This is a genomic window from Methylobacterium sp. P5_C11, assembly GCF_054049775.1.
In genome coordinates this window covers 1-54879 of record NZ_JBFULS010000004.1, presented here as the reverse complement: position 1 = coordinate 54879, position 54879 = coordinate 1, and the positions used below count along the sequence as shown (strand labels likewise).

Here is a 54879-nt window from a genome sequence, read left to right as displayed (position 1 = left end):
GACGGCGCCGCCTCCGAGGCCGACGGCTGGTCCGCGGCCGAGGAGGGCGGACTCGGGATCCTTAGCGTGCGCGGCCTGCGCAAGAGCTACGGCGCCCGCACGGTGGTCCACGAGGCCGGCTTGACGGTCCGCACCGGCGAGGCCGTGGGGCTGCTGGGGCCGAACGGCGCCGGGAAGACGACGATCTTCTACATGATCACCGGGCTCGTGGCGGCCGACCGCGGCCACATCACCCTGGACGGTCTGCCGATCACCCACCTGCCCATGTACCAGCGGGCGCGGCTCGGCATCGGCTACCTGCCCCAGGAGGCCTCGATCTTCCGGGGCCTCTCCGTCGAGGACAACATCCGCGCGGTGCTAGAGGTGGTCGAGCCCGACCGGAAGGCGCGGGCGCGCAAGCTCGATTCGCTGCTGGAGGAGTTCGACATCGCGCGCCTGCGCAAGGCGCCCTCGATCGCCCTCTCGGGCGGCGAGCGGCGGCGCTGTGAGATCGCCCGCGCGCTCGCCTCCTCGCCGACCTTCATGCTGCTGGACGAGCCCTTCGCGGGCATCGACCCGATCGCGGTGGGCGACATCCAGGATTTAGTGAAGCACCTGAAGCAGCGCGGCATCGGCGTACTGATCACCGACCACAACGTCCGCGAGACGCTGGGCCTGATCGACCGCGCCTACATCGCCCATTCCGGCCGAATCCTCACCGAGGGCACGCCCGAGGAGATCGTGGCGAACCCGGATGCGCGGCGGCTCTACCTCGGCGAGGACTTCCGCCTCTAGCCACGCCGCCGTCGCCGCGCCCGCGGCGACGGGGCCGTAGACCGCTCACCCCTTCCAGTTCTTGAGCGCCGCGAACGGGCTGTCCGCGCCCGCCGGCTTCTCCGGGTTCAGCACCGGCTCCACCTGGGCGATCGCGTCCGACATCGAGAAGGCCGAGCCGCTCTGGAGCCGGCCGCCGGCCGCGTCGCGGTGGCCGCCGCCGCGGAACAGGCGGGCGCCGTCGAGCGCCGTGCCGTCGTTGGACCGGAACGACAGCGTGCCCATCCGCTGGACGTTGACCACGCGCTTCGCCCGGCCCGCATCCATGATCAGGTCGGAGACCCGCTGGAACGTGCCCGAATCGAGGGCGAAGGACAGGAGCGTGCCGTCCTTCAGCGGACGGAACAGGGAATCCGACCGGGCGAGCGCCCGGGCGAGGCGCATGCGCGTCGTCAGCGCCGGGTCGTCGTCCGGCGCGTCGCGCAGCAGGGCGTCGACCACGCCGGTGCGGATCTCCGGGGCGCGGCGCTCCAGCTCGGCCGGGCTCGCCCCGTCCCGCAGGGCGGCGGCCGCCGCGAGGAGGATGTCGGAGACGAACCGGTCGTGCCAGGGATGGCCGACCGGCACGTAGCTCGACACGACCTCCCAGAACATCTCGTCCAGGGCGAGGCCGCCGCGGAAGGCGGGGTTCTCCTTGCGCCACAGGTCGACGGCATCGACCGCGGACAGCAGGCACGAAAGGTCGATCTCGGGCTCGCGGTCCGCGAACAGCGACCGGTGGTCGAAGGACATCCGCGTGGCGCAGATGTCGTCCTCGATCAGCACGGCGATCTCCGGATCGCCCAGGTCGATCCGATGGAGCGCCGGGCGGTTGGCGTCCGCGGTCGCCTCCAGGCCCAACCGGCGCATCTGGTCGAGGGACGAGGCGTGATGATCGAGGACCACGAGGCGATGCTTCTGCCCGTCCTCACGGCGCCGGTTCATCGCGGCGAACTTCTTCAGGCCCGCGATCGTCTGCTCCTCCAGGCCGAGGTCGGTCATCAGCAGGATCTCGCTCTCGGCCGCGCGGCCGAAGCGCTTGATCTCGTCCTCGAACACCGGGCCGACATCGCTGTAGCGGGGCACGTGGACGACGCGCTCGACCGTCGCGCAGGCCGCGGCGACCGTGGAGGCCCCGTAGCCGTCGAGGTCGTGGTGGGTGATCTGGATCAGGCGCAACGGGCGGACTCGAAAGGTGACGAAGCGGGCGGTCTACGACGCCCGGCGCCGGGAGGCGAGGGGCGAAAGCCCTTCCGTCCGGCGGCGTTCGGTGCAGAATGCGCCCGGCCGTCACGAGTCGCGAAGGACCGGCCGGCCGCGGAGACCCCGAAGGGGCCCGTCTCACGGGGAGGACACGATGGCCCTGGCCGCAACGCCGCGCGTGCGCCGCATCCAGACGATCTCGCTCGCCCTCCTCGTGACGGCGGGCGTCGTGAACTACGTCGACCGGGCCACCCTGGCGGTGGCCAACCCGCTGATCCGGGAGGATCTCGGCCTCTCGATCCCCGAAATGGGATTGCTGCTCTCGGCCTTCCTCTGGGCCTACGCCTTCGCCCAGCTGCCCGCCGGCGTGCTCGCCGACCGGCTCGGACCGCGCCTGACGCTAACGCTCGGCCTGACCTGCTGGTCGTTCGGCCAGATACTCGGCGGCGCGGTGACGTCGTTCTGGCAGTTCGTCAGCGCGCGGATCGTGCTCGGGATCGGCGAGGCGCCGCATTTTCCGACCTGCGCCCGGGTCTCCCGCGACTGGTTCAACATCCGCCAGCGCGGCACCGCCACCGGGATCTGGAACTGCGCCTCCTCGCTCGGGACCTTCCTCGCCCTGCCGCTGCTCACCTTCCTGATGGTGAGCTTCGGCTGGCGGGCGATGTTCGTGATCATGGGCGGGGTCGGGTTGGTGCTCGCCGCGATCGTCTATGGGGTCTTCCGCAACCCGCGCGAGACCGACCTGACGCCGGGGGAACGCGCGTTCCTGGAAGAGGGCGATGCTCCGAATGCCAGCCGCCCGGTCACCTGGAGCGCGTGGCGCCGGCTCTTCGGCTTCCGGACCAGCTGGGGAATGATCGTCGGCTATTTCGGCTGCATCTACATGACCTGGCTCTACACCGCGTGGCTGCCGAGCTACCTCGAGATCGAGCGGCACTTCACCCTGCAGAAGACCGGCCTCGTCGGCTCGATCCCCTTCGCCTTCGGGGTCCTGGGCGGGATCCTGGGCGGCCGCGTGGTCGACATGCTGGTCCGCCGGGGCGTCGATCCGATACGCAGCCGCAAGATCCCGATGGTCGCCTCCCTGGTGGCGACCGCCGCCTGCACGGTGGTGGCGGCCCTGACGCCGAGCGACACCCTCGCCGTCGCCTGCATCTCGGCCTCGCTCTTCCTCGTCTACGTGAGTTCGTCCTCGGCCTGGGCGATGGCCTCCGTGGCGGCACCGGCGAGCTGCACGGCGTCCCTGGGCGCCATGCAGAATTTCGGCGGCTACATCGGCGGCGCCCTGGCGCCGACCGTGACGGGCTTCATCGTCGGCGGAACGGGCCATTTCTCGATGGCGTTCATCACCGGAGCGGTGATCGCCCTGGTGGCGGCGCTCGGCTACTGGACGCTGATCCAGGAACCCATCGCCGACGAAGTGCCCGCCGATCCGCCAGTCGGCGCGCTCGGGGCCGCACGATAGGCAGGCCGACGACCTCAGGTCGCGTCACCCACGCAGGTTCGGCGCGGCCAGGATCAGGTCCCGGAGATGCGTGCGGGCGGTGAAGCTGTCGCGCATCAGGTCCACGAAGGTGGCGGCCGGTCCGTCCCAGTCGTGGCGCGCCGCGTGCGCCCGCGCGGCGCCCGCGTCGAACGGCAACCGTCCCTCGATCGCCGCCCCCATCAGGCCGGCGAGGCGGTCCAGCCGATCGGGCGCGTCCGGATCGAAGTAGCTCGCCGCGCTGCCGCCGGCCTCCGGGATGGCCGTGAGGCTCAAGGCGATCACCGGCGTTCCGCGGGCGAGGCTGTCGAGGACCGGGATCCCCCAGCCCTCGCCGCGGCTCGGGAAGACCAGGGCGGCCCGGGCGTAGAGGTCGGAGAGGCCCCGGTCGTCGATGCCGGCGATGTGGACCGCGTCCGGCGTCCGGGCGAGGCGGTCGAGCGTCTCGGGCCGCTCGCCGTCGCCCTTGCCGACCACGATCAGCCGGGCCGCGCCCGCGGGCAGCCGCGCGAAGGCATCGAGGACGAGGCCGAGATTCTTGCGCGGCTCCTGACGGCCGGCCGTCAGCAGGTACGGGCGCCCGTCCGCGAGCGGCGTCCGCTCCGTGACCGCCTGCGGCGGGGTCGAGCCGCAGCGCACCTCGGCGATGCGGTCGCGTTCGATGCCGTAGACCTTGGCGATGGAGTCGCGGCTGTAGTCCGAGATGGTCAGCACCAGCTTGGCGCGCCGCGTCGAGGGTCGGGTCAGGATCTTGTTCCGCCAGCGCATCGACCGGGGGAAGAACTCGGGGTGCGTCTCGAACAGGATGTCGTGGACCACAACTACCTGGCGGTCGCCCGGCACCAGCGGCAGCGCGATGGAGGTGGTGAGCAGCGTGTCCAGCCGGTCCCGCAGGAACAGCCACGGCCAGACCAGGGTCAGCCGCACGGTCGCGGGAACCCGCGGCAGCCGCCGATGCTCGATGTTGTCCCCCGAGACAAGGCGGGCGCAGGCTTTCGGATCGCCGGAATAGACCACGTAGGTGGCGTCCCGGTGTCGCGCTGCGGCGCGCCCGATGATGTTCACGAGCCAGGTCCGGCCGCCCTGCGACTTGCCGGTGAGCACGTGCGCGTCGATGCCGATGCGAAGCATGTTACGGGCTCCTGTAGGCGCCGAAGGTCGGGACCTCACCGGGGGCGTAGGCCCGGCCGGCAATGTCGCGGGTGGCGCCGAGCGGGATGCCGGCGCGGGCAGGGGACGCGGTCAGCGCGAGGCCGCCGGCCAGGGGGCTCGCGGGAGCGCGGAAGGCGGGCGTGCCGATGAGGTCGGGACCCTGGCCGTCGAGCGGCAGGCTCGCGCCGTCGCGGGTGGTCTGCGTGCCCCAGCGGTAGAGCGGGGCGCCGACGGCGCTGCCGAGGAAGTTCGGGCCGATTGCGTTGTCGTTGTCGGTGGTGGTCGCCTCGACCACGATTGCGGCGACGTTCGGCCGGGTCGCGGAGGCGATGTTGTTGAGCACCCGGTTGTTCGACGTCCGGTCGATCCGCTTGGTTTAGTCGGAGGCCAGCACGATCTCGCCGCGATAGACGTGCTTGCCGCCGGAATCGCGCATGTTTCCGGTGGTGGTGTTGTTCACCACCGTGTTGGAGCCGGCGTCGAACAGGTTGATCCCGGCGCCGTCATTGTCGGCCGCGACGTTGAACGCGACGATGTTGCCGTCGCACCACTGGTCGATCTGGATGCCGTTGCCGTCCTGGCCGGTCGTCTCCTTCTGGCCGGTGACGATGTTGTATCGGATGGTGTTGCGGTCGCCGGCGTCCTGTGCGGCATCCTTGGCGAAAACATGGATGCCGGATGTGTCCGATATTCCCACGCCGTTGCCCGAGACGCGGTTGCCCTCGACCACGTAGCCGGAGCCGTTGATCTCCATCCCGTGGATGCCGTTGCCGGTCACGGTGTTGTCGAGGATGTAGCTCGGCTCCTCCTGCGGCGCGTTGATCACGTCGACGGCTACGCCGTGGGTCTGGTTGTCGGCGAGCGTGTTGCCGGTGATCCGGTGTCCCGCTCCCGATCCGTCGCCGATCCAGATGCCGAGGCCGGACCGGGACACCGTCGAGCCCGCCACCGTGACGTGGCTCGATCCCCGGCGGATGATGAAGCCGGAATTCACGGCACCCTGCACGGTCAAGCGCGTGACGGTGACGTAGGCGGCGTTCTCGAACACCACCGAGTTGGACAGGCGCGGCTGCGTGCCGGGTTCGGCCGCAACCGTCATGGGCGCCGCCGCGGTTCCGCGTGACCCGACGAACACGACGTCGCCGTAGCTGCCGCCGCGGATGAGGACGATCGAGCCGGGACCGAGCGTGGCGAAGGGTACGTCGGCGAGGCGCGCCACCGTGGTGTAGCCGGGCTTCGTGCCGCCGGCGGGATCGACCAGGATGTTCTGCTGAACCTGCGCGTCGGCAGGCCCGCAGGCGGCCAGGACCGGGAGGATCATCGTAACCAGGGCGCCGCCGAGGACCGTGCGGGACCGCCTCATGCTGCGAGCGCCCGAGCGATGGCGAGGCGCTTGCGCCGCTGGAACAGACGGCGCCACACGGTGCGGTCGGCCTCGGGGCTGATCCGCGTCAGCGCGGGCCGCCATCTGCCAGCCTGGCAGAAGGGCCTGCGGCATCGCGAGGTCGGCCACCCGGTGCCGCGCCGCCGCGCCGAGCGGCGGCGGCCCGACCAGACCGAGCCGGCCGAGATCGACGACGAGATCCGGGCGCTTGCGGTACCACAGCACCAGGGCCGCACCTTCGCGCTCGGCGATCCGCAGATAGGCCGCCGCGTCGAGGAGGTGGTGGTGATAGCCCCGGGCCTCGGGGGCGTAGAACAGGCGCATGCCGCGCCGGGCCAGCCGCTCGCCCAGCTCGATATCCTCGTGCCAGAACAGCTTCGGCTCGAAGCCCCCGGCCTCCTGCAGGAAGCGCCGGTCGACGCTGACGTTGCAGGTCAGGAATGCGTCCCAGCCGACCGCGTCGCGGCCCGCCAGGGCATCGTAGGAGGCGTCGTGGTGGAGCGCCGAGAACGGCGAGAACGGCAGGGCCGGGTCGATGGTCATCCGCCCGAGGATCGCGGTCTCCCGTCCCCCCGCCGCGCATGGGCGAGGCGGTGCGCCTCGACGAGGCTCGGCACCGGGATGGTGTCGTCGTTGACGATCAGAAGGCGCTCGCCCCGCGCGGCCGCGATGGCGCGGTTGCGGGCCGCGTTGGCCCCGGCATTCTCCTGGCGGAGATGCACCACGGGGACCCGGGCCGTGGCGACGGCGCCGCTGACGACCGTGCCGGTGTGGTCGGTCGAGCCGTCGTCGCAGATCACGATCTCGAGGGGCGCCTCCGTCTGCTGCCCGTCGAAGGCCCGGAGGCACAGGCGCAGCGTGTCGGCGCGGCTGTAGGTCGGGATGATGACCGAGAGCACGGGTCCATCGCTCATGACGAGGCTTCCGGAAGCGGGAGGGGGAGGGGATCGGTTGGGACGCGGCGCAGGCACAGCCACCCGGCGAGGGCGGCCGAGAGGGCCGCGACGGCGGGCACCGTCACGGGTGCCAGGACGGCGGGTCCGGCCGCCCAGGCGAGGGCGGTGAGGAGGCCCGGCGCCGCGAGCGTCGGGAGGTCGGCCAGGGTCAGCGGCGGTCCGGCCTCCCGCCAGAAGGCGTGGGCCAGGACGAGGAGCATCGCGGTCTCGGTGAGCAAAGCGGCGAGGCCCGCGCCGAGCAGGGGATCCCAGGGGATCAGCAGCGCGCAGGCGAGGAGGTTGGTGGCGCAGGCCGCCGCGCTCCCGCGTACCGCGACGCCGGTCCGACCTAGCGGGACGAGGCCCGCGAACAAGATGGTGGCGGCGATCAGCAGGACGCTCATCCCGACGGCGATGCGGAGCACCGGGATGGCGCCGGAGAAATCCGGCCCGAAGACGAGGCGCATGAGCGGGTCGGCGAGGGCGCAGGCCGCCACCGCACCCGCGCCGGATGCGGCCAGGATCGGAACCAGCGCGGCGCGCACCCGGGCGCGCAGCGCGGCCGTGTCGGCCGGGGACCGTCCGTCGGCCAGGGAGCCGACGGCTCGACCGAAGACCGGCACGAGCGGCGTGCACAGGGTGATCGCCACCGCGGCCCCCAATTCGAAGAACCGGAAGCCGGCCGTGAACTGGCCGAGTTCGGCCGCGCCCGCAAAGGCGGCCAGCATCATCAGGCTGATCCGGCCGTTCAGCGATCCGAGGCCCGTCCGGCCCCGCCGCCTTCACACGCGCCGCGGGCGCGACACGTCCAGAGGAGCCTGAGGCATGGTCACGGTCGAACAGCGGCTGTTCCGGGAGATGGGAGCCGGAGGCTATTCCCGGCACGATCACCGGATGGAGTACATCGTGGGCGTCAACGCCCTGCTCCGGCCGGACATGCGGGTCATGGAGTTCGGCGCCGGGCGTGGGAAGTGGAGCGATGACCCGGTCCCATTGCGGTGGCACCTCGGGGACTTCCGGGGGCGCTTCGCCCAGGTCGTGGCCTGCGACGTCGACGAGGCGGTCCTGGGCAACAGGTCTGCCGACGAGGTCAGGCTGATCGGTCACGACGGGGTGCTGCCATTTCCGGACGGGAGCTTCGACCTGATCTCGGCCTTCTCGGTCCTCGAGTATATCGAGCATCCCGAGGTCACCGCGACGGAACTCGGCCGGGTTCTCGCGCCGGGCGGCTGGCTGTACGCCGGGACGCCCAATCGCGGGGGCTATGTCGGGATCGGGGCGCGGCTCGTCCCGAAGCGGCTGCACGCCCGAGTGATGCGCCTCGTCGAGCCGCGGCGGGTCGAGATCGACTCGTTCGTGCCGCTCTACACGATGAACACGGAGGCGACGCGGAAGCGGCTTTTCCCAACTGATCGGTTCGAACACCTCACCTACAGTTTCGACGGGCAGCCGTTCTATCATGGCGAGAACATCGTCCTGGGCAAGTTCTGGGAGCTTCTGTTCCGGCCGACGCAGGGGCCTCTCAAGGGCTACCACAGGGTGTTCATTCGCAAGCGGCCGTGCCGGGCCGGTCGATCAGAGGCGAAGACTGCGCAGGTGGCCGGAAAATCTGCGCATGACCTCGGCCTTGCGGGCAAGATCGGGCTGACCGCCCAGCCGGGCCGCCAGCCCATAGGCCAGGGCTCGCAGGATGAAGCAGAGCCGCAGCGGACCCGAGAAGAAGGCGGGCGACGACAGGGTCCGGCCGGCGTTGCGCAGGCTGTAGATGGCGGCCAGCCCGTCGAGCCAGCGGGCCGAGCGGATGCTTCCGGAACCGCCCTGGAGATGGACCACAGCGATCCCCGCACAGTAGGCGACCCGCCAGCCGGCATCGCGCAGCCGGCAGCCCCAATCGACGTCCTCTCCGTAGAGGAACATCGGGCTCCCCAGCCCGCCGATGGCATCGATCGCCGACCGGCGCAGGAGCAGGCAGGCGCCGCAGAGCCAAGTCCACCTCCACCGCGGCCCTGCCGCGGGGCTGACGGCTCGCGAGGTAGAGGCCGCGCAGGCCGAGGCGCCCGGAAAGGCCGGCGGTGTGGACCAGGATCGAGAGCGGGCGCGGCTCGTAGCTGGCATCGCCGACCTGGTGCGCCCCGTCCGGGAAGATCAGCCGCGGGCCGACCGCCCCGACATCCGGGTGCGCGTCGAGATGGGCGAGCAGGTCGGATAGGGCTCCCGGGTCACGCAGGAACGCGTCGGGGTTGAGGAGCAGGATCGCGGCGCCGCGCGCGTGATCCAGGGCGACGGCGTTGCCGCCCGCAAAGCCGTGATTGGTCCGCTCGGCGATCACCCGCACCCAGGGGAAGGCAATGGCCATGCGCTCCGGCGTGCCGTCGTTCGAGGCGTTGTCGACGAGGATCACCTCGTAGGGGCGGTCGATCCGGCTCGCCGCCAGGCACTGCAGGCAGGTCTCGATGTCCCGGCCGGCATTGTAGGTGACGATCAGGACGCTGAGGCCGACGGCGCTCATGCTCGGACTCCGCGGGATTTGACGGAAAGGCGCGCTCCAAAGAACGCTGCCTTCCAGGTGCTGCCGGGGGGGTGGGGGCGTCTCCGCTCCTGAAGGGTTTGGACGGTCGCGCGTCTCCATCGGAAGGCGCTGGCTCCTCGGCTCCCGCGCCTCCCTTTGCGGGGGAGGGTGGCCCCCGAAGGCAGTCGGGAGAGGGAAGCGACGGTGGACGACAAGGCGCCGACCTTCATGACGGTCGCGCCTCTGGCGGCCGCCTCCGGCGACAGGCCCGCGACCTTGATGCCGTTCTTGCCGGGCAGCGAGATCCGGCCGTCCGGCCGGACGATCACGGAACGGTTGAATTCGGGATGCGTGCGGAAATCGACGTCGAACTCGTCGTTCGGGTTCAATCGATAGGTCGGCTGAACGACGCTGGAATCGATCAGGAAGGAGACTTCGAAGTTGTCGCCGACATTCAGTCGGTAATTCGCGAGGCCGAGGCGCATGGTGCGTCCGGCCTCCTCCTGTGCGGCGGCGACCACCGTGGCCGGCAGGCCTTCTTGGATCGAGCCCGTCTGCGTCACGTCCGGCACTTCGCGCCCGGACATCCGCGGGGGGGCTCGACATGCAACCGGCGAGGAGCGGCGCGCAGGCGAGAAGCGTCAGGACGGTCCGAGCACTGCCGGATGGGCGTGCGGCCAGGCGCGGTGATGCGCTGAGGAACGCAAACAGGGAAAACGCCATCGACTTCAGCCGCATCCTGCTCGACTGCGCTCGTCCGATAACAACTCGTGATCGAACCGAGCACCACGATACAATCGCGAAGCTTGGTTAACGAGCCTTGAACCCGGCCTGTTGAAACTCTATCAGAAGTTGTGAACGGCACGCTGTGGCAAAGTGCGGAGCGCGGGATCCGTCGCCGCCTCTGCCACGCTGGGCGAAGGCCGCCCGGCCTTGAGCGCGGTCAGTGCGGACCGGCAGATCCAGCGTCTCTCCGAAGGCCACCCAGACGATGAACGCGGCCGACCGAAGCGGAACGCATCCTGTTCAACGCTGCACGCCGCCGGATCAAGTCTGTAAACATTCGAACGCTTGCCCGAATTTAGAAATCCGATCTATAATTTGGGAGTTTAGGCGCGCGTTTCACGATTCATAAATCGGCGAGACGATCGCTGACGGCAATATCCGTCTTGCGGGAGGCGCACGACATGTCAGGTGTGAGGCCGGATCTGTTCTCCCGCCTGCACGATGACCTCGAGGCCGTGTTTCGGGAAGATCTTGAGGAGGCGGTGGTCGATCCGGCGCGATGGCAGGATTTGGCCGAGCGGACCGTTCGGGCGTCCGGCAGCGAGGGCGCTCTTCTGCTGCGTTCCGACCGTATGGGCATCGAATCCCTCTGCACTGCCTCCCTCGCCGAAGCATCGCGCCGTTACTTCGACGAGGGCTGGCACCGCGACGACTATCGCCTCCGCGGCCTACCGTACATGCAGGCGCGCGGCATCACGGTGGATCAGGATTTCACCTCGCCCGAGGAAGTGGCGCGCCTGCCTTTCTACCAGGATCTGCTCGCCTCCCACCGTCTGCGCTGGTTCGCCGGGATCGGCTTCGCGGTGAAGGGGCGGCTGTGGTGCCTGTCCCTGCAGAGGACGTCGGCGCAGGGACCTTACGAACTGCATGAACAGAGCCGCCTCGCGACCCTGTCACCGTTGTTCCGGCGCGCGGCTCTATTGACGGCCATGGTCGAGAAGGCCCGTCTCGCCGGGATGACGCAGGCTTTCGAACTGATCGAACGCGCCGCTCTGATCCTCGATTCCGAGGGACGTGCGCTTTGTTGGAACGAAGCCTTCGGCGCGCTCCTCGGCCACGACCTGAAGCTTGCGACCGGCCGCTTGACCGCGGAGGATCCCGAGGCCGCCCGGCGGCTCGAAGCCTTGGCGCGGCCCTTCGGACGCCCGCCCATCTCGGCCGTGGTGGTGGCCCGGCGGGACGCGCCGTCGATCGTGATCCATGTCGTGCCGCTGGTCGGACCGAGCCGCGGCCTGTTCGGCGGCGCGAGAACGCTGCTCCTCGCCAGTAATCCCGGGAGCCGGCGGGCGCCGGCTTCCGCGATCCTGCAGGCGGCTTATCGGTTGACGCCCGCCGAGGCACGTCTTGCCCAAACCGTCTCGGCTGGCACCTCGCTGGCGGAGGCGGCGTCGCAATTCGCTATCACCTCGGCGACCGCGCGCTCGCAGCTGAAGGCGATCTTCGCCAAGACGGGTGCGACGCGCCAGGCGGACCTCGTGCGGCTGGTAAGCGGTCTCGCGTTCTGACCGATTGGACGGTCCGGTTCACCCGTACGGGTCGGCACACGCCTCGATCGGCGGAACGGGTTGGCGCGCCTCGTCGTTTCGACAGCGACGATAGGAGGAAGCACCATGATGAACCGGATCGTATTTGTCTCCGCCCTGGCCATCGCGGGCCTGCTCGCCGGGGCACCGGCCGAAGCGAAGGGCTGCCTCAAGGGCGCCGTGGTCGGCGGTGTCGCCGGTCACGTGGCGGGCCACGGCAAGATGGGCGCCGCGGCGGGCTGCGCCATCGGCCACCACAACGCCAACAAGAAGGCCAAGCAGGGCTGAGCCTTCTTGGATCGCGCGTCGCGACGCAGACCGAAGCGCGCGACGATCGGATTGCTGTCTCTCTTCCGAAGCCGGATCCCCATCGGGGTCCGGTTTCGGTGCGTTCGCAGGGGCTCGCGGACCGCCGCGACCTTCGCTCAGCCGTCCGCGCGCCGGCCTCGGTCAGGCTGCTCGCCATCGGGTCACGCTGCGACGACGGCGGCCGGACCGAGGAGCGAAGGTCCACGGCGCCCCCACACGCGCGCCTACTCGCCTGGATTTTTTCAGCCCACGGCATGGGGACCGGTCGACGCAAGCTCCACGCAAGGCACCCGATTGACCGTTCTTTTGAGCTATTCTAATTAAGAACTGTCGCGGGAGCGTTGCGACCCCGACGCATCCGATGGAGAGACCCGATGGCCGGTACCGCGAACGCCGCTTGCGAGAGCTGCCGCTTCTTCGACGATCACAAACTCAACGGCGCCCAGGCTCAGGGTGACGAGGGCCTCTGCCGCTTCAATCCTCCGGTCACCCAGCCGGCCCCCGAGTCGAAGGGCCTCTGGCCGGTTGTCGCCTCGAAGGACTGGTGCGGCCACTTCACCGCCGACATGACCGCCGCCGAGTAAGCGAACACCATCCAGCTCTTGCGGGATCGGCGCTCTGGTGCCGGTCCCTTCGTCGCGTCGTTGTCCCCCGACACCTGAACACGCGTTGCCCGGCCCGGTCGCCGCCGTTGCCGGAGACGGATGGCTTGGCCTAACATCCGGCTGTGACAGCCCTGATACGTCCGGCCACCGAGGCCGACCTCCCGGCCATCGCGGCGATCTACGCGGACGCCGTCGCTACCAGCACGGCGAGCTTCGAAACGGAGCCGCCGACCCTGGAGGAGATGACGCGGCGCTACTCGGTCCTGCGCGACGGTGGCTTCCCGTATCTTGTCGCCGACCGGAACGGCTTGGTCGCGGGCTATGCCTATGCCGGCCCCTATCACCAGCGGGCCGCCTACCGTTCAACCCTGGAGGATTCGATCTATGTGGCCCGCTCGGCCCGCGGCGGCGGTGTCGGCCGGACTCTGCTCGCGGCGCTGGTCGCAGCGAGCGAACGGATCGATTGCCGGACCCTGGTGGCGATCATCGCCGACAGCGGCTCGCGCGCCTCGATCGCGCTGCACGCAAGCCTCGGTTTTACACCGGTCGGCACCCTGACGGGGGTCGGCTATAAGCATGGGCGCTGGCTCGACGTCACCGTGATGCAGCGTGCTCTCGGACCGGGTCGAACGCGCCCGCCGACGCGGAACTGATCGCGAGGCCCAGTAATTCAGGACCGATCGGCTCGCCAAAACCTCAACTGAGTTGTCATGATGCGGACAACTTCGCGCGGGACAGGGCGGGCATGAAGCGCACGCCGTCCGGTTCTCGGCTCGGCGCGGGCGCGCCGACGCGGAGAGCGGGGTCTCTCCGCGCTGAAAGCGGTTCACGCGAGGGTGGGCGGTCTGTCCTCCATCACCGCTCGCGACGAATGGGAGTTCGGGTATGCGGTTTTCATCGATCGGTCGCCGGGTTGCGCCGCTCGCGATCCTGGCGCTCTCGGTCCTGGCGGGCACGGCACATGCCGCCACGCCGACCGATCCCAGCGGCACCTATCTCACGGAGGACGGCCGTGCCCGCGTGCGTCTCGAGAAGTGCGGGACCGCGGGTGACCGGCTGTGCGGCTACGTGGTGTGGCTGAAGGTTCCGCTGAACGACAAGGGCGAGCCGCGGGTCGACTTCAAGAACCCAGATCCCAAGAAGCAGGCTCGGCCCTCCCTCGGTCATCAGCTGATCATGGGGCTGAAGCCGAACGCCGACGCCCATTATGAGGGCAGGATCTACAATTCCGAGGACGGCAAGTCCTACGACGTCACCATCTGGACCGAGAAGCCCGGCGAGCTGACGGTGCGCGGCTGCCTGATCGCGTTCCTGTGCAAGTCACAGACCTGGAGCAAGGTCACCGATCTCGCGCCCGGTCAGCTTCCCGGCCCGACCAACGGTGCGAATGGTCCGCGCAGCGATCCCGAATACGCGACCGCCGCCCCGAAGCCGAGCGCCAAGGCCGGCGCGAAGCCGGCGCAGAAGCCCGCCGCCGTCGAGGCGCCCAAGGACGAGTGAGCGACGCCGACCCGCGCGCGGCCAGGCCTCAATCGGCCAGGGCCGCGTAGGTCAGGACGCGCAGCTCGCGCCGGATCGGCAGCGCCGAGGACGGCACGAGCTGCGTCATGAGCACCACCGAGAGATCCTCGGCCGGGTCGATCCAGAACGCCGTCGAGGCGAGGCCGCCCCAGGCGACCTCGCCGGGTGATCCGAGGATCTGGGCGCGGGCCGGATCGAGCATCACCGAGAAGCCCAGGCCGAAGCCGATGCCCGTGTAGGACGTCTCGGCGAAGCGCGGCGTCCCCATCGCGGCGAGATCGCCGGACAGGTGGTTCGCCAGCATCAGTTCCACCGTCTTGCGCCCCAGGAGCCGCGTCCCGTCGAGGGTGCCGCGGTTGAGGATCATCCGGCAGAAGCGCTGGTAGTCGGCGGCTGTCGAGACGAGGCCGCCGCCGCCCGACGGGATGGCGGGCGGTGTGGCGAAGGCGGTATCCACCGAATCGTCGAACAGGCGGAGCCGGCGCTCGCGGTCATACGCGTACGTGGCGCAGAAGCGCGGCATCAGCGCCGGCCGGACGTGGAAGTCGGTATCGACCATGCCGAGCGGCCCGATTACCGCATCGCGGAGGTGGTCGGCGAAGGGACGCCCGGTGAGGGCCGCCACGTACTGGCCGAGCACGTCGGTGGCGACGCTGTAGTTCCAGGCGCTGCCGGGCTGGGCGAGGAGCGGCAGCTTCGCCACCCGCGCGGTCATGTCGGCGAGGGTGCCCTCGCGTGCCAGGAAATCGACGCCGTGCTCGCGATACTGCGCGTCGACCAGGGTCGCTTCCATGAAGCCGTAGGTCAGGCCGGCGGTGTGGGTCAGCAGGTCGCGCACCGTGATCGGGCGTTTGGCGGGCTCGGTCTCCAGCTTCGCCCGGTTGCCGCCGACGGCGACCCGCATCTCGGCGAAGTCGGGCAGGACCCGGGCGACGGGATCGTCGAGCTGGAACAGCCCCTGCTCGTAGAGCTGCATCACCGACACCGAGGTGAGCGGCTTGGTCATCGAGTAGATCCGCGCCACCGTGTCGAGGGTGAACGGCGTCGCCCGGGCCAGGTCAGCCTGCCCGCAGGCGCGGGCGAAGGCGATTCGGCCCCGCCGCGCCACGGTGACCGACAGGCCGGCGAGCCGACCGTCAGCGACGAGGCGGTCCATCCACGGCCCGATGCGGGCGAGGCCCTCCGGGCTGAAGCCGGCACCCGTGGGATCGGTTTCTGTCAGCGCATTCATGGGGTTCAGCTCGCCGTGTCGGTCCGGACTTGGAACAGGGGAGGGAAAGACGATCACCAGCCCATCGTGCCCGGGCCGCCCTTGAACGGCCCGACGATGCCGGGGGTGATCCAGCCGCCGTAGAAGGTCCCGGGTTGGGGCGCCACCCGCGCCGCGCCGACGAAGCAGGCGTCCATCGGGCCGGCGTAGAACGCGACGTAGCCGGCGATCGCGCGGAAATCCGGAGTCGGGTCGGGATAGGCCCAGGCGGCCCCGGGCGCGAGGCGATCGCCGCCCCGCACATCGAACAGGACCGCCTGTCCCTTCCACTCGCAGATCCCGCCGCGCCGGCGGTTCGTGAGCGTCCCGGCCGCGATGGCATCGGGCGGCAGATAATAGGTCGGCGGGTGCGAGGTCTCGAGGACGCGAAAGGCCGCCTCGGTCTCCGCGATCACGGCGCCGCCGAGCACCACCTGCAGGCGCTCCGCGACCGGCTCCAGCCGTGGCGGCCGCGGGTAGTCCCAGACGCTCTCCTCACCGGACCTGACCGGATCCGGAACGGGCCAGAAGGGCGAACCACTCATGGAAACCTCGCGACGTGACTGCGCGGAATCAGATAGGGCGGGCCGGCCGGCATTTGTCGTCCCGGCCGAGCGTGCTAGCCCACCGCCGACACTCGAGCCCGGGACCGCCCGCGATGAACATCGCCCTCTTTCTCGACTTCGACGGCACGCTCGCCGAGATCGCGCCGCGGCCGGACGCCGTGCAGATCGAGCCTGGGCTGGTGGAGACCCTGGAACGGCTGCGGGGCCGTCTCGACGGTGCCCTCGCGATCGTGACCGGGCGTCCGGTCTCGGTGATCGACGGCTTCCTGGCACCGTCCCGGATCGATGCGGCTGGTCTGCACGGCGTCGAATGCCGGATCGGCGGGACGCTCACGGGCGGCCGGGCCGAGGATCATCCGGACTTGCGGCGGCAGGTCGCGCGCCTCCAAGCCGAAGCCGCTGCACTGGCGCAGGTTCTGATCGAGGACAAGGGCGCCTCGGTCGCGGTGCACTGGCGGCTCGCGAATGGCGACGATGCCGCCCGGGCCGAGGCGCTGGTGACGGCGGCGGCGGCGGCGCTGGGCGGCGATTACCGCCTGCAACTCGGCAAGGCGGTGGGCGAGATCGTCCCGGCGCAGGCCACAAAGGCGCATGCGATCCGCGCCTTCATGGAACAGAGCCCCTATGCCGGGCGGATACCGGTCTTCTTCGGCGACGATCGCACCGACGAGATCGCCTTCGCATCGGTCAACGAGGATGGCGGCGTGGCGGTGCGCGTGGGCGAGGGGGAGACCGTGGCCCGCCGCCGCCTGCCCGATCCGCAGGCCGTCCGGGCGCTGCTCCGGGATTGGGCGCTGGGGGGCGTCATCGAACCCGATGCGCTGCCCGCGGCATAGCCGGCCTTCGGCGCGGACCCTCGATCCAGGGACGTCGCAATGTCGGATCGCTCAGCCGCTGGCTGGCCGCGCCTCCTTCTCCGGCTGGAGGGGGCCTTCATCCTGGCGGCCGCCGTGTGGGCCTATGGCTGGCTCGGTCAATCCTGGTGGCTCTTCGCCGCGCTGTTGTTCGTCCCCGACCTGAGCATGGTTGCCTATGCAGCCGGTCCGAGGGCAGGCGCTGCGCTCTACAACGCCGTTCACGCGCTGATCCTGCCGCTCATCGGCCTGTGTGTGGCCACGAGCCTCGGCCGTGCCGACCTTGCCGGGCTGGGGTTGATCTGGCTCGCCCATATCGGCGTCGATCGCGGGCTCGGATACGGACTCAAATACGGGAGCGGATTCGGCGATACGCATCTTGGCGTCATCGGTCGACTACGGGACAAGACGAACGCGACGCGTTGAGACGCGGCCGGCGCCACATGGCACTTACCCGTGCGAAGTCACGGATCCGATATTTCGCCGCGCCGGGTCCGTATCGGTTCCGTGCGAACCAGAGAGCAGGAGCTTCCTTCGATGTTCGAGTTTCCGGTTCTCGTCGGCGATATCGGCGGCACGAATGCCCGGTTCGGCATCATCGAGCAGGCCGGCGACCAGCCTCGGCTGCTCGCGCACGAGGCCACCGCCGATCATCCGGACCCGTCGAGTGCCATCAGGGCGTCGCTCGCCAAGGGCGGTGGACCGTCGCCGCGGTCGGCCATCCTGGCGATCGCCGGCCGGATCGACGGTCCGGAGATCCAGCTGACGAACGCGCACTGGAAGATCGCGGGCCAACGCATCGCCGGGGATTTCGGCCTGTCTTCCGCAGTCGTGGTCAACGACTATGTGCCGGTGGCGGCCGGCGCCGCCGATATCGAGCCGCACGACCTCACGCCGGTCGGCCCCTGTCCGCCGGTCCCCGGTGGCGCGCGCGTGGTGCTGGGTCCCGGGACCGGTTTCGGCGCGGCGGCGCTGGTCCCCTACGCGGCGCATCTCGCCATCGTCTCCACCGAGGTCGGCCATACCGATATCGGCCCGGCCGACGCCTTCGAGGAGAAGGTCTGGCACGCCCTGGAGCGGGTCGAGGATCGCATTACCGTCGAGACGGTGCTGTCGGGACCGGGCCTGTCGCGGCTCCACGCGGCGGTCGCCCATGTCCGGACCGGGCAGCCGCACGAGAAGATCGAGCCGGCCGCGGTCACCGAGGCCGGTCTCAACGCCACCGACCCGCATGCCGCCGAGACGCTCGCGCTGTTCGGCCGGGTGCTCGGACGCGTCTGCGGCGACCTCGCGCTGACCTTCCTGGCGACGAGCGGCGTCTATATCGGCGGCGGCATCGCGCCCCGGATCCTGAAGGTGCTCGAGGAGAGCGGTTTCCGCACCGCCTTCGAGAAGAAGGCGCCCTTCGCCGCCATGATGCGCCAGATTCCGACCAGCGTGATCACCGTTCACGACCCCGCCTTCCGGGGGCTGGCGGCCCTGGCGAACGAGGGGGCCAAGTTCGTCTACCACGGGCAGGTGTGGCGGAAGGAGTCGTGACGGAGCGCGACGTCGACGGGCGCGGTGCGGAGCGAGGCCGGGCGGCTTCGCTCCGCGCGCGCGGACGATCATCGTCGCGGACCGGCGCTCAGGCCGCCGCTAGCGGCTTCGACACCTCCTCCAGGGACTTGCCCTCCGCAGCCGTCCCCCAGATCCCCCCGACGACCGCCGCGATGAGCATCAGGACGGCGCCGATCCCGTAGCCGAACAGCACCCAGTCGCGCGATCCGGTCTCGACCAGGCTGCCGAACAGGAGCGGGCCCGAGACGCCGCCGATGCCGGTGCCGACCGCGTAGAAGGCCGCGATGGCGAGCGCCCGGATCTCCAGCGGGAAGGTCTCGGAGACGGTCAGATAGGCCGAGCTCGCCGCCGCCGAGGCGAAGAAGAACACCACCATCCAGGCCCCGGTCTGCCCGACCGGCCCGAGCACGTCGAGGCGGAACAGCAGGCCGACCCCGGCGAGCAGCAGTGCCGAGATGCCGTACGTGAAGGCGATCATGGTGCGCCGGCCGATCGTGTCGAACAGCCGCCCGAGCAGGACCGGGCCGAGGAACGAGCCGAGCGCGAAGGGCAGCAGGTACCACCCGACATGGTTGCCGGGCACCTGATAGAAGCGCTCCAGCACCAGCGCGTAGGTGAAGAACAGCGCATTGTAGAAGAACGCCTGGGCGATCATCAGCGCGAGGCCGACCATGGTCTCCTTGCGGCTCGTGACGAACAGCGCCTTGAACACCTCCGAGAGCGGGGTGTGGTCGCGGGTGCGGACCTTCATGCGCTTGCTCTCGTCCACCGGCGGCAGGGTCACGCCCTCGTCGGTGAAGCGCTTCTCGATCCCGGTGACCACCCGGTCGGCCTCTGCCGCGTAGCCGTGGGTTGCGAGCCAGCGCGGGCTCTCGGGGATCCAGGTGCGTAGGAGCAGGATTACGAGGCCGATGGCCCCGCCGGTGAAGAAGGCGACGCGCCAGCCCCAGGCCGGGTCGATCACCTCGGGCTTCAGCAGCACGATCGACATGAACGAGCCCAGCGCCGCACCGATCCAGAACGAGCCGTTGATGACCAGGTTGGTCCAGCCGCGGACCCGGGCCGGGACCAGTTCCTGGATGGTCGAGTTGATCGCCGTGTACTCGCCGCCGATCCCCGCACCCGTGAAGAACCGGAAGGCGCAGAAGCTCCAGACATTCCAGGACAGGCCTGTGGCCGCCGTGGCGACGAGGTAGAGGGCCAGGGTGATGAAGAACAGCTTCTTGCGGCCGATCCGATCCGTGAGCCAGCCGAAGCCGATCGCCCCGGTGACGGCTCCGATGAGGTAGCAGGAGGCTGCCAGACCCACGTCGAACTCGGAGAAGGACATCGGCGGCTGGCGTAGGGCGCCCACCAGCGAGCCGGCGAGGGTGACCTCGAGGCCGTCGAGCACCCAGGTGATGCCGAGCGCCACGATCACCAGGACATGGAAGCGCCCCCAAGGCAGCCGGTCCAGGCGCGCGGAGATGTCGGTGTCGATCACGCGGCCGATCTCCGCCCGCTCCGGCGTTCCGGATCCCCCCTCGACCTTGCTGACCATATCCGCGCGTCCTCCTGAATTGTCGTTTACCCTGCCCGGACAGCCTACATTTACCGCGTCGCCAGACAGGTGTTGGCAACGACTTGAGAATCGATTCGGTTCGATCCCGTTTTCACTTCCGACTTGCAGAACAGGGGCGTCCTCGCGGTGCCCTGTCATGCCCTCCGATCCTGCCCGATCCCGCCGCCGGCCCTTGGCCCGGTTCAGCCTCCTCGCCGCCATGACGCTGGCCGGGCTCGCTACGGTGCCCACCGAGGGTGCGGACCGGCATCTCGAACGTCCCAAGCCGCGCATCGCCATGCAGGGCGCCGAACGCTGGCGCCTCAGGCCGACGGAAGCGTCGGTGACCGCCACGACCGGGAGCATTCGCGAGCGGTCCGAGGGCGCGGTTCCGGAGGCGCGCCGCACCGTCCGTCTCGTCTACCCGGCGCTGATCGAGGCGCGTTGACGCGGCAAGAATCCGATCCAGCTCGACGAGCCTGATCGGCTCAGGCACAGCCCCTGCGTCGTCGACGGTGGACGACGGTATCGGCGCGGAGGACGTGGATGGCGGAGGCGATTGCCCTGGTCGGGTGCAAGGGGCCGGACCAGGAGGCGGAGTACCTGCAGGTCCTGTCGGCGGCCATGCCGGAGGAGCGCCTGATCCCGTTCCGGTCGATGGATGACGCGGCCCGGGCGGCGACGCGGGTCGCCGTCGTGGCCAATCCCGATCCGTCCGAGGTTGCGGCCTTGCCGGGCCTCGTCTGGGTTCAGAGCCTCTGGGCCGGCGTCGAGAAGCTCGTCGGCGCCTTCGACCGGCCGCTGCCGATCGTCCGCTTGGTCGACCGCGAGATGGCCCGCACCATGGCCGAGGCGGTCCTGGCCTGGACCTACTTTCTCCAGCGCGACATGCCGGCCTATGCCCGCCAGCAACGGGATCGCGTCTGGCGACCGCACGCCTATCGCAAGCCATCCGACACCGTTGTGGGCCTGCTCGGCCTCGGTGCGCTCGGGACCGCGGCGGCGGAGCGGCTCACCGGCGCGGGCTTCCGCGTCGTCGGCTGGAGCCGCAGCCCCAAGGCGGTGCCGGATCTCGAGACGTTCCACGGTGCCGACAGCCTCCCGGCGATGCTCGGCCGCTGCGACATCCTCGTCTGTCTCGTGCCGCTGACGCCTGAGACGCGCGGTCTCGTGAACGCCGAGCGCCTCGCCGTCCTGAGGCCCGGCGCCGCGCTGATCAACTTCGCCCGCGGCCCGATCGTCGTCACCGAGGATCTGATCGCCGCCCTGGACAATGGCCACCTCGCCCACGCGGTGCTCGACGTCTTCGCGGTCGAGCCCCTGCCGGCGGAGTCGCCGCTGTGGTCCCATCCCGGCGTGACGGTGCTGCCGCACGTCTCGGGGCCGACCGACATGGATTCGGCCGCCGCCACCGTGGCGGGCAACCTGCGGGCCTATCGCCGGACCGGCCAGGTGCCGAACGGGGTCGACGCGGCGCGCGGGTATTAGGGCGCGGCTCTCATAGCTTCGGGAATGTCGCCGCCAGGTGATCGATCAGCACGCGCACGGCCGGCGGCAGTCCGCGCCGGGTCGTGAAGACGATGTGCACGATCCCGGGCTGACCCTGCCAGTCCGGGTAGACGGGCACGAGCCGGCCGGCCGCGACGGCGTCGGTGCAGGCGTGGTCGGGCAGGAACGCGACCCCGAGGCCGTCTGCCGCCGCGTCGCACAGCGCGGCGAAGTCGCTGCAGGTCATGCGCGGCTCGTGGCGCAGGGTGAAGACCGTGCCGTCACGGTGCTCCAGCCGCCACTCCGCCTCGCCCGGATCGTCGCGGGTGCCGAGGGTCGGGACCGCGCCGAGCGCGGCGATGTCGGTGCCGAGGCCGCGCGCGACCCGCGGCGCGGCGACCAGGATCCAGCGCGAGGAGCCGAGCGTGCGCATGGTCAGGGACGCGTCGCTTGTCAGGTCAAGCCGGACCCGCAGCGCCACGTCGATGCGCTCCTCGATCAGGTCGACGGGCCGATCGGTCACGACCAACTGCAGCCTCACCTTCGGGTAGCAGGCGAGGAAGCCGCGGACGCGCGCGGCGACGATGTCGGTGAGGCCCGTCGGGCAACTCATCCGGATCCGTCCGTGCGGCTCGGTCTGCGCCTCCGCGACCAGCGCCTCGGCCCGCTCGGCCTCCAGCATCATCGCCCGGCAGCGCTCGTAGAAGCCCTGGCCTACCTCGGTCACGCGGAAACGCCGACTCGACCGCTCGATCAGGCGCGCGCCGAGGCGCGCCTCCAGGGCCGCGATCCGGCGGCTCAGCTTCGATTTCGGCTGGTGCAGCGCGCGACCCGCCGCGGCGAAGCCGCCATGCGACACGACCGCGGCGAAGTAGGCGTAGTCGTTGAGGTCGGCGCGGCTCATCGTTCCTCCAGAGGAACGCTGAGTGCCACAATCGCTGACTATCCGCATCAACGTTCCGGGATCATCTCTTCGGCAGCGGCGCACACGAAGCCGAGAGACGGAGAACGACGATGACCGGCAGGTTTCAGGACAAGGTCGTGGTGGTGACCGGCGGCACCAGCGGCATCGGCCTCGCGACCGCCCAGGCCTTCGTGGCCGAGGGGGCCTCGGTGTTCATCACCGGTCGCCGCCAGCAGGCGCTCGACGCGGCGGTGAAGCGGATCGGGGGCCGGGTCACCGGCGTGCGCGGCGACATGGCGAACCTCGCCGACATCGACCGCCTGTACGACGCGGTCCAGCAGAAGCACATGCAGATCGACGTGGTCTTCGCCAATGCCGGCGGCGGCACCTTCGCGCCGCTGGGCGCGATCACCGAGGCGCACTATCAGAGCATCTTCGACACCAACGTGAAGGGCGTGCTCTTCACCGTCCAGAAGGCGCTGCCGCTGCTGCGCGACGGGGCCGCGATCGTGCTCACCGGCTCGACCACCGGCAGCTCCGGCACGCCGGCCTTCAGCGTCTACTCGGCCACCAAGGCGGCGGTGCGCAACTTCGCCCGGAACTGGATCCTCGACCTGAAGGATCGTCGTATCCGGGTGAACACGATCAGTCCGGGCGTGACCGAGACCGCCGGCCTCGACGAGCTCTTCGGCGGCGGCGATCAGGCCGCGGCCACCAAGGATTACCTCGCGGGCCAGATCCCGGCCGGCCGCGTCGGCCGGCCCGAGGAGATCGCCCAGGCGGTGCTGTTCCTCGCCTCTGACGCGGCGAGCTTCGTCAACGGCGTCGAACTGTTCGCCGACGGCGGGCAGGTCCAGATCTGACAATCGGCGCCGGCCGGGACGCGACACCCGGTCCCGGCCGACGGGGTGAACCCTGGCCGTGTCCGGCGGTTGAAGGCCCGGCCCTCCGGTCCCGCTCGCTCGCGGGCGGGCGCCGGGAAGGACACTCGGGTTTCATGGGCTGGCCGCGCCGCATCCTGATCACCGCCGGGCTCGTGACCGTCGCGGCCGGCGCGACGCTGAGCCTCGGCCGCTTCAGCTACGCCCCGATGCCCGACCGGGCGGACCTGCTCAACGCGGACCGCTACCCGATCCAGACCGCCTTCGACATCCTGGGCCGCCGGGTGTCGCGCGCGGAGGCCGAGGGGCTCAACGGCACCGAGGCCGGACGGAAAGCGCTCTCGCCGTCGAGTGGCGCGGTCGCGATCGATCCCGCCATGGTCGAGCGCGGCCGGCAGGCCTTCTATCAGGAGACGTTCGGCAACGAGGTTTTCCTCACCGACGTCATGGGCATGCTCGACGGCGGCCTGACGCCCGGCGCCGTCGCCCTGGCGGTGGCGAGGCTCGGCGGGCAGGGCACCACGAACCTTCAGGTCGCCATGGCCAGGGACGTGCGCGTCGGCGACCGCGTCTACCGGACGGGGGAGCTGGTGCCGACCGGGCTCGACGTGCCGAAGGGCGGCGCCTTCATCATCGGGATCAAGACCTTCTCCGACCGCGGCCATCTGCGCATGGGCATCACCTGCGCCCTGTGCCACGCGGCGGTCGATCCCGGCACCGGCAAGGTCGTGGAGGGCGCGCCCAACACCGACCTCAATGCCGGGCTGCTGATGGCGCTCGCCAAGAACTCCTCGGCCTACTTCATGCACGCCAGCGTGCCAGAGGCCGATGCCCGGCCCTCCGCCGACCCGCAGCATACTGGCTCGACCGGCACGGGACCGGCCCTGCCGGACGCCGCGGCGGTCGAGGCGGCCACCAAGGTGCAGGTGGCGAGCTGGCCGCCGGGCAGCTTCGACTCGTCCGCCGACCGGGTCACCAACCCGACCTCGATCCCGTCGAGCTTCTCCGCCCACGGCGAGCCATACAGCTGGAGCGGCCGCGAGGCGATCGGGCCCTTCGCCGGCCTGTCCTCGCTCAACAACAACGTCCACGCGGCCAATTCCGACACGACCCAGCTCGCCGCCGCGGCGTCCTGGCTGTTCGGCCTGGATCCGGAGACGTATCTCGGCATCGTCCTGCGCGGGTCGGCCACGGAGGCGTTCCGCTACCGGCCGGACGGCGGTCGGAGCCCATCCGAGGTGTTGAAGAGCGTCGACCCGACCCCGGCCTCCCCGGGCCTGAACAGCTACGCGGTGCTGCCGACCTATCCGGCGACCAACTACGTCACCGACAACGGCCTGTTCACGTCGGTCCCCGGCGAGCCGGTCAATCACGCCAACAACGCCATGTCGGCCTTCCAGAACCTGCTGCACCCGCCCGCCGCCGGGCAGGATCCGGACCGGGTCCGGGCCGGCCGCGCGGTGTTCGAGAAGGCCGGTTGCGGCACCTGCCATTCCGGGCCGGCTCTCACCAACCACCGGGTCGTCCCGGAGGCCGAGATCGGCACCGAGCCGACCCGCGCGCGGGCCGGCGCCAAGATGGAGGCGCGCCTGTCGCCGCCGACGCTGTTCGCCACCGACACGCCGTTCCCGGTCCCGGCCGATCCGGTGATCGTCCCGGTGCCGCTCGCGGGCGACAGGCTCGCCGAAGTCCAGCTCGCCTGGGGGCAGGGCGGCACCGAGGGCGGCTACAAGGTGCCAAACCTCGTCGGCCTCGCCTGGTCGGCGCCGTACCTGCACGATTCCGGCGTCGCGGTCGGGGTCGATGCCGAGGGCCAGCTCGGCGTCCCGGGCACGCTGTACAGGGGCGTCGCCCCCGATCCCGCCAACAGCCTGCGCGCGCTGGTCGACCGGGACCTGCGGGCCAAGGTGATCGCCGCCAACGCCGCCTCGGAAACCGCGCGCGTCGCCCGCGTTACCGGCAGAGGACACGCCTTCTGGGCCGATGCCGGCACGGGCGTGTCGCCCGAGGAGCAGACCGCGCTCGTCGCCTACCTGCTCTCGGTCGACCGCCTGACGGAATCGGCCGCGACCCCCTGATCAGGATCCGCCATGACGCAGAACACCGACCCGGTCTGGTTCATCACCGGCTGCTCGACCGGCTTCGGCCGGGAACTCGCCAAGCTCGTCGTTGGGCGCGGCTGGCGCGCGGTGGTCACGGCCCGCGACGCGGCCAAGGTCGCCGACCTAGCGGACGGTGCCGATGGCCGCGTCCTGGCCCTCTCCCTCGACGTGACCGAGGCGGGCCGGATCGCCGATGCCGTGCGCGCCGCCCAGCAGACGTTCGGGCGGGTCGACGTGCTCGTGAACAATGCCGGCTACGGCTACCAATCCTCGATCGAGGAGGGCGAGGAGGACAAGATCCGCGCCCAGTTCGACGCCAACGTCTTCGGCCTGTTCGCCCTGACCCGGGCGGTGCTGCCGGTGATGCGGGCACAGAAGTCGGGTCACATCCTCAACGTGACCTCGGTGGCGGGCTTCGTGGGTTTCCCGGCCTCCGGCTACTACGCCGCCACCAAGCACGCCGTCGAAGGGTTCTCGGATTCGCTCGCCGCCGAGGCCGGGCCGCTCGGGATCCGCGTCACCTGCATCGCGCCGGGGCCGTTCCGCACAGACTGGGCCGGCCGCTCCCTGGTCCAGACCCCCAACGCGATTTCCGACTACGCCGAAACCGCGGGCGCGCGCCTGAAGGCAACGTCGGAGAAGAGCGGCACCCAGGCCGGCGATCCGGTGCGGGCCGCGGAGGCGATGATCCGGGTGACCGAGATGGCGGATCCGCCGCGCCACCTCGTGCTGGGCGCCTGGGGCTACGACGCGGTGACGGCGCGCCTGAAGCAGCGGATCGCCGAGATCGAGGCGTGGCGCGAGACCAGCCTCGGAGCCGATTACCCTGAAACGTGAGGACTCGCCGTCTTTGCGAGCGAAGCGAAGCAATCTAGCGGCGCCACGCTCGCCGGTGTCGCGCCGCCCTGGGTTGCTTCACGACGTTCGCAAAGACGCGGTTCAGATCACCGCCTCGATCAGACCGCGCCGCTTCGCCTCCTCGGCCTCGAGGTACCAGTTCGACGGCGCCTTCTCGAGCACCTCGTCGAGGGTGACGTCCGAGCCTGCGATCAGGTTCGCGAAGCCCTCGTTCTGGATCTCGATCGAGCACAGGATCTCGTTGAGCGTCGCCTTCACGGAGGCGATGCAGGTGGTGAGCGGCCCCTCGACCTGGAGCTGCTTGTTCATCTTGCGCTCGTGGATCATCAGCCGCGTGCCGCAGGTCAGGTAGCGGTTCGGCCGGGCGAAGAAGCTCATCAATGTCGTCCCGGCCGAGTAGATCGCCGCCTTGCCGAGGAAGACGAAGCGCCGGTTCGGGTCCATCGCGCTGTTGAAGCGGATGTCCTCGCCCATCATCCGGGCGACCTCCGGATCGCCGCCGAGCGTCGTCAGCTCGACGACCACGATCTCGCGGTCTGCCGCCGCGCCGAGCTGGCGGCGGAAGTCCTTGTACATGTCGTAGTCGACCGGGCCGGAGAGCAGCACCGCGGGCGCCCGGAAGGCGGAAGGGCCAAGGGGAGTCGTGTCCATGATGCTCCTGATCGGATGACCGGCCCGCTCCGCCGCGAAGGGGGGCGGAGCGGCGGATCCGGCGGTCAGCGCGCCGGATCGGGGGCACCCTCGCCCTTGCCGACGAAGGGGATCCCCTCGATCGGGCATTCCTCCGTGCCGACGCTCTGACGGGTAATCGCCCGCACCGCGTCGCGGGTTCCGTCGGGATCCTCGATCCAGCGGCGGTAGAAGTCGTAGGGGCATTCCGACATCCCGTGCCGGTTCTCCTTCGAGTTGATCATGCCCGTGTAGCCGCGGTGCAGCAGCTTGAAGAGGTGGTTCTCCGACTGGCCGTGGGCGCGGAAGTCCCGGATCAGGAACTTCGACAGGGCGGCGTACTGGATGCCCATCTCCTCCTCGCCGCACTCGCCGAGCGTCCGCCCGTCGAAGCCGATGATCGCCGAGTGGCCGAAATACGTGTAGACGCCGTCGAAGCCGGCCGCGTTGGCCACCGCCACGTAGGTGTTGTTGGCGAACGCCATCGCCTTCGAGATGACGACCTGCTGTTCTTTCGCCGGGTACATGTAGCCCTGGCAGCGGATGATCAGCTCGGCACCCCGCATGGCGCAGTCGCGCCAGATCTCCGGGTAGTTGCCGTCGTCGCAGATGATCAGGCTGATCTTCAGCCCCTTCGGCCCGTCCGACACGTAGGTGCGGTCGCCCGGATACCAGCCCTCGATCGGCGTCCACGGCATGATCTTGCGGTACTTCTGCACGATCTCGCCCTGGTCGTTCATCAGGATCAGGGTGTTGTAGGGGGCCTTGTGTGGGTGCTCCTCGTGGCGCTCGCCGGTGAGCGAGAACACGCCCCAGACCTTAGCTTCCCGGCAGGCGGTGGCGAACACCTCCGTCTCGGCGCCCGGGACCGTCGAGGCGGTCTCGTACATCTCGGCGGCGTCGTACATGATGCCGTGGGTCGAATATTCGGGGAAGATCACGAGGTCGAGGCCGGGCAGGCCGGACTTCATGCCGACGATCATCTTGCCAATCGCCTTGGCGTTCTCCAGCACCTCCGCGCGGGTGTGCAGGCGCGGCATCTTGTAGTTCACGACGGCGACGCCGACGCTGTCCTGGCTGGAAGAGATGTCTCCGTGCATCATGGCGTGATGTCCTCCTGACCGTGAGTGTCCCCCGGTGGCGCGCGTCTCAGTGGCTGATCATCCAGGGCCGCGCCTTCGGGAAGCTCTTGGCGGCGGCCGGGGCCGCGGTCGCCTTCTTGGGTGAGCAGCAGCCGCAGCCGGCCCCGTGGCTCCCTGAGCGACGGGGCGCGTGGCGGCTGCGCTCGTTGGTGGCGTGGGCGGCCCGCAGCCCCGCATCCATGCCGGCGATGCGCGGCGCGGTGAGGAAGGCGCGCTGGCTCGTCCCCCCGCAATCCGGGCAGGCATGCGGCTCGCGGAACTCCGCCATCGGACGCATCACCGTGAAGGGGCCGCAGGCCTCGCAAGCGTAGTCGTAGACGGGCATGGGGCGCCTCAAGCACGAGGAGAAATTCGCGACGTAACCGGTGACACGCGGGTCCCCTCTCCCGTGCGGGAGAGGGACAGGGTGAGGGCTGCGACCTCTCCGGAAAGACCGGGTCCCTCACCCCAACCCTCTCCCGAACGGGAGAGGGGGCAGGTCGCGTCCGGTGAGACGGAAGTGCTCACCGGACGACTGGAGGGTCACAGATCCGGCGAGAGCGGCATCTGGATCGAGCCATCGAGGAACTTGGTCGGTCCGTCGGCGCCGGGATTGATGTCGAACTCGAAGATCTTGGTCGGTATCCAGAGGGTCGCGCAGGCGTTCGGGATGTCTACGACGCCCGAGATGTGGCCCTGGACCGGCGCCGTGCCGAGGATCGAGTAGGCCTGCGCGCCCGAGTAGCCGAACTTCTTCAGGTACTCGATCGCGTTCAGGCAGGCCTGCCGATAGGCGATGTGGACGTCGAGGTAGTGCTGGCCGCCACTCTCGTCGACCGAGATGCCCTCAAAGATCAGGTGGTCGTCGTATTTCGGCGTGATCGGCGACGGCTTGAAGATCGGGTTCTTGATCCCGTACTTGGCCATGCCGTCCTTGATCAGCTCGACCTTGAGATGCACCCAGCCGGCCATCTCGATGGCGCCGCAGAAGGTGATCTCGCCGTCGCCCTGGCTGAAGTGCAGGTCGCCCATGGAGAGGCCGGCGCCGGGCACGTAGACCGGGAAGTAGATCTTCGAGCCGCGCGACAGGTCCTTGATGTCGCAATTGCCGCCGTGCTCGCGGGGCGGGACTGTGCGGGCGCCCGTGGCGGCGGCCGCGTCCTTCGCGTCGCCGTTCAGGCGGCCCATATGGGCCGTCGGGCCGAAGGGGAGGGTGGCGAGCGCCGGCACGCGCTCCGGATCAGTGTCGTAGAGCGCCTTCTCGCGGGTGTTCCAAGTCTCCAGCATCTTGGGATCGGGCAGGCAGCCGATCAGGCCGGGATGGATCAGGCCGGGGAAGCGCACGCCTGGGACGTGGCGCGACTTGGTGAACATCCCCTCGAAGTCCCAGATCGACTTCTGGGCCTGCGGGAAGTGCTCGGTCAGGAAGCCGCCGCCGTTCTTCTTGGAGAAGAAGCCGTTGAAGCCCCACTGGCTCTCGGGCTTGGCGCCGATGTCGAGGAGGTCGACCACCAGCAGGTCGCCTGGCTCGGCGCCCTCGACGCCGATCGGACCCGAGAGGAAGTGGACGATCGACAGGTCGATGTCGCGCACGTCGTCGGCGGAATCGTTGTTCTTGATGAAGCCGCCGGTCCAGTCGTAGGTCTCGACGATGAAGTCGGCGCCCGGCTTCACGTAGGCGACCATCGGGATGTCGGGGTGCCAGCGATTGTGCACCATGTCGTTGTCGTAGGCCGATTGCGTGAGATCGACCTTGATCAGCGTCTCGGGCATCTCGTGTCTCCAGCTCCCTGACTTGACCGGGGCAGGCCCCGTCCGCGCGCCGCTGCGCGTCTCTCACCCGCTCGCGAGCAGCTCTCTCAGAGCGTCGTCGAGGACCTTGATGTCGTCCGGGCTGGTGCCCGGCCCGCCCGCGAAATGGCCCCACCACGTGTCGATCACGCGCAGCTCCGCGTTCGGCATGGCGGCCGCCTCGATGGCGTTGTCCTCGGGCGGGAAATACAGGTCCGTCGAGGCGGGCATCAGGATCGCCTTGGCGCGAATGGCGCCGAGCGCGGCCTTGAAGTCGCCCTTGAAGGTGTCGTTGGCGCTGATGTCGCCGTGCTGCCACGTCCACAGCATGGTGAGCAGGTTGTTGGCGTCGCGCTCGTAGAACAGGCCTTCCCAGAACCCGATCAGGAAGTCCTCCAGCGAGGCGTAGCCCATGTGGGTGATGTCGGCCTCGAGCCGGTAGAAGGTCTGCGACAGGCCCCAGCCCGCGTAGACCCGGCCGAATGCGCGCAGGCCCCGGGTCGGCGGGCTCGTGTACCATCCCTCCGCCCAGGCGGCATCGGCCTGGAGCGCCGCTTTGGCGCCCTCCAAGAAGACGTAGTTATGACGCGAGCACTTGGCCGAACCCTGAAACGGCAGGATCCTCGGCACCATGTCGGGGTACATCGCCGCCCAGTGGTAGGTCTGGAGCGCACCCATCGACCAGCCGGTGACGAGGACGAGTTTTGCGATGCCGAAATGTTCGGTGACGAGGCGGTGCTGGGCGCGGACGTTGTCGTAGGCGGTGACGTTGGGGAAGCGCGGCCCGTTCCAGGGCGCGGGCGTGTTGCTCGGCGAGGACGAGAGCCCGTTGCCGAACATGTTCGGGATGATGATGAAGTACTTGTCTGGGTCGAGCGCCTTGCCGGGGCCGATCAGCCAGTCGTTCTCGGTGTGCTGGCCCGAGTACCAAGTCGGGTAGACGATGGCGTTGTCCTTGGCGGGGCTCAGCGTCCCGAAGGTCTTGTAGGCGAGCTTGGCCGCGCGCAGCGTCTTGCCGCACTGGAGCACGAAGTCGCCGAGTTCGAAGATCGCGTGATCGGCCATGCTGCGCCCCTAGACCGACAAGAACCGGGCGACGGCGGCCTCGTCGATCCCGTCACGTGGGGCCTCGTGGACGATCGACCCGTTCTCCATGACGATCACCCGGTCGGCGACGTCGAGGGCGAAGCTCAGGACCTGCTCGGACACGACGATCGAGAGGCCGCGCGCGTCGCGAATTTTTTTCAACGTTCGGCCCATCTCGCGGATGATCGAGGGCTGGATCCCTTCGGTGGGCTCGTCGAGGAGGAGCACTTTCGGGCGGCTCGCCAGCGCCCGGGCGATGGCGAGCTGCTGCTGCTGGCCGCCCGAGAGGTTGCCGCCGCGCCGGCTCTTCATCTCCAGGAGCACCGGGAACATGTCGTAGAGGTCCTGCGGCACCTTGCGGGTGCCGGTGACCGTCAGGCCGGTCTCGATGTTCTCCTGCACCGTCATGGTCGAGAAGATCATGCGGCCCTGCGGCACGTAGGCGAGGCCCTTGGCGACCCGGGCGTGGCTCTTGAGCCCCGCGACCTCCGCGCCCTCGACCCGGATCGACCCAGCCTTGACGGGCACGAGGCCCATCAGGGTCTTCATCAGGGTGGTCTTGCCCATCCCGTTGCGGCCCATCACGGCGACGATCTCACCCGGCGCCACCGAGAAGGTGAGCCCGTGCAGGACCTCGCTCTGGCCGTAGGCGGCGTGCAGGTCCTCGACGGCGAGCGCCGGTGTCGCGGCCGGCATCGTGGCGAGCGGCGGTGGCTGGACGCCGGGCGGATGCGCAGTCTGAAGCGACGCCATCGTCAATGTCCCAAATAAACTTCGATGACCTTCGGGTCGTTCTTGACCCGCTCCATCGAACCTTCGGAGAGCACCTTGCCCTGGTGCAGGACCGTCACCCGGTGGGCGATGTCCTCGACGAACTTCATGTCGTGCTCGATCACCAGCACCGAGCGGCCCTTGATGATCTGGTTGAGGAGCTCGGCGGTCTTGATCCGCTCGCCGACGCTCATCCCGGCCACCGGCTCGTCGAGCATCAGCAGCTCCGGGTCTTGGATCAGCAGCATGCCGATCTCCAGCCACTGCTTCTGGCCGTGGCTCAGGAACTCGGCCCGCTCCTTCAGCTGGTCCTTCAGGAAGATCGTCTCGGCGATGCTGTGGATCCGGTCGCGGACCTCCGCGTCCCGCTTGAACGTGAGGGCGCCGAAGACCGAGCGGCCGCGGGGAAACGAGATCTCCAGGTTCTCGAACACCGTCAGGTCGTCGTAGATCGACGGCGTCTGGAACTTGCGGCCGACGCCGGCCTGCACGATGGCGCTCTCGGAGAGCTTGGTCAGCTCCTGGCCCTTGTACTTGATCGAGCCCGTGCTGGCCTTGGTGCGCCCGCAGATCAGGTCGAGGACTGTGGTCTTGCCGGCGCCGTTCGGGCCGATGATCACCCGGATCTCGTCCGGATCGACGTAGAACGACACGTCATTCACCGCCTTGAACCCGTCGAACGAGACCGTGAGCGCCTCGACGGCGAGGAGGTAGTCGGGCGGGGCCGCCTCGGCGCCGACCACGGGGGAGGAGAGGATCGCGGCGTTCATGGCATGCTCACTCGGCCGGGGCGCCGTGGGGTGGGGCGATGGCGGGCGCGGGCGCCTGCAGGCTCTTGGCGCGGCGGGTGAGGCGCGGCTCGATGTGCTCGCGCCAGATCCCGGCGAGACCATTCGGGAAGGCCAGCACCACCGCGATGAACAGGGCGCCGAGGCCGAACAGCCAAAGGTCGGGGAAGCTCTCGGAGAAGCTGGTCTTGGCCCAGTTCACCAAGAGCGTGCCCCAGACCGCGCCGAACAGGGACAGGCGCCCGCCGACCGCCGCGTAGATCACCATCTCGATCGAGGGGACGATGCCCACGAAGGAGGGCGACATGAACCCGACCTGGAGGGTGAACATCGCGCCGCCGATGGCCGCGAGTCCGGCCGCGAAGCAGAAGGCGAAGACCTTGAACCCCGCCACCGAGTAGCCGGAGAAGCGCACCCGGTCCTCCTTGTCGCGCATGGCGACGAGGATGCGGCCGAGCTTCGATTTCTTCACGTACTGCGCCGCCAGGATGCAGGCGATCAGGAGACCGCCGTTGACGAAGTACAGGATGACCTTCGCGTGATCGGTGCGGATGTCCCAGCCGTGGAGGGTACGCAGGTCGGTGATGCCGTTGATCCCGCCGGTATAGCCCTGCTGGCCGACGATCAGGATCGTCAGGATCGCGGCGATCGCCTGGGTGATGATGGCGAAGTAGGTGCCGCCGACCCTGCGCTTGAACATCGCGAAGGAAATCAGCATCGCGAACAGGACCGGGATGGCGACCGCGAGGATGATCGTCAGCGGCAGGCTCTTGAACGGCTGCCAGAACCAGGGGAGGGCGGTGATCTGGTTCCAGTCCATGAAGTCCGGAATGCCGGGCGTCGACTGGATCTTCGTGTTCTCGATGCTCGAAGCCTCCAGCTTCAAGTACATCGCCATGCCGTATCCGCCGAGGCCGAAGAACACGCCCTGGCCGAGCGAGAGGATGCCCGCGTAGCCCCAGCAGATCACCAGCCCGAGGGCGACGAACGCGTAGGTGAGGTACTTGCCGACGAGGTTGAGGCGGAAGCCGTCGAGCGCCAGCGGCAGGACGACCAGGATCACGCCCGCCAGCAGAGCCAGGCTCAGCCACTCCACCGGCTTCATGAACGGGTTGTCGTTGACGGTGACGGACTTGGTGAGGGTCTGGACCGGATTCGTCATGGTCGAACAATCCTCAGCGCCGGACCTTGAGGGTGAAGAGGCCCTGGGGCCTCAGCATCAGGATGCCGACCACCGCGAGCAGGGTGATGACCTTGGCCATCGAGCCGGAGAGGAAGAACTCCAGGGTCGACTGCGTCTGGGAGATCGAGAAGGCCGACGCGATGGTGCCGAGCAGGCTCGCGGCGCCGCCGAACACGACGATCAGGAAGGTGTCGACGATGTAGAGCTGGCCGGAGGTCGGCCCGGTGGAGCCGATCATCGTGAAGGCCGAGCCGGCGATACCCGCGATGCCGCAGCCGAGGCCGAATGTGTAGCGGTCGACCTTCTCGGTATCGATGCCGACCGCCCCCGCCATGGCGCGGTTGGCCATCACGGCGCGGACCTGCTGGCCGAAGCGCGAGCGGAAGATCAGGAGCGCGACAGAGACCGTGATCAGGATGGTCACGGCCATGACGAACAGGCCGTTGATCGGGATCTCGATCGTGTCTGTGACCTGCACCGAGCCGATCAGCCAGGACGGCAGCTCGACGCCGACCTCACGGGCGCCGAAGATCGACCGATAGGCCTGCTGGAGGATCAGCGACAGGCCCCAGGTGGCGAGGAGCGTATCGAGCGGGCGCTTGTAGAGGAACCGGATCAGGCCCCATTCCACCAGCATGCCGAGCGCGCCGGAGGCGAGGAAGGCCAGACCCATCGCGATGAAGAAGTAGATCGGGAAGAGCGCCGGCAGGTAAGTCTGGAAGAAGGTCGAGCAGAGATAGGTGACGTAGGCGCCGAGGATCATGAACTCCCCGTGGGCCATGTTGATCACGCCCATCTGCCCGAAGATGATCGCCAGCCCGAGGGCCATCAGCAGGTAGACGGAGAACAGGATCAGGCCGGCGAAGCCCTGCATGGCGAAGATCGCGCCGAGGTCGCCGAGGGAGTAGTCGCCGAGCATGGTTTCGGACTTCCGCAAATGGAGTGCGTCTTCTGCCGGCTCGTCACCGTCTACGGCGCAGGTTGAGCCGTCTTTGCGAGCGAAGCGAAGCAATCCAGGGAGGCGCTACGCTCTGAGAATTCCCGCTGCCCTGGGTCGCTTCGCTGCGCTCGCGATGACGAGGGGAGGGGTGATGTCACCCCTCCGGACAACGGATTACTGATATCCCTTCGGGAACGGATCCGGCTTGATCAGCTCGGGACTGGTGTAGACGATCTCGAACTGGCCGTCGGTCTTGGCCCGGCCGACCCGGGTCTTCGACCAGAGGTGATGGTTCTCGTCGATCTTCACGTAGCCTTCCGGCGCGCCCTTGAACTCCAGCCCCGGAGAGGCCGCCACCACCTTGTCGACGTCGAAGGAGCCGGCCTTCTCGCAGGCCATCTTCCACAGGAACGGGCCGAGATACGCCGCCTGCGTCACGTCGCCGATGACGGTCTTCTCGCCCCACATCTTCTTGAACGCGGCGACGAAGGCCTTGTTGTTCTCGTTGTCGATCGACTGGAAGTACTTCATGCAGGCATAGGCCCCGGCGATGTTTTCGCCGCCGATGCCGTCGATCTCGTCCTCGGTGACCGAGATGGTCATCAGCACCTGCTTCGACAGATCGATGCCGGCCGCCTTGAGCTGCTTGTAGAACGCCACGTTCGAGCCGCCGACCACGTCGGCGAAGATCACCTTCGGCTTCGTGAGCTTGATCTTGTTTATCACCGAGTTGAACTGCGTATGGCCGAGGGGGAAGTATTCCTCGCCGACGACCTTGCCCTTGAGCACGTTCTCGACATGCTTGCGGGCGATCTTGTTGGAGGTGCGCGGCCAGATGTAGTCCGAGCCGATGAAGTAGAAGCTGTCGCCGCCCTTCTCCTTGTGGACCCAGTCGAGGCCGGCGAGGATCTGTTGGGTGGCTTCCTGGCCGGTATAGAAGACATTCTTGGACTGCTCGAGGCCCTCGTAGAAGGTCGGATAGTACAGAAGGCCGTTATACTGCTCGAAGACCGGTAGCACCGCCTTGCGCGAGGCCGAGGTCCAGCAGCCCATCACGGCGGCGCAATGGTCGTTGACGAGGAGCTTCTTGGCCTTCTCGGCGAAGGTCGGCCAGTCGGAGGCGCCGTCCTCCTGGATGATCTTGATCTTGCGGCCGAGCACGCCGCCGGCGTCGTTGATCTGCTGGATCGCGAGTTTTTCCGCTTCCTGGGCGCCCGTCTCCGAGATCGCCATGGTGCCGGTGATCGAGTGCAGGATGCCCACCGTCACCTCGGTGTCGGTCACGGCGAGGCCGGTGGTGTTCACGGCCGCGGTCGGCGGCGCCGCCCAGGCGCTGCGCGGCATCAGGGCCAGCGCCGGGGCGCCGGCCAGCCCCATGAGCAGCCTGCGCCGCAGCGGGGAGCGCAAGCCGCGATCGGCGCCAGTGTCGGTATCGTCTGCCATCTGCCTGACCCTGTTGGCGTCCGGTCCTTGAGAGGCGGGCCGGATCGACGAGCGCAGGCTAGGTCCTGGGTTGCCGTGCGGCCTATACGCGATTTTGCGTATGGCCGCGTTCTTGCTTGCCCTGCATCATCGCGGCGGAATACTTTGAGGTTGCGGTGACCGGAAGCGCGATTGAGGCGAGCACCGCTCGGGTGCTTGGTGTTTCGCGCGCGCGCGTGACGAATGCTTTCCCGGCGACGGGTCGTGGCCGGTTCGTCCGAGTCCGGCGCGCATGAGCGGGCCGCAGCGCATCATCCCCATCCGGCGGGACTACAATCGATTCGTCGCGGACGAGACGCTGGAGGATTACGCCCTCCGCTTCACCGCCAAGAAGGCCCGCCGCTGGTCCGGCTTCGAGGTGGCGCAGACCGCTCTCGGGTCGATCTCGTTCCTGGCCCTGGAGGCGATCGGCGGGACGCTGGCGCTGACGGCGGGCCTGCCCAACACGATCGCGGCGGTGCTGGTGGTCGGCCTGATCATCTTCGCCACGGCGGCGCCGATCACGGTCTACGCCGCCCGCTACGGGGTCGACATGGACCTCCTGACCCGGGGCGCCGGCTTCGGCTATCTCGGCTCGACCGTCACGTCGCTGATCTACGCGAGCTTCACCTTCCTGTTCTTCGCCATCGAGGCCGCGATCATGGCCCTGGCGCTGCAGCTCTGCTTCGGGTTGCCCCTCGGCGTCGGCTATCTGCTCTGCGCCGGCGCGGTGATCCCGCTCGTCGTCTACGGGATCCGGCTGATCAGCCGCTTCCAGATCTGGACGCAGCCGATCTGGATCGTCCTGAGCCTGCTGCCGCTGGTCTTCGTGGCGGCGCAGGGCGGGGGGGCGCTGAGCGCGCTGGCGGGCTTCCCCGGGCTCGACGGCGGCGGTGCCGGCTTCGATCTCGCCCGGTTCGGGCTGGCCACCGGCGTCCTGCTGGCGCTGCTGGCCCAGGTCGGCGAGCAGGTCGACTTCCTGCGCTTCGTGCCGGAGCCGGCCTGGCCGGGGGATCGCCGGTGGTGGCTGGCGGTGCTCTCGGGCGGGGCCGGCTGGATCCTGCCCGGGATGCTCAAGATCCTGCTCGGCGCGGCCCTCGCCGTCCTGGCACTGGGGCATGGGGTGTCCCCCGAGCACGCGGCGGAGCCGACGCGCATGTACGCGGTGGCGTTCGGCTACCTGACCGGGGAGGGGAGCCGGGCGGCGCTGCTGCTCACCGGACTGTTCGTCGTCGTGTCGCAGCTCAAGATCAATCTGACCAACGCCTATGCCGGCTCGATCGCGTGGTCGAACTTCTTCTCCCGGCTGACCCACAGCCATCCCGGGCGGGTGGTCTGGCTGGTCTTCAACGTCGCCATCGCGGTGCTCCTGATGGAGTTCGGCATCGACAAGACCATCGGGAGCACGCTGCCGCTCTACGCCTCCGTGGTCTCGGCCTGGGTCGGTGCGCTCGCGGCCGACCTCGCGGTCAACAAGCCCCTCGGCCTCTCGCCGCCGGGCATCGAGTTCAAGCGCGCCCATCTCTACGCGGTGAATCCCGTGGGGACCGGGGCCATGGCGCTGGCGCTGGCCGCCGGCGGGGCGGCCTATGTCGGCTGGCTCGGACCGGCGATGCAGCCCTTCGCACCGCTCCTGACCCTCGCCGCCGCCTTCTGTGCCGCCCCGGCGATCGCCTGGGCGACCGCGGGGCGCTGGTATCTCGCCCGGACTCCGAAGCAGGACTGGGGCGCCGCGGAGGTTGTCTGCCGGGTCTGCGAACTGCCCTTCGAGGGCGAGGACATGGCCCATTGCCCGGCCTACGACGCCCCGATCTGCTCGCTCTGCTGCTCCCTCGACGCCCGCTGCGGCGACTTGTGCAAGCCCCACGGCCGACTGGAGGTGCAGGCGCAGGCCGTCGTCGCCCGGTTCCTGCCGGGTCGCACGGCCGCCTGGATCGGCGCGCCGCTCGGCCGCTACCTCGCGGTCATGCTGACGCTCTGCGCGGTGATCGGGCTGATCCTCGGGATCGTCCATGCCGGCGCGACGATCGGGCATCCGGAGAATCGCGAGGTCCTGCGCGCGGCACTGACCAGCGTGTTCTTCACCCTGGTGGTGATCCTCGGCGTGGTGGCGTGGCTCTTCGTCCTCGCGCAGGAGAGCCGGCGTGTCGCCCAGTCGGAGACGATGCGCCAGACGGCCCTCTACGAAGCCGAGATCGCCGCCCACAAGGTCACCGACGCCAAGCTTCAGGAGGCCAAGGAGCGGGCCGAGGCCGCCAACCAGGCCAAGAGCCGCTACGTGGTCGGGATCAGCCACGAACTGCGCACCCCGCTCTCGACGGTGCTGGGCTATGCACAGCTCCTCGAATCGGATCCGGCGATCCCGGCGCAGCGCCTCAACGCCATCCGGGTGATCCGGCGCAGCGGCCAGCACCTGTCCGGCCTGATCGATGGCCTGCTCGACATCTCGCGCATGGAGGCTGGCCGGCTCCAGATCCACCGCGACGAGGTGCGCTTGACCGAGTTCCTCGACCAACTGGTCGACATGGTCCGGCTGCAGGCCCGCGAGGCCGGGCTGGAGTTCCGTTTCTCGCGGCCCGAGATTCTGCCCACCGTGGTCGCCACCGACGAGAAACGCCTGAGGCAGGTGCTCCTCAACCTGCTGTCGAACGCCATCAAGTTCACGCCGGCCGGCACCGTGTCGCTGGATCTGAGCTATCGCAGCCAGATCGCGGTGTTCACGATCCGCGACACCGGCCCCGGCATCCCGGAGGCGGATCTGGCGCGGATCTTCGAGCCGTTCGAGCGCGGTTCGACGCCGGCCGCCCGCAGCACGCCGGGAACCGGGCTCGGGCTCACCATCGCCAACCTGCTGGCCCAGCTGCTCGGCGGCGAGATCACCATCGTGGCCGCGCCCGGTGGGGGCACGCAGGCGCGCCTGCGCCTGATGCTGGCCTCCGTGGCCCAGCCGGCCCCGATCGTGCTGCCGACCCCGTCGCCGCCGCCGGAGCGGGCCTACGCGGGCGCGCGGCGTACCGTCCTCGTGGCCGACGACGACACCGCCCACCGCGCCCTGATGCGGGCGATCCTGGAGCCCCACGGGATCGCGGTGCGCGAGGCCGGCTCGGGGCTCGAATGCCTGAGGGCTGTCGCGGCCGGCGGCCTCGACCTGATTCTCCTCGACATCGCCATGCCGGGGATGAGCGGTTGGGCCGTGGCCGCCTCCCTGCGGGCCGCCGGCCATGCCGGTCCGATCGCCATGATGTCGGCCAACGTCCACGAGATCAGCCCGGTGCGGGGCGACGATGCTCCCCACGACGCCATCTTCGCCAAGCCCTTCGACCTGCGCGACGTGATGGACCGGATCGGCAAGCTGCTCCACCTGGAATGGACGGAGCCGGGCATCCCCGCCCGGCGCGAGCCGCTTTCCGCATCGGCGGCCGCGGAGGGACCCGGCCCCGAGCATATCGGCGAACTTCTCCGCCTCGGCCGGATCGGCTATATCCGCGCCATCGAGGCCAAGCTTGCCCAGCTCGAGGAGGATGTCTCGGTGCCCCCTGCCTTCGTCGCCCGGATGCGCGGCCTCGTGGAGGGTTACGATCTGCGCCGCTACCTGTCGGTCCTGCAGGACCTTGCCCGCAATGGCTGACGCGCCGACGACCCAGCCGCACCGGGACGTGATCCTGGTGGTCGACGATTCCCCCGACACGCTGAGCTTCCTCACCGACGCGATCGAGCGGTCGGGCGCGACCGTGCTGGTCGCGGTCGGCGGCGACCTCGCCCTGGCCCTGGTGGAAGAGATCACCCCCGACGTGATCCTCCTCGACGCGGTGATGCCCGGCATGGACGGGTTCGAGACCTGCCGCCGGCTCAAGGCCAAGCCGCAGCTCGCCGGGGTCCCGGTGATCTTCATGACCGGGCTCAGCGAAACCGAGCACATCGTGATGGGCCTCTCCGCCGGCGGGATCGACTACGTCACCAAGCCGATCGCTCCCGACGAGATCCTGGCCCGGATCCGCGTGCATCTCGCCAGCGCCCGGGCCGCACAGAGCGCGCGAGCGGCCCTCGACACCACGGGGCGGACCCTGTTCGCGGTCGCCGAGGACGGGACCGTCCTGTGGTCGACCCCGCAGGCCGGGCGATTGCTGGCCGGGCTCGCCGCCGATCCGTCCGCCGCCCTCGAGCTGCCCGCCAGAGCCCGCGACTGGCTGCGCGGATGCCTCGCCGGCGCCGCCCAACCCCTGACCCTGACCGATCGCGACGGCGCCGCCTATGCCCTGAGCTTCATCGGCCGCACCCCGGACGAGATCCTGCTCCGCCTGTCGCGCGACGCGCTCTCGGGGGGGGTCGAGCGGCTGCGGGCGCGCCTGCCGGTCACCGGACGCGAGGCCGAGGTCCTGCTCTGGCTGTCCCGGGGCAAGTCGAGCCGCGACATCGGCGAGATCCTGGGCCTCAGCCACCGGACCGTGACCAAGCACCTCGAAGGCATCTACGCCAAGCTCGGCGTCGAGAACCGCACGGCAGCCTCGATCATCGCGGCGCGGCACCTGCAGGACTGAGCCGGACGATGGATCCCCATCTTGTCCACAGGCCTCGCGGCCTCGCGCAACCCATTGGTAAGCGCCGGCACCGCACGGTCCCGGCTCAGACCGACAATCCGGGTCCGGATGCGATGATGACCAGCCAGCAGCTCGCCGACGAACTGAAGCGGATCGCCACCACGCAGGTCAGCGACATCACCCGGGCGGTGAAGGAGGGCCAGAAGTCGATCGCGCTCAACGAGGTGCGGGACATGGCGCGGCGTCTCGGCCTGCTGGCCGACGCCTTCGATCCGAAATCCGCGGCCGAGAGGTCCGAGTCCACCGCCGAGTCCACCGCCGAGCCCGTCGACGACGCGCAGGCCGCCTGACACCTTCTCCGGCGGTTCCCCGCCGGTTGCCTCCCAGGAGCGCTTCATGGTCCGCGCCCACTTCACCATCCGCCTCGGCAACGCCTCGCTCCCGGCCTCGGCGGCCCAGTGGGTCGACGACGTCGAGGCCGCCCGGACCACCGCGCGCACGATCGTGCAGGGCCTGATGCGCCAGCACGGCGGCGACCCGCGGCTCATGGAGGCGGCCATGGTGATCACCGACGATGACGGGGCCACGCTCCTGGAACTGTCCTTCCTCGACACGCTCTACCTGCCCGTCGAGCCGGTGGCGGATGCGGACCGCCGCCGTCCCCGCGCTCCGCGCGGGGCCGCGCCGCGGGGGCTGACCCTGGCCCTGGCTCCGGTCCGGCGCCTCGCCGGCGCGCTCGGCATGCGCGCGCACGCCCTGTCGGCGCGCTGAAGCCCGTTCAGCCGTAGAGATCGCTGACCACGAAGCCCCGCGGCGCGAGGCGTTCCGCCAGGACGCGCCGGTGGCAGCCGGCCGGGTCGCGCTCGAAGCAGAGCAGGCAGATCGGTGCGGCCTCGGCCAGCGTGGCGAGGTCCTCGAGGGCCTGCAGCCCGGCGGCGGTGTCCAGCACCTCCTCGCAGTAGATCCGGCGCATCAGGGCCGCGTCCCCGGCCCTTGCGGCCTGCCGCCCCGCTTTCGGCRTCCCGAGGCTGCGCAGGTGCGCGTAGTCCAGGCCGGCCTCGCGCAGGGAGGTCCCGAGGGCGCCCTTCGAGAAGCCGCGCTTGCGCGAGTTCGCCACCGCCCGGACATCGGCCAGAACCGCGACGCCGGCCGATCGCAGGACTCCGACGAGGCGCTCCGAATCGAGGCCTTCGTAGCCTATGGTAAACAGATGCTTGCTCACGGTGCCGTATCCGGACTCGCGTTGCGGAACCGCGACTTAGCCGGATGGCGCCCTGTGAACCAGCCGGGGATGGGATGCGTATGTCGCGGGGATGCAACGGATCTCGGAATTCCGCCGCAATGATCGCAAAGCTCCGTTAACCGCGCCGGGGCCATCGAATACGCCTGTCTGTGGCGCATCTTCGGTGGCGGGCTAAACACTGATGTCGCGGATCTACGAGCTTTCGCGTTCGCCGGCCCGAACATGGGCCGGGCACCTGACCCGCCGGTTGATGCCGGTGCGACGCCTCGCCGGGCGGTTCGCCGCAGCCGCGATCCTCGCAGGCCTCGCCGCCTGCGCGTCGAACAACGACTTCTATCCGACCAAGGGCGACGCCAAGCCCCATCCGGGGGTGGCTAAGGCCAAGCTCCACCCGATCCAGGGCATCGACATCTCGAAGTGGCAGGGCAACGTCGACTGGGCCTCGGTCCGGGCCTCCGGCACGCAGTTCGCGTTCATCAAGGCCACCGAGGGCGGTGATCACGTCGACGAGCGCTTCCGGACCAACTGGGACGGCGCCGCCCGGGCAGGCGTTCCGCGGGGAGCCTACCATTTCGTGTTCTGGTGCCGCTCCGCCAGGGAGCAGATGGACTGGTTCAGAAAGAACGTCCCGAACGATCCCACTGCCCTCCCGCCTGTGCTCGACGTCGAGTGGAACGGGCACTCGCAGACCTGCCCCAAGAAGCTGCCGAAGGCGCAGGCCCTGGCGATGGTCACCGAGATGCTGGAGGAGATGGAGCGCTATACCGGCAAGCGCCCGATCATCTACACCGACATCACCTTCCACAAGGACGTGCTGGAGGGCGAACTTCCGGATTACCCGCACTGGCTGCGCTCCACGGCGGCCGAACCGGAGCAGCGGTTCGTCAACCGTAAGTGGATGCTCTGGCAGTTCACTTCCACGGGGCGTGTTCCCGGCGTGCGGGGCGACGTCGACCGCAACGCTTTCTACGGTACGCCATCCGATTGGGCCTCGTTCCTGTCCACGGATTGCGATCCGCGAGAGCACAAGCGGCTCTCGGAGCAAGGTCTTTGCACGGATAAGTAGAATGGAAGCCGAGCCGCAACCTAGGTTAATTCGAGGGCGGTGGGTGCGGCGTATGCTGGATGGGCGTGCCCCCTGACGGGTGAGCCCGCGAGGATCCCGACGGGAGCCTCTCCTCCCGCATCCAGCCCGCATGCCGATCGAACCTGCCGCCCCTACGGGCAATCTGCTGCTCGATGCGCTTCCGGGATCGGATCGCGCGCTGATCGCGCCCCATCTTGAGTCTTCGCGCTTCGACAGGGGGGATGCGGTGTTCGTGGCGGGTGCCCCGGTCGACACTGTGACCTTTCCCTGCGGGCAGGCTGTCGTGGCGCTGGTCATCGCCACCCGGGACGGCCGGACGGCGGAGACCGCCAGCGTCGGCCACGAGGGGGCGCTGGGCGGGATCATCGGCCAGGGTCGGCTGCCGGCCTCGGCGGGTGGGCTGGTGCTGGTGGGCGGGCCGATGCTGCGCATCGGTGCGGATCGGCTTCGACAGGCCGCGCAGCGGTCCGACACGCTCCGCGATTATCTCGCTCGCTACGCCGACTGCTTCCTGGCTCAGCTGCTCCAGATCGCCGCCTGCAACGCCCTGCACCCGATCGAGCAACGCTGTCTCCGCTGGCTGCTGTCGCTGCAGGACCGCGTCGGAGACGACACCCTTCCGATCACCCACGAAGTTTTGGCCTCGATGCTGGCAGTCCAGCGCACCTACCTCACGCGGATCCTGCGGGTCCTGCAGGAGCAGGGTCTGATCCGGGTTGGGCGGGGACGCATCACGATCCTCGACCGCCGGGCGGTCTCGGCCGCCGCCTGCGAATGCCATGCCCGCGTGAGGCTGCATTGCGATGCGGTCTTGGGCGCCCCGTCTCATGCCTCCGGCCGTCCCCGGGCCGGACCGTTTCCGACCGCCGATCGGGTCTCGCACGCGGGCTGAGATGCCAGCCCCGATCCGGGGACGACCGGCACGCAGACCGGCGTGGCGATCCCCGGCACGGGCACCACCACCACGTCGAGTCCGTAGATCAGGCGCAGCATCGCCGGGGTGACCGTCCTGGCGGGCGGCCCCTTGGCGGCCAAGCGGCCGGCAGCACGCGCTCGACCCGATCGGGAAGCTCGACGGTGCGGCCAGCCGCGTCGGTGAAGGGCCGCGCATCGGCTTCGCCGGCGAGCGAGGCGCCGCAGCCGCGAACGCACGGCATCAGGCGGATTTGCGCTCCAGGATCTCGATCAGCGCGCCGTCAGGTCCCTCCACGAAGGCGATCCGCAGGCCCGGTCCCCGTTCGGTGATGCCGGCGCGCACGGTCACGCCGCGGGCGGTGAGATCGGCCATCGCGACCTCGATGTCGGCGACGCGCAGCCCCACATGCTCGATGCCGAGGCAGGGGGTGGAAGCCGCCGGTGCGGTCTCGGCCGGCGCCTGCTCGATGAAGACGGCGAGACCGCCGAGGTCGAGCACGACCCGCTGCACCGGGTCGTCGCCAACGCGCTTCACCTCGCGCGCTCCGAAGGTCTCGACGTAGAACGCGGCGGCCTTGACGGCATCGCGGCTGCGCAGATGGAGGTGGTCGCAGGTGTAGTGCATCGGGGCTCCGGTTTTCGATCCCTGCGCGCGCCGAACTCCGGCACGGGCCTGCTGGAGGTACTATTCCGCGCCGCAGGGCACGATAGGCCGCGCGCGGCGCCGCGGCGAGGTCGGCCGCTTGACGTTCGGACCGAACCCGCAGACTTTCGCCGCCAGGACCGTTGCAGGGATGCAACATCCATCCCACATCCGGGTGGCGAACCCACACCGCACAGCCAAGAGATCCATGCGCAATCCCTACGACGTGCTGGGCGTGGCCAAGGGGGCGAGCGAGGCCGAGATCAAGAAGGCCTATCGCAAGCTCGCCAAGGACTTCCACCCCGACCGCAACAAGAACGACGTCAAGGCCAAGGACCGGTTCGCCGAGGCGAATTCGGCCTATGAAATCCTGGGCGACGCCGAGAAGCGCAAGCAGTTCGACCGCGGCGAGATCGATGCCGAAGGCAAGCCGCGCGCGACCGGTTTCGAAGGGTTCGGCGGCTTCGGCGGCGGCCGCGGCGGCAACTTCGACTTCGAGAACATGGCCCGCGCCCAGCGCGGCGGCATGGGCGGCGGGATGGGCGAGGATATCTTCTCGCACATCTTTGGTGAGGCCTTCCGCGCCGGGGGCGCCGGCCCGGGCGGCCAACGTCAGGCCGCCAAGGGGGACGACGTGGCCGCCGAACTGGCGGTGACCCTGGAGCAGGTCGCCAGCGAGGAGAAGCTGCGCCTCTCCCTGCCCACCGGGCGGGAGGTCGACGTGATGATCCCCCGCGGCGTGATCGACGGCCAGACCATCCGCCTGCGCGGCCTCGGCCAGAGCGCCGGCCCGCGTGGGGAGGCGGGCGACGCACTCCTGACCATTCGGCTCCGGCCGCATCCGCGCTTCACCGTCGAGGGAGCCGACCTGCGCACCCCCGTCGACGTGCCGTTGGAGGATGCCGTCCTCGGCGGGACGATCCGCGTGCCGACGCTCACGGGCGCCGTGGAGATGAAGATCCCCGCCATGACGAGTTCCGGCCGGACCTTCCGCCTGCGCGGCAAGGGCCTGCCCAAGAAGGACGGGACGCGGGGCGACCTGTTCGCCACCACGGCGATCGTGCTGCCCGAGAGCGAGGATGCGGCGCTGACGGAGTTCGCCCGCGGTCGACGGGCGGCCAATCCGGCCTAGCGCATCTGTTCCGGAACCCTGCTGCACCGTTTGGGACGAGCCTTCGGGGTTGGCACCCCGCCACGGGCGAAAGGACGCGGCTTACGGGGAGCGACCACGGCGCGATCCGGGGGCTGCGCGACCCGGGCCATCGCTCGATCCGATCCGCTCGGGTACGGCTCGCGGGAGAGCGGACACGTCACGCGAGGGCCGCCTGAAAGCCCTCCGCGGCGCCCCGGACTTCCGTCGCCGGGCTGGCTCCGCTAAGGAGGCCACCCGGCTCCGACAGGGGTCGCGCGGCTTCGGGATCGATCATGGCGGAACACGGGCAGGGCCTTCTGGCGGGCAAGCGGGGCATCGTCCTCGGGGTCGCCAACAACCGCTCGATCGCCTGGGGCATCGCCCGGAGCGCCCGCGCCCACGGCGCCGAACTCGCCTTCACCTATCAGGGTGATGCCCTGCGCAAGCGGGTCGAGCCGCTCGCCAAGGAACTCGACGCCCACGTCATCGGCCATTGCGACGTCACCGAGGCGGCCACGATCGACGCGGTCTTCGCGGAGGCCGCGAAGGTCTTCCCGGACGGCATCGACTTCGTCGTCCACTGCATCGCCTTCTCAGACAAGGACGAGCTCACCGGCCGCTACATCGAGACCTCCGAGGACAACTTCACCAAGTCCCTCCTGGTCTCGTGCTACTCGTTCACCGCCGTGGCCCAGCGGGCCGAGAAGATCATGCGGCCGGGCGGCTCGCTCGTGACGCTGACCTATTACGGCGCCGAGAAATGGATGCCGCACTACAACGTCATGGGCGTGGCGAAGGCGGCGCTCGAAGCGTCGGTGCGCTATCTGGCGGCCGACCTCGGGCCGAAGAACATCCGGGTCAACGCGATCTCGGCCGGCCCGATCAAGACGCTGGCTGCGTCGGGCATCGGCGACTTCCGATACATTCTGAAGTGGAACGAGTACAACGCGCCCCTCCGCCGGACGGTCACCATCGGCGAGGTCGGCGAGACGGCGGCCTATCTGGTGTCCGACATGGCGGCCGGCATGACCGGCGAGATCCTGCACGTGGATGCCGGCTATCACGTCGTCGGCATGAAGAACCCCGATGCTCCGGACCTGACCCTCGATAAGGATTAGCGATCGGCGCGGGCGGGCCGACCCGACCCGGGTCGCGCGTGCCGGCATCGCTGGAACGCTGCCGGACCTGCGTCGTGCCGCGCGCAGACGATTTCAACCCGCCTCGGCCTCGGCGGATTCGCCCGAGAGCCGCACGCGCTCGATCCGCGTCTCGCCGTAGCGCTTGACCACGGTCCGGGGCCTGGCGCCGCCGTGTTCCGCCACGTTCTCCGCCAACCGTTCGGAATGCGTGACCGGCCAGACCTGCGTGCGCTCCGCCGCCCAGGCGATCAGTCGGGCCAGCGGCGCCAGCAGATCGGGGTTGCAGGCTGGTCTGGGGCTCGTTCAGGGCGATGAAGGGCGGCAGGCGATAGCCGAGCAGCGCAGTTGAGGTTGGTCTTGCCGGTACCGGCTCCGCCGACGAAGACCGAAAGCGGTTCGATGGGAAAGCCGATCCGCCGCAGGGCGCGGTATCCTGAGACCGCGACCTCCCGAACAACCAGCATCCCGCGGCCCCCGCCTCAGTCCGGCACCGTCAGATCCGCGATGCCTTTGGCGGCCTCGGGGAAGCACGGGTCCATGGCCCCCAGTGTATCCGCCACCGTCTTGGCGATCACGTAGTTCCGGAACCACTTGTGATTGGCCGGCACTACCAGCCAGGGGGCGGAGGGCGTCGAGCAGCGCGACAGGGCGTCTGCGAAGGCCTGCTGGTAGGAATCCCAGGATTTCCGTTCGACGAGATCGGCCGGGTCGAACTTCCAGTGCTTCTGCGGATCGGCAATCCGGGCCTCCAAGCGCTTCTTCTGCTCGGCCTTGGAAATGTGCAGGAAGAACTTGACGACCGTGGTTCCGGATTCGGTGAGCAGCCGCTCGAAGTCGTTGATCCGGTCGTAGCGGCTCTTCCAGATCGCTTCGGGCACGAGGCCCTTCACCCGCACCACGAGCACGTCCTCGTAGTGGCTGCGGTTAAACACCCCGATCATGCCGCGACCCGGCACCCGTGCGTGATAGCGCCACAGGAAGTCGTGATCGAGTTCCTCGCTCGACGGCACCTTGAACGACGCCACCGCGCAGCCCTGGGGATTCACACCCTTGAGGATCGAGCGGATCGTCCCGTCCTTGCCGCCGGTATCGATCGCCTGGAAGACCAGGAGCAGGCTGCGGCTGCGTTCGGCATAGAGGCGTTCCTGGAGGGCCACGATGCGCTCGCGCTCCCCATCGAGTGCGTCCTTCGCCCAGTCCTTGTCGAGCCCGCCAGTGTCGTCCGGGTCCACCGCGGCGAGGTCGAACGCGGATCCGGGTGTGACCGCGACGATGCCCGGCGCGGCGAGGATCGGGACGCGCCGGTGGCTCCCCGCGGCCGCCGGGACGGTCCCGGCAATCGTATCGAGGCCGCTTGCCCAGCGCGCCGTCGACGGGCGCTGCGCCCCGGCGACCCCGTTCAGGTCGTCACCGTCTGTCACGCCGCCGTCGCGCTTGTGGCCGCGATGATGCTTGCCGTGCTTCTTGGACATGGGGCAGGACCTGTTTCCGGATTTTGCCGACCGACGGCGAGAACGGCCAGCGCTCCTGGCCGTTCCGGATGCCTGCGCAGGACGGGGTTGAGACGGTTGGGGACGATCTATTTCATTCGCCATGGCCAGACCGCCTGGAATGCCGAGGGGCGCCTCCAGGGCGGGCGTGACACCGACCTCAACGCCCAAGGCGAGGCGCAGGCCGCCGCCGTCGCCGAGCGCCTCGCCGCCGCGGCGGGACCCGCGCTGGCGGAGGCGGACTTCGTGGCGAGCCCCCTGAAGCGCACCCGGCGCACCATGGAGATCCTGCGGGCCGCCCTCGGCCTGCCGCCGGAGACGTACCGCACCGATCCGCGCCTGCGGGAGATCGGCTTCGGCAGCTGGGAGGGTTCGACCTGGGCCGAGATCCGGCGCCGCGACCCGGCCGGGGCGGCCGGCCGCGACCGGGATCGCTGGCATTACCGCCCGCCCGGGCTCGGGGGCGAGAGCTACGCCGCCCTCGTCGAGCGGGTCGGCCCGATGTTCTCCGCCGTGGCGCGGGATACGGTGGTCGTCGCCCATGGCGGTGTCGCGCGGGCCGCCCTGGTCGCCCTCGGCCACCTCGACATCTACGCCGCGCCGCGCCTCGGCATCCGTCAGGGCGAGGTCCTGATCCTGGAGCCCGGCGGCTGGCGCTGGGCTTGATCCTGAAAGCCGGCGCAGTGCAAAGCCGCCTCGATAACGGCACGATCGACAGGCTATAGGGCGGCGGCCACGGAAGGCGCCGGCCCGGGCGGGCGGCCAGCGGAGCAGCGGATGAGCGACGTCGCCGAGAAGACCCGGCCCGGCCCGGCGGCCGGGAAGCGCGAGCGCCCTGGGGACGCGGCGGCCTTCCTGCGCGGGGACCATCGGCCGGACCTGATCCGCGACGAGGTGCTGGCCGAGATCTTCCTGCATTCGGCCGCGGAGCGACCCGGCCATCCCTGTCTCGTCGATGGCGCGCGCGTTGAGGCCGGAGGCGTCCACCCGCACCTGACCTACGCCGAGGTTGCCGCCCGCGCCGGCCGGATCGCCGCCGGTCTCGCCCATCGCGGCATCGGCCCCGGCGACGTCGTCGGCCTGTGGATGGCCCGCGGCCCGGATCTCCTCGTAGCGCAGATCGGCATCACCCTGTCGGGGGCGGCCTGGCTGCCCTTCGATGCCGAGGCGCCGGCCGACCGGGTGGGCGTCTGCCTCACGGATGCGGCCGCGAAGGCGCTGCTGGTCTCCCCGGCGCTGGCTTCGACCGCGCCCGACGCGGCCCCCGCGCTGACGCTGCCGGACCTCGAGGCCGGGACGCCGGCCGACGCGCCCGTCCCGGACCCGCGCGCCGCCGGCCTGACGGCGGATCATCCGGCCTACCTGATCTACACCTCCGGCTCGACCGGCGTGCCCAAGGGCATCGTCATCAGCCACGCCAACATCTGCCATTTCCTGCGGTCGGGGAACGCGCTCTACGGGATGCGCGCCGACGACGTGGTGTTCCAGGGCGCCTCGGTGGCCTTCGACCTCTCCATGGAGGAGATCTGGGTCCCCTATCTTGTCGGTGCGACCCTGTTCGTGGCGAGCCCAGCCATGATGGGCGACGTCGAATCGCTTCCGGGGATCCTGGAGGCGGAGCGGATCACGGTGCTCGATACCGTGCCCACCCTGCTGGCGATGATCTCGGGCGACCTGCCGACGGTACGCCTCGTCCTCCTCGGCGGCGAGGCGCTGCCCGAGCCGCTGGTCGCTCGCTGGGCGACGGGGTCCCGGCAGCTGTTCAACACCTATGGACCGACCGAGGCCACCGTGGTGGCGACCGCCGCCGAGATGCGGCCCGGCGAGCCGGTGACCATTGGCGGCCCCATCCCCAACTACTCGGTCTACGTGGCGGGCGAGGATCTGAGCCTGCTCGGCCGCGACCAGCAGGGCGAGCTGCTGATCGGTGGCCCCGGCGTCGCGCGGGGATACCTCGCGCGGCCGGAGCTGACGGCGGAGAAGTTCATCGCGAACCCCTTCGCGTCGGACGGCACCGATCCGGTGCTCTACCGCTCGGGCGACGCGGTGTCGCTCGACGCCGCCGACCGGATCGTGTTCCACGGCCGCATCGACGATCAGGTCAAGATCCGCGGCTTCCGGGTCGAGCTCGGCGAGATCGAGGCGCGCATCCGCAGCGTTCCCGACATCAACCAGGCCGCCGTGGTGCTGCGCCAGGACGACGGCGTCGACCGCTTGGTCGCCTTCCTGATCCCGGAGCGCGGCCGCTCCATCGAGACCGCGTCCCTGCGCCGGACGCTCGCCGGCCAGATGCCGCCCTACATGGTGCCGGGCCATTTCGAGGTGACCGAGAGCCTGCCGCGCCTGACCTCCGGCAAGGTCGACCGCAAGGCCCTGAAGAGCGCCCCGCTCACGGTCGTCTCCGCCGACGATGAGCAGGAGCCGCCCGCCAACGAAACCGAGGCGGCCCTGGTCGCGGCCGCCAAGCAGGTCTTCGGCAACCAGCCGATCGCGCTGGAGGGCGACTTCTTCGCCGATCTCGGCGGTCATTCGCTGCTGGCCGCCCGCTTCGTCTCGGCCGTGCGCGAGCACCCGGCGCTCGCCGGCATCACCCTGCCGGACGTCTATGCCCTGCGCACGATGCGGGCCATGGCCGACGCGCTGATCGCCCGCACGGGCGGCATGGGTGCCGCCGCCGCGACCCGCGACCTGAGCTTCGCGCCGCCGCCGCTCCTGCGCCGCGCCCTCTGCGGCCTCGCGCAGCTCGTGGCTCTGCCCTTCGTGATCGCCCTGGCCACCGCGCAGTGGCTCGGCATGTTCGTGACCTACCTGCTGCTGACCGGCGGCGGCCTCAGCTTTTTCGCCGAACTCGGGGTGCTGCTCCTCGTGTACGTGGCGATCAACGGCGTTACGGCGGTGGCGGCGGTGGCCGGCAAATGGCTGATCCTCGGTCGGACCAAGCCGGGCCGCTACCCGCTCTGGGGCACCTACTATTATCGCTGGTGGCTGGCGCAGCGGCTGGCGCCCCTGGTCCACGTGAAGTGGCTGCAGGGCTCGCCGGCCATCGCCGTCTATCTGCGCCTGATGGGCGCCAAGGTCGGCCGCGACACCCTGATCTCCGACATCGAGATCGGCGCGACCGACCTGCTGACCATCGGCGACGGCGCCTCGCTGGGCGGCCGCCTCGTCATCGCCAACGCCGAGATCGTCGGCAACGAACTGGTCATCGGCCGGGCGGAGATCGGGGCGGACGCGGCGGTCGGGACCTCCTGCGTCATCAGCCACGACACGGTGATCGGCCCGCAGGCGGAGATCGCCGACCTCACCACCATTCCGGCCGGGACCCGGGTCGGCGCCGCGGAGCGGTGGGACGGCTCGCCCGGCCGCAAGGTCGGGATGGCCGATCCGGCGGAGCTGCCCGCACCGGCCGAGGCCTCCCTCGCGCGCCGTACGGCCTTCCTGGCCGCCTATGTCGTGCTGCTCGGCGCGATCCCGGCGGTGGGCCTGCTGCCGATCTTCCCGGCCTTCTTCATCTTCGATCAGATCTCGGATTCGCTCTCCGACATCACCGACATCGATTACCACTGGTACCTGCCGATCCTCACATGGCCCACCGCCATGCTGATGACCGCCGGCACCGTGCTCCTGATCGCCGGCATCCGCTGGGTCGTGCTGCCGCGGACGCGCTCCGGCACCTACTCGATCCATTCCCTGTTCTACCTGCGGAAATGGTCGCTCGCGCTCGCCGTCGAGGTCACGCTGGAGACGCTCTCGTCGCTGTTCGCCACCGTCTACATGCGGGCCTGGTATCGCCTGATGGGCGCCAACATGGGCCACGGCGCCGAGATCTCGACCAACCTTGCGGGCCGGTACGACCTCGCCGAGGTCGGCGCGAAGAACTTCATCGCCGACGAGGTCGTCTACGGCGAGGAGGAGGCCCGGCGCGGCTGGATGCACCTGGAACCGACGCGGACCGGGGCACGGGTGTTTGTCGGCAATGATGCCGTGGTGCCCCCCGGCGCGGTCATCCCCGACGACGTTCTCATCGGCATCAAGTCGAAGCCGCCCGAGAACGCCGCCATGAGCCCCGGCGAGACGTGGTTCGGTTCTCCGCCGATCCGGCTGCCGGCCCGGCAGAAGGTCGATCTCGGCTCCACCGCGCAGACCTATGAGCCCGGGGCCTGGCCGAAGATCCGGCGCGGCATCTTCGAGGCCTTCGCCACCTCGTTCTCGCCGATGCTCTACATCACCCTCGCGATCACGGTCATCGACTGGTACTTCTACCCGGCCATCCTGGAGCAGGACTGGTGGGGTCTGGCCTACAGTTTCGTCGTGGCGAGCGTCGCCATCGCGCTGATCCAGTCTTCCGCGGTGATCGCGATGAAGTGGCTGCTGATGGGGGTCTACAAGCCCGGCATGCAGCCGATGTGGTCCTGGTGGGCGATGCGCACCGAGGCCATCGCGGTGGCCTATTGGGGCCTCGCCGGGAAGGTGCTCCTAGAGCACCTCCAGGGCACGCCGTTCCTGCCCTGGGTGCTGCGCCTGTTCGGCGTGAAGGTCGGGCAGGGCGTGTGCATGCTCACCACCGACATCACCGAATTCGACTGCGTGTCGATCGGCGACTTCGCCACGATCAACCGGGTCTCGGCGCTGCAGACGCATCTCTACGAGGACCGGATCATGAAGATCGGCCGCGTCGTCGTCGGGCGGGGCGTGTCGGTGGGGGCGTTCTCGACCGTGCTCTACGACACGAAGGTCGGAGATTTCGCCCGGCTGCGCCCACTCACCATCGTCATGAAGGGCGAATCGATCCCCGCCAATACGGAGTGGGAAGGGGCGCCCGCGGTTCCGGTCCTGCATCGCGCCTGAGGGCGGGGCTCCAGGCACGCATACGCCGTCGATCGGCCGTGCGGTCGGACCCCGACTCCGCCCTGGCACGCGCTCGGCGTCCACAAGCGGATCGAAAGTCCCCGCCCTTCCACGGTCTCGCGCCGAGCGGATGGGCGGTTTCGATCCCGTCGAGATGGAGGCCGTGGCGCCTACCTCGGCGCCGTGTCCTGCCTGAACCAACGGAAGGGCGCGTCGCTTCCTTTGCGCCAACAATCCCGATCCGGTCGTCCGACATGTCTTAATGTAATCGAGAGTGACTGATCGGTAACAGGTCGGGTCAAAGAGTTGATCTGAACTATTGTCGTTCGATACATCTCATATTAAAATTCGGGGAATGCCGAATCGCTCCGCGATGGGCAAGCCGCGGAGACGGCGCAGGGCAATCGTTCCGGGGCGAGGATCTTCAGTCGGTCGTGCAGCTCGATCCCGCCACCCTGCTGATCGTCACGGCGGCGACGACCCTTCTGGTCGGCGCGCTGTTTCTGGGTTCCTGGCGGCAGGCGCCCGACTCCCGCGCGCTCGCGTACTGGGGCACGGCGCATCTTATGGGAGCGACCGGCTCGACCGGCCTCGCCCTGCGCAACCAGATCCCCGACCTGATCTCGGTGGGCGCGGCCAATGCGGTGGTGCTCGCCGCCTACGGCTTGATCTGGAGCGGTGTCCGCACCTTCGAGCGGCGGGAGCCGCGCATGGGACTCGCGATGGCCGGCGCCCTCGGATGGTGCCTGCTTTGCCTGATCCCCGCCTTCTACGGGTCGATCGCCGCGCGCATCGTCTACGCCTCCGCGGTAGCGGCGGCGTATTGTGGCGGGGCTACCGCGGAGATCTGGCGGGGGCGCGGCGAACGCCTCGCGTCCCGGATCACGGCCGCCACCATCCTGGGGCTGCACGGTGTCTTCTACCTCGGGCGGATTCCCGCGACGCTCATCGCGCCGCCGCAGCCGGGTCTCAGTCCACTCGCCTCCCCCTGGGTGGCGATCCTGTGCTTCGTCACCCTGATGTTCTCGATCGCCTCGGCCTTCACCTACATGGCCCTCGTCAAGGAGCGGGCCGAGCGCGAGCAGCGCATCGCCGCATCCACGGACGCGCTCACGGGCGTGCGCAACCGCCGGGCCTTCACCCGGGCTGCCGAGGCCGCGATCGCCGAGCACCGCGACGCGGCCCTGCTGCTGTTCGACCTCGACCGCTTCAAGGCCGTCAACGACCGTTACGGTCACGGGGTGGGCGACGCGGTGCTGGTGGGGTTCTGCGCGATGGCGACCTCCATGCTGCCGCGGGAGGCGCTCCTGGGACGCCTGGGCGGCGAGGAATTCGCCTGCCTGCTGCCCGGCGTGTCCCCCGCAGAGGCCCTGGCGCGGGCCGAGGAACTGCGCCGGACCTTCGCCGGGCTCAACGTCCCCGAGTTCCCGGGACTGCAGGTCAGCGTCAGCATCGGGATCGCCCAGGCCCGGCCCGGGGTCGCGTTCGACGTGCTCATGCGGCGGGCCGACGCCGCGCTCTACGCCGCCAAGAACGGCGGGCGCGATCGGGTCGCCGTGGCCGAACCGGCCGCGATCCGCGCCGCCTAGAGCTGTTCCCACCTATGTAGCGACGGCCTAGTCGCCCTCATATCCGGCGGCGGTGATGCAGTTGCGGCATTCGTCTGGGGTGAAGCGGGTGAAGGCCTCGCGGATAGCAACCCAGAGGTCGGGCACGGTGCGGGCGGTTGCGGTTCGCAGCAGGTGCTTGAGCTTGGCGAAGATCTGCTCGATCGGATTGAACTCGGGACTGTAGGGCGGAAGGTACAGGACCGGAAGGTACAGGACC

53 protein-coding genes and 4 pseudogenes (1 of these 57 only partly in view) are annotated in these 54879 nt (G+C 69.7%); 28 read left to right on the top strand and 29 right to left on the bottom strand.

Annotation, left to right across the window (positions count from 1 at the left end; all coding sequences use genetic code 11):
* A protein-coding gene (gene lptB / locus ACXJKQ_RS03955; RefSeq protein ID WP_457104472.1) for an LPS export ABC transporter ATP-binding protein crosses the window boundary here: on the top strand, nucleotides 1–774 show its 3' portion. It extends 84 nt beyond the left edge of the window; 774 of the gene's 858 nt are visible here — the last part of the coding sequence; the start codon falls outside the window, past its left edge; its stop codon occupies nucleotides 772–774.
* Between the two features lie 45 nt (nucleotides 775–819).
* Here the strand turns inward: lptB and ACXJKQ_RS03950 are convergent, their stop codons facing one another.
* On the bottom strand, nucleotides 820–1971 hold the full coding sequence (locus ACXJKQ_RS03950) for a dimethylmenaquinone methyltransferase (protein WP_457104471.1): 1152 nt from the start codon (nucleotides 1969–1971) through the stop codon (nucleotides 820–822).
* Between the two features lie 178 nt (nucleotides 1972–2149).
* Here ACXJKQ_RS03950 and ACXJKQ_RS03945 point away from each other — a divergent pair, with 178 nt between their 5' ends.
* Nucleotides 2150–3463: an MFS transporter gene (locus tag ACXJKQ_RS03945; RefSeq protein WP_457104470.1), complete on the top strand. Its 1314-nt coding sequence runs from the start codon at nucleotides 2150–2152 to the stop codon at nucleotides 3461–3463.
* 24 nt (nucleotides 3464–3487) lie between these two features.
* Here ACXJKQ_RS03945 and ACXJKQ_RS03940 read toward each other — a convergent pair whose 3' ends face one another.
* Genes ACXJKQ_RS03940 through ACXJKQ_RS03920 form a run of 5 tightly spaced genes read right to left on the bottom strand, consistent with a single transcriptional unit; the run spans nucleotide 3488 to nucleotide 7683 of the window.
* Nucleotides 3488–4612 carry a glycosyltransferase family 4 protein gene (locus ACXJKQ_RS03940; RefSeq protein WP_457104469.1) on the bottom strand — a complete coding sequence of 375 codons (1125 nt, stop codon included), beginning with the start codon at nucleotides 4610–4612 and terminating at the stop codon, nucleotides 3488–3490.
* A 1-nt stretch (nucleotide 4613) separates the two neighbouring features.
* Entirely contained in the window at nucleotides 4614–4976 is a 363-nt protein-coding gene (locus ACXJKQ_RS03935; RefSeq protein WP_457104468.1) for a hypothetical protein, read from the bottom strand.
* A 33-nt stretch (nucleotides 4977–5009) separates the two neighbouring features.
* Nucleotides 5010–6560: a right-handed parallel beta-helix repeat-containing protein gene (locus tag ACXJKQ_RS03930; RefSeq protein ID WP_457104467.1), complete on the bottom strand. Its 1551-nt coding sequence runs from the start codon at nucleotides 6558–6560 to the stop codon at nucleotides 5010–5012.
* On the bottom strand, nucleotides 6557–6931 hold the full coding sequence (locus tag ACXJKQ_RS03925) for a glycosyltransferase family A protein (RefSeq protein ID WP_457104466.1): 375 nt from the start codon (nucleotides 6929–6931) through the stop codon (nucleotides 6557–6559). The genes ACXJKQ_RS03930 and ACXJKQ_RS03925 overlap by 4 nt, the downstream gene beginning before the upstream one ends.
* Complete coding sequence (locus tag ACXJKQ_RS03920) at nucleotides 6928–7683, bottom strand: lipopolysaccharide biosynthesis protein (RefSeq protein WP_457104465.1); 756 nt, start codon at nucleotides 7681–7683, stop codon at nucleotides 6928–6930. Before ACXJKQ_RS03920 ends, ACXJKQ_RS03925 begins: the two co-directional genes overlap by 4 nt.
* 94 nt (nucleotides 7684–7777) lie before the next feature.
* Between ACXJKQ_RS03920 and ACXJKQ_RS03915 the strand changes: the two are divergent.
* Nucleotides 7778–8203 (top strand): annotated as a pseudogene (locus ACXJKQ_RS03915) (class I SAM-dependent methyltransferase); the annotation flags it as partial.
* A 324-nt stretch (nucleotides 8204–8527) separates the two neighbouring features.
* Here the strand turns inward: ACXJKQ_RS03915 and ACXJKQ_RS03910 are convergent.
* Nucleotides 8528–9067 (bottom strand): glycosyltransferase family 2 protein, encoded by a 540-nt coding sequence (locus ACXJKQ_RS03910; RefSeq protein ID WP_457104464.1) that lies wholly within the window; start codon nucleotides 9065–9067, stop codon nucleotides 8528–8530.
* On the opposite strand from ACXJKQ_RS03910, the gene ACXJKQ_RS03905 reads away from it, so the two are divergent.
* Nucleotides 9027–9161, top strand: coding sequence for a hypothetical protein (locus ACXJKQ_RS03905; RefSeq protein WP_457104578.1), 135 nt, complete (start codon nucleotides 9027–9029; stop codon nucleotides 9159–9161). The genes ACXJKQ_RS03910 and ACXJKQ_RS03905 overlap by 41 nt on opposite strands.
* Here the strand turns inward: ACXJKQ_RS03905 and ACXJKQ_RS03900 are convergent.
* Nucleotides 9138–9461, bottom strand: a pseudogene (locus tag ACXJKQ_RS03900) (glycosyltransferase family 2 protein); the annotation flags it as partial. The gene ACXJKQ_RS03905 and the pseudogene ACXJKQ_RS03900 overlap by 24 nt on opposite strands.
* A complete protein-coding gene (locus ACXJKQ_RS03895) occupies nucleotides 9458–10024 on the bottom strand; it encodes a polysaccharide biosynthesis/export family protein (RefSeq protein WP_457104463.1) in 567 nt (188 codons plus the stop codon). The pseudogene ACXJKQ_RS03900 and the gene ACXJKQ_RS03895, both read right to left, overlap by 4 nt.
* A 624-nt stretch (nucleotides 10025–10648) precedes the next feature.
* Between ACXJKQ_RS03895 and ACXJKQ_RS03890 the strand changes: the two genes are divergently transcribed.
* The 5 genes from ACXJKQ_RS03890 to ACXJKQ_RS03870 all read left to right on the top strand — a co-directional run bounded on the left by ACXJKQ_RS03890 (nucleotide 10649) and on the right by ACXJKQ_RS03870 (nucleotide 14184).
* The gene (locus tag ACXJKQ_RS03890; protein ID WP_457104462.1) at nucleotides 10649–11752 is read left to right on the top strand and encodes a helix-turn-helix transcriptional regulator; all 1104 of its coding nucleotides are present in this window, start codon (nucleotides 10649–10651) and stop codon (nucleotides 11750–11752) included.
* A gap of 108 nt (nucleotides 11753–11860) precedes the next feature.
* Nucleotides 11861–12058, top strand: coding sequence for a hypothetical protein (locus ACXJKQ_RS03885; RefSeq protein ID WP_457104575.1), 198 nt, complete (start codon nucleotides 11861–11863; stop codon nucleotides 12056–12058).
* Nucleotides 12059–12453: 395 nt separating this feature from the next.
* The gene (locus ACXJKQ_RS03880; protein ID WP_457104461.1) at nucleotides 12454–12663 is read left to right on the top strand and encodes a hypothetical protein; all 210 of its coding nucleotides are present in this window, start codon (nucleotides 12454–12456) and stop codon (nucleotides 12661–12663) included.
* Nucleotides 12664–12806: 143 nt separating this feature from the next.
* Nucleotides 12807–13337 carry an N-acetyltransferase family protein gene (locus ACXJKQ_RS03875; protein WP_457104460.1) on the top strand — a complete coding sequence of 177 codons (531 nt, stop codon included), beginning with the start codon at nucleotides 12807–12809 and terminating at the stop codon, nucleotides 13335–13337.
* A gap of 232 nt (nucleotides 13338–13569) precedes the next feature.
* Nucleotides 13570–14184, top strand: coding sequence for a DUF2147 domain-containing protein (locus ACXJKQ_RS03870; RefSeq protein WP_457104459.1), 615 nt, complete (start codon nucleotides 13570–13572; stop codon nucleotides 14182–14184).
* A gap of 28 nt (nucleotides 14185–14212) precedes the next feature.
* On the opposite strand, the gene ACXJKQ_RS03865 is transcribed toward ACXJKQ_RS03870, so the two are convergent.
* Together ACXJKQ_RS03865 and ACXJKQ_RS03860 are read right to left on the bottom strand one after the other, a co-directional pair.
* Complete coding sequence (locus ACXJKQ_RS03865) at nucleotides 14213–15436, bottom strand: serine hydrolase domain-containing protein (protein ID WP_457104458.1); 1224 nt, start codon at nucleotides 15434–15436, stop codon at nucleotides 14213–14215.
* Between the two features lie 53 nt (nucleotides 15437–15489).
* A complete protein-coding gene (locus ACXJKQ_RS03860) occupies nucleotides 15490–15999 on the bottom strand; it encodes a DUF427 domain-containing protein (protein WP_457104457.1) in 510 nt (169 codons plus the stop codon).
* A 113-nt stretch (nucleotides 16000–16112) separates the two neighbouring features.
* On the opposite strand from ACXJKQ_RS03860, the gene otsB reads away from it, so the two are divergent.
* The 3 genes from otsB to ACXJKQ_RS03845 all read left to right on the top strand — a co-directional run bounded on the left by otsB (nucleotide 16113) and on the right by ACXJKQ_RS03845 (nucleotide 18413).
* Nucleotides 16113–16856 carry a trehalose-phosphatase gene (otsB, locus tag ACXJKQ_RS03855; protein ID WP_457104456.1) on the top strand — a complete coding sequence of 248 codons (744 nt, stop codon included), beginning with the start codon at nucleotides 16113–16115 and terminating at the stop codon, nucleotides 16854–16856.
* A 39-nt stretch (nucleotides 16857–16895) separates the two neighbouring features.
* Nucleotides 16896–17300 carry a DUF4260 domain-containing protein gene (locus tag ACXJKQ_RS03850; protein ID WP_457104455.1) on the top strand — a complete coding sequence of 135 codons (405 nt, stop codon included), beginning with the start codon at nucleotides 16896–16898 and terminating at the stop codon, nucleotides 17298–17300.
* A gap of 111 nt (nucleotides 17301–17411) precedes the next feature.
* Nucleotides 17412–18413, top strand: coding sequence for a glucokinase (locus ACXJKQ_RS03845; RefSeq protein WP_457104454.1), 1002 nt, complete (start codon nucleotides 17412–17414; stop codon nucleotides 18411–18413).
* An 88-nt stretch (nucleotides 18414–18501) separates the two neighbouring features.
* On the opposite strand, the gene ACXJKQ_RS03840 is transcribed toward ACXJKQ_RS03845, so the two are convergent.
* Nucleotides 18502–19974: an MFS transporter gene (locus tag ACXJKQ_RS03840; RefSeq protein WP_457104453.1), complete on the bottom strand. Its 1473-nt coding sequence runs from the start codon at nucleotides 19972–19974 to the stop codon at nucleotides 18502–18504.
* A 157-nt stretch (nucleotides 19975–20131) separates the two neighbouring features.
* Between ACXJKQ_RS03840 and ACXJKQ_RS03835 the strand changes: the two genes are divergently transcribed.
* Both ACXJKQ_RS03835 and ACXJKQ_RS03830 read left to right on the top strand, forming a co-directional pair.
* Nucleotides 20132–20422: a hypothetical protein gene (locus tag ACXJKQ_RS03835; RefSeq protein WP_457104452.1), complete on the top strand. Its 291-nt coding sequence runs from the start codon at nucleotides 20132–20134 to the stop codon at nucleotides 20420–20422.
* A 98-nt stretch (nucleotides 20423–20520) separates the two neighbouring features.
* The gene (locus ACXJKQ_RS03830; protein WP_457104451.1) at nucleotides 20521–21462 is read left to right on the top strand and encodes a 2-hydroxyacid dehydrogenase; all 942 of its coding nucleotides are present in this window, start codon (nucleotides 20521–20523) and stop codon (nucleotides 21460–21462) included.
* 10 nt (nucleotides 21463–21472) lie between these two features.
* On the opposite strand, the gene ACXJKQ_RS03825 is transcribed toward ACXJKQ_RS03830, so the two are convergent.
* A complete protein-coding gene (locus ACXJKQ_RS03825; RefSeq protein WP_457104450.1) occupies nucleotides 21473–22366 on the bottom strand; it encodes a LysR substrate-binding domain-containing protein in 894 nt (297 codons plus the stop codon).
* Nucleotides 22367–22476: 110 nt separating this feature from the next.
* Between ACXJKQ_RS03825 and ACXJKQ_RS03820 the strand changes: the two genes are divergently transcribed.
* From ACXJKQ_RS03820 to ACXJKQ_RS03810, 3 genes are all read left to right on the top strand, one after another.
* Nucleotides 22477–23229: an SDR family oxidoreductase gene (locus ACXJKQ_RS03820; protein ID WP_457104449.1), complete on the top strand. Its 753-nt coding sequence runs from the start codon at nucleotides 22477–22479 to the stop codon at nucleotides 23227–23229.
* A gap of 134 nt (nucleotides 23230–23363) precedes the next feature.
* Nucleotides 23364–25325 carry a cytochrome C oxidase Cbb3 gene (locus tag ACXJKQ_RS03815; RefSeq protein WP_457104448.1) on the top strand — a complete coding sequence of 654 codons (1962 nt, stop codon included), beginning with the start codon at nucleotides 23364–23366 and terminating at the stop codon, nucleotides 25323–25325.
* Nucleotides 25326–25337: 12 nt separating this feature from the next.
* Entirely contained in the window at nucleotides 25338–26186 is an 849-nt protein-coding gene (locus ACXJKQ_RS03810) for an oxidoreductase (protein WP_457104447.1), read from the top strand.
* Between the two features lie 102 nt (nucleotides 26187–26288).
* On the opposite strand, the gene ACXJKQ_RS03805 is transcribed toward ACXJKQ_RS03810, so the two are convergent.
* The 10 genes from ACXJKQ_RS03805 to urtA form a co-directional block, all read right to left on the bottom strand.
* Entirely contained in the window at nucleotides 26289–26858 is a 570-nt protein-coding gene (locus ACXJKQ_RS03805) for a ClpP family protease (protein WP_457104446.1), read from the bottom strand.
* A gap of 65 nt (nucleotides 26859–26923) precedes the next feature.
* Nucleotides 26924–27979, bottom strand: a complete 1056-nt coding sequence (locus tag ACXJKQ_RS03800) for an aliphatic amidase (protein WP_457104445.1) — start codon at nucleotides 27977–27979, stop codon at nucleotides 26924–26926.
* 46 nt (nucleotides 27980–28025) lie between these two features.
* Nucleotides 28026–28343, bottom strand: a complete 318-nt coding sequence (locus ACXJKQ_RS03795; protein ID WP_020090551.1) for an FmdB family zinc ribbon protein — start codon at nucleotides 28341–28343, stop codon at nucleotides 28026–28028.
* Nucleotides 28344–28540: 197 nt separating this feature from the next.
* A complete protein-coding gene (fmdA, locus tag ACXJKQ_RS03790; RefSeq protein ID WP_457104444.1) occupies nucleotides 28541–29770 on the bottom strand; it encodes a formamidase in 1230 nt (409 codons plus the stop codon).
* 63 nt (nucleotides 29771–29833) lie between these two features.
* Nucleotides 29834–30853 (bottom strand): alpha/beta fold hydrolase, encoded by a 1020-nt coding sequence (locus tag ACXJKQ_RS03785; RefSeq protein WP_457104443.1) that lies wholly within the window; start codon nucleotides 30851–30853, stop codon nucleotides 29834–29836.
* 9 nt (nucleotides 30854–30862) lie between these two features.
* Nucleotides 30863–31570, bottom strand: a complete 708-nt coding sequence (gene urtE, locus ACXJKQ_RS03780) for an urea ABC transporter ATP-binding subunit UrtE (protein WP_457104574.1) — start codon at nucleotides 31568–31570, stop codon at nucleotides 30863–30865.
* Between the two features lie 59 nt (nucleotides 31571–31629).
* Entirely contained in the window at nucleotides 31630–32415 is a 786-nt protein-coding gene (urtD, locus tag ACXJKQ_RS03775; protein WP_457104442.1) for an urea ABC transporter ATP-binding protein UrtD, read from the bottom strand.
* Nucleotides 32416–32422: 7 nt separating this feature from the next.
* Entirely contained in the window at nucleotides 32423–33595 is a 1173-nt protein-coding gene (urtC, locus tag ACXJKQ_RS03770) for an urea ABC transporter permease subunit UrtC (protein ID WP_457104441.1), read from the bottom strand.
* Nucleotides 33596–33608: 13 nt separating this feature from the next.
* Nucleotides 33609–34535: an urea ABC transporter permease subunit UrtB gene (gene urtB, locus ACXJKQ_RS03765; protein WP_457104440.1), complete on the bottom strand. Its 927-nt coding sequence runs from the start codon at nucleotides 34533–34535 to the stop codon at nucleotides 33609–33611.
* A 195-nt stretch (nucleotides 34536–34730) separates the two neighbouring features.
* A complete protein-coding gene (gene urtA / locus ACXJKQ_RS03760; protein WP_457104439.1) occupies nucleotides 34731–35999 on the bottom strand; it encodes an urea ABC transporter substrate-binding protein in 1269 nt (422 codons plus the stop codon).
* Between the two features lie 271 nt (nucleotides 36000–36270).
* Between urtA and ACXJKQ_RS03755 the strand changes: the two genes are divergently transcribed.
* From ACXJKQ_RS03755 to ACXJKQ_RS03740, 4 genes are read left to right on the top strand one after another with little or no spacing between them, the layout of a single operon-like run.
* On the top strand, nucleotides 36271–39645 hold the full coding sequence (locus ACXJKQ_RS03755; protein WP_457104438.1) for a hybrid sensor histidine kinase/response regulator: 3375 nt from the start codon (nucleotides 36271–36273) through the stop codon (nucleotides 39643–39645).
* Entirely contained in the window at nucleotides 39638–40555 is a 918-nt protein-coding gene (locus tag ACXJKQ_RS03750) for a response regulator transcription factor (protein WP_457104437.1), read from the top strand. The genes ACXJKQ_RS03755 and ACXJKQ_RS03750 overlap by 8 nt, the downstream gene beginning before the upstream one ends.
* 8 nt (nucleotides 40556–40563) lie before the next feature.
* Entirely contained in the window at nucleotides 40564–40905 is a 342-nt protein-coding gene (locus ACXJKQ_RS03745; RefSeq protein WP_457104436.1) for a hypothetical protein, read from the top strand.
* 46 nt (nucleotides 40906–40951) lie between these two features.
* The gene (locus ACXJKQ_RS03740) at nucleotides 40952–41326 is read left to right on the top strand and encodes a DUF6894 family protein (protein ID WP_457104435.1); all 375 of its coding nucleotides are present in this window, start codon (nucleotides 40952–40954) and stop codon (nucleotides 41324–41326) included.
* A 7-nt stretch (nucleotides 41327–41333) separates the two neighbouring features.
* Here ACXJKQ_RS03740 and ACXJKQ_RS03735 read toward each other — a convergent pair whose 3' ends face one another.
* Nucleotides 41334–41777, bottom strand: a complete 444-nt coding sequence (locus tag ACXJKQ_RS03735) for a DUF488 domain-containing protein (RefSeq protein ID WP_457104434.1) — start codon at nucleotides 41775–41777, stop codon at nucleotides 41334–41336.
* Nucleotides 41778–42048: 271 nt separating this feature from the next.
* On the opposite strand from ACXJKQ_RS03735, the gene ACXJKQ_RS03730 reads away from it, so the two are divergent.
* Both ACXJKQ_RS03730 and ACXJKQ_RS03725 read left to right on the top strand, forming a co-directional pair.
* Nucleotides 42049–42864, top strand: a complete 816-nt coding sequence (locus ACXJKQ_RS03730; RefSeq protein ID WP_457104433.1) for a glycoside hydrolase family 25 protein — start codon at nucleotides 42049–42051, stop codon at nucleotides 42862–42864.
* Between the two features lie 130 nt (nucleotides 42865–42994).
* Entirely contained in the window at nucleotides 42995–43777 is a 783-nt protein-coding gene (locus tag ACXJKQ_RS03725) for a Crp/Fnr family transcriptional regulator (RefSeq protein ID WP_457104432.1), read from the top strand.
* 133 nt (nucleotides 43778–43910) lie between these two features.
* Here the strand turns inward: ACXJKQ_RS03725 and ACXJKQ_RS03720 are convergent.
* Together ACXJKQ_RS03720 and ACXJKQ_RS03715 are read right to left on the bottom strand one after the other, a co-directional pair.
* Nucleotides 43911–44042 (bottom strand): annotated as a pseudogene (locus ACXJKQ_RS03720) (iron ABC transporter substrate-binding protein); the annotation flags it as partial.
* A complete protein-coding gene (locus tag ACXJKQ_RS03715; protein ID WP_457104431.1) occupies nucleotides 44042–44425 on the bottom strand; it encodes a VOC family protein in 384 nt (127 codons plus the stop codon). The gene ACXJKQ_RS03715 and the pseudogene ACXJKQ_RS03720, both read right to left, overlap by 1 nt.
* 226 nt (nucleotides 44426–44651) lie before the next feature.
* Between ACXJKQ_RS03715 and ACXJKQ_RS03710 the strand changes: the two genes are divergently transcribed.
* Nucleotides 44652–45575 (top strand): DnaJ C-terminal domain-containing protein, encoded by a 924-nt coding sequence (locus tag ACXJKQ_RS03710; RefSeq protein ID WP_457104430.1) that lies wholly within the window; start codon nucleotides 44652–44654, stop codon nucleotides 45573–45575.
* A 293-nt stretch (nucleotides 45576–45868) separates the two neighbouring features.
* Nucleotides 45869–46693, top strand: a complete 825-nt coding sequence (gene fabI, locus ACXJKQ_RS03705; RefSeq protein ID WP_457104429.1) for an enoyl-ACP reductase FabI — start codon at nucleotides 45869–45871, stop codon at nucleotides 46691–46693.
* 93 nt (nucleotides 46694–46786) lie between these two features.
* On the opposite strand, the pseudogene ACXJKQ_RS03700 reads toward fabI, so the two are convergent.
* Nucleotides 46787–47057: pseudogene (locus ACXJKQ_RS03700) on the bottom strand (AAA family ATPase); the annotation flags it as partial.
* Nucleotides 47058–47193: 136 nt separating this feature from the next.
* Nucleotides 47194–48186, bottom strand: a complete 993-nt coding sequence (locus ACXJKQ_RS03695; protein ID WP_457104428.1) for a polyphosphate kinase 2 family protein — start codon at nucleotides 48184–48186, stop codon at nucleotides 47194–47196.
* A 96-nt stretch (nucleotides 48187–48282) separates the two neighbouring features.
* Between ACXJKQ_RS03695 and ACXJKQ_RS03690 the strand changes: the two genes are divergently transcribed.
* From ACXJKQ_RS03690 to ACXJKQ_RS03680, 3 genes are all read left to right on the top strand, one after another.
* On the top strand, nucleotides 48283–48870 hold the full coding sequence (locus tag ACXJKQ_RS03690) for a histidine phosphatase family protein (RefSeq protein WP_457104427.1): 588 nt from the start codon (nucleotides 48283–48285) through the stop codon (nucleotides 48868–48870).
* Between the two features lie 111 nt (nucleotides 48871–48981).
* Nucleotides 48982–53052 carry a Pls/PosA family non-ribosomal peptide synthetase gene (locus ACXJKQ_RS03685; protein WP_457104426.1) on the top strand — a complete coding sequence of 1357 codons (4071 nt, stop codon included), beginning with the start codon at nucleotides 48982–48984 and terminating at the stop codon, nucleotides 53050–53052.
* A 434-nt stretch (nucleotides 53053–53486) separates the two neighbouring features.
* A complete protein-coding gene (locus ACXJKQ_RS03680; RefSeq protein ID WP_457104425.1) occupies nucleotides 53487–54641 on the top strand; it encodes a diguanylate cyclase domain-containing protein in 1155 nt (384 codons plus the stop codon).
* 27 nt (nucleotides 54642–54668) lie between these two features.
* Here ACXJKQ_RS03680 and ACXJKQ_RS03675 read toward each other — a convergent pair.
* On the bottom strand, nucleotides 54669–54879 hold a 211-nt coding region (locus tag ACXJKQ_RS03675), incomplete at its 5' end, for a transposase (RefSeq protein ID WP_457104424.1).

Bases quoted from the DNA above. Each gene is read 5' to 3' on its own strand.
- ACXJKQ_RS03945 (WP_457104470.1), top strand. From the start codon at position 2,150: ATGGCCCTGGCCGCAACGCCGCGCGTGCGCCGCATCCAGACGATCTCG.
- ACXJKQ_RS03940 (WP_457104469.1), bottom strand. From the start codon at position 4,612: ATGCTTCGCATCGGCATCGACGCGCACGTGCTCACCGGCAAGTCGCAG.
- ACXJKQ_RS03930 (WP_457104467.1), bottom strand. From the start codon at position 6,560: ATGACCATCGACCCGGCCCTGCCGTTCTCGCCGTTCTCGGCGCTCCAC.
- ACXJKQ_RS03925 (WP_457104466.1), bottom strand. From the start codon at position 6,931: ATGAGCGATGGACCCGTGCTCTCGGTCATCATCCCGACCTACAGCCGC.
- ACXJKQ_RS03920 (WP_457104465.1), bottom strand. From the start codon at position 7,683: ATGATGCTGGCCGCCTTTGCGGGCGCGGCCGAACTCGGCCAGTTCACG.
- ACXJKQ_RS03910 (WP_457104464.1), bottom strand. From the start codon at position 9,067: ATGCCAGCTACGAGCCGCGCCCGCTCTCGATCCTGGTCCACACCGCCG.
- ACXJKQ_RS03890 (WP_457104462.1), top strand. From the start codon at position 10,649: ATGTCAGGTGTGAGGCCGGATCTGTTCTCCCGCCTGCACGATGACCTC.
- ACXJKQ_RS03885 (WP_457104575.1), top strand. From the start codon at position 11,861: ATGAACCGGATCGTATTTGTCTCCGCCCTGGCCATCGCGGGCCTGCTC.
- ACXJKQ_RS03880 (WP_457104461.1), top strand. From the start codon at position 12,454: ATGGCCGGTACCGCGAACGCCGCTTGCGAGAGCTGCCGCTTCTTCGAC.
- ACXJKQ_RS03870 (WP_457104459.1), top strand. From the start codon at position 13,570: ATGCGGTTTTCATCGATCGGTCGCCGGGTTGCGCCGCTCGCGATCCTG.
- ACXJKQ_RS03865 (WP_457104458.1), bottom strand. From the start codon at position 15,436: ATGAATGCGCTGACAGAAACCGATCCCACGGGTGCCGGCTTCAGCCCG.
- ACXJKQ_RS03860 (WP_457104457.1), bottom strand. From the start codon at position 15,999: ATGAGTGGTTCGCCCTTCTGGCCCGTTCCGGATCCGGTCAGGTCCGGT.
- otsB (WP_457104456.1), top strand. From the start codon at position 16,113: ATGAACATCGCCCTCTTTCTCGACTTCGACGGCACGCTCGCCGAGATC.
- ACXJKQ_RS03850 (WP_457104455.1), top strand. From the start codon at position 16,896: ATGTCGGATCGCTCAGCCGCTGGCTGGCCGCGCCTCCTTCTCCGGCTG.
- ACXJKQ_RS03845 (WP_457104454.1), top strand. From the start codon at position 17,412: ATGTTCGAGTTTCCGGTTCTCGTCGGCGATATCGGCGGCACGAATGCC.
- ACXJKQ_RS03840 (WP_457104453.1), bottom strand. From the start codon at position 19,974: ATGGTCAGCAAGGTCGAGGGGGGATCCGGAACGCCGGAGCGGGCGGAG.
- ACXJKQ_RS03835 (WP_457104452.1), top strand. From the start codon at position 20,132: ATGCCCTCCGATCCTGCCCGATCCCGCCGCCGGCCCTTGGCCCGGTTC.
- ACXJKQ_RS03830 (WP_457104451.1), top strand. From the start codon at position 20,521: ATGGCGGAGGCGATTGCCCTGGTCGGGTGCAAGGGGCCGGACCAGGAG.
- ACXJKQ_RS03825 (WP_457104450.1), bottom strand. From the start codon at position 22,366: ATGAGCCGCGCCGACCTCAACGACTACGCCTACTTCGCCGCGGTCGTG.
- ACXJKQ_RS03820 (WP_457104449.1), top strand. From the start codon at position 22,477: ATGACCGGCAGGTTTCAGGACAAGGTCGTGGTGGTGACCGGCGGCACC.
- ACXJKQ_RS03815 (WP_457104448.1), top strand. From the start codon at position 23,364: ATGGGCTGGCCGCGCCGCATCCTGATCACCGCCGGGCTCGTGACCGTC.
- ACXJKQ_RS03810 (WP_457104447.1), top strand. From the start codon at position 25,338: ATGACGCAGAACACCGACCCGGTCTGGTTCATCACCGGCTGCTCGACC.
- ACXJKQ_RS03805 (WP_457104446.1), bottom strand. From the start codon at position 26,858: ATGGACACGACTCCCCTTGGCCCTTCCGCCTTCCGGGCGCCCGCGGTG.
- ACXJKQ_RS03800 (WP_457104445.1), bottom strand. From the start codon at position 27,979: ATGATGCACGGAGACATCTCTTCCAGCCAGGACAGCGTCGGCGTCGCC.
- ACXJKQ_RS03795 (WP_020090551.1), bottom strand. From the start codon at position 28,343: ATGCCCGTCTACGACTACGCTTGCGAGGCCTGCGGCCCCTTCACGGTG.
- fmdA (WP_457104444.1), bottom strand. From the start codon at position 29,770: ATGCCCGAGACGCTGATCAAGGTCGATCTCACGCAATCGGCCTACGAC.
- ACXJKQ_RS03785 (WP_457104443.1), bottom strand. From the start codon at position 30,853: ATGGCCGATCACGCGATCTTCGAACTCGGCGACTTCGTGCTCCAGTGC.
- urtE (WP_457104574.1), bottom strand. From the start codon at position 31,570: ATGCCGGCCGCGACACCGGCGCTCGCCGTCGAGGACCTGCACGCCGCC.
- urtD (WP_457104442.1), bottom strand. From the start codon at position 32,415: ATGAACGCCGCGATCCTCTCCTCCCCCGTGGTCGGCGCCGAGGCGGCC.
- urtC (WP_457104441.1), bottom strand. From the start codon at position 33,595: ATGACGAATCCGGTCCAGACCCTCACCAAGTCCGTCACCGTCAACGAC.
- urtB (WP_457104440.1), bottom strand. From the start codon at position 34,535: ATGCTCGGCGACTACTCCCTCGGCGACCTCGGCGCGATCTTCGCCATG.
- urtA (WP_457104439.1), bottom strand. From the start codon at position 35,999: ATGGCAGACGATACCGACACTGGCGCCGATCGCGGCTTGCGCTCCCCG.
- ACXJKQ_RS03755 (WP_457104438.1), top strand. From the start codon at position 36,271: ATGAGCGGGCCGCAGCGCATCATCCCCATCCGGCGGGACTACAATCGA.
- ACXJKQ_RS03750 (WP_457104437.1), top strand. From the start codon at position 39,638: ATGGCTGACGCGCCGACGACCCAGCCGCACCGGGACGTGATCCTGGTG.
- ACXJKQ_RS03745 (WP_457104436.1), top strand. From the start codon at position 40,564: ATGGATCCCCATCTTGTCCACAGGCCTCGCGGCCTCGCGCAACCCATT.
- ACXJKQ_RS03740 (WP_457104435.1), top strand. From the start codon at position 40,952: ATGGTCCGCGCCCACTTCACCATCCGCCTCGGCAACGCCTCGCTCCCG.
- ACXJKQ_RS03730 (WP_457104433.1), top strand. From the start codon at position 42,049: ATGCCGGTGCGACGCCTCGCCGGGCGGTTCGCCGCAGCCGCGATCCTC.
- ACXJKQ_RS03725 (WP_457104432.1), top strand. From the start codon at position 42,995: ATGCCGATCGAACCTGCCGCCCCTACGGGCAATCTGCTGCTCGATGCG.
- ACXJKQ_RS03715 (WP_457104431.1), bottom strand. From the start codon at position 44,425: ATGCACTACACCTGCGACCACCTCCATCTGCGCAGCCGCGATGCCGTC.
- ACXJKQ_RS03710 (WP_457104430.1), top strand. From the start codon at position 44,652: ATGCGCAATCCCTACGACGTGCTGGGCGTGGCCAAGGGGGCGAGCGAG.
- fabI (WP_457104429.1), top strand. From the start codon at position 45,869: ATGGCGGAACACGGGCAGGGCCTTCTGGCGGGCAAGCGGGGCATCGTC.
- ACXJKQ_RS03695 (WP_457104428.1), bottom strand. From the start codon at position 48,186: ATGTCCAAGAAGCACGGCAAGCATCATCGCGGCCACAAGCGCGACGGC.
- ACXJKQ_RS03685 (WP_457104426.1), top strand. From the start codon at position 48,982: ATGAGCGACGTCGCCGAGAAGACCCGGCCCGGCCCGGCGGCCGGGAAG.